The organism is Caballeronia arationis, assembly GCF_001544975.2.
Lineage (GTDB): Bacteria > Pseudomonadota > Gammaproteobacteria > Burkholderiales > Burkholderiaceae > Caballeronia > Caballeronia arationis.
Genome location: NZ_FCOG02000055.1, coordinates 1 through 42,028, shown reverse-complemented (window position 1 = coordinate 42,028; position 42,028 = coordinate 1). Strand labels below are relative to the sequence as shown.

The 42,028-nt window shown below is 62.7% G+C and carries 36 protein-coding genes and 3 pseudogenes; 20 read left to right on the top strand and 19 right to left on the bottom strand.

Features of this window, described 5'->3' with window-relative positions; all coding sequences use genetic code 11:
• Window positions 1–76 precede the first annotated feature (76 nt).
• Both AWB81_RS26145 and AWB81_RS26140 read right to left on the bottom strand, forming a co-directional pair.
• Complete coding sequence (locus AWB81_RS26145; RefSeq protein WP_235025920.1) at window positions 77–1,399, bottom strand: autotransporter-associated beta strand repeat-containing protein; 1,323 nt, start codon at window positions 1,397–1,399, stop codon at window positions 77–79.
• Between the two features lie 311 nt (window positions 1,400–1,710).
• Window positions 1,711–2,520, bottom strand: a complete 810-nt coding sequence (locus AWB81_RS26140; protein WP_062639437.1) for an IclR family transcriptional regulator — start codon at window positions 2,518–2,520, stop codon at window positions 1,711–1,713.
• Between the two features lie 153 nt (window positions 2,521–2,673).
• On the opposite strand from AWB81_RS26140, the gene AWB81_RS26135 reads away from it, so the two are divergent.
• The 4 genes from AWB81_RS26135 to AWB81_RS26120 are packed head-to-tail and all read left to right on the top strand — an operon-like array spanning window position 2,674 to window position 6,159.
• Window positions 2,674–3,438 carry an ABC transporter substrate-binding protein gene (locus tag AWB81_RS26135; RefSeq protein WP_062639436.1) on the top strand — a complete coding sequence of 255 codons (765 nt, stop codon included), beginning with the start codon at window positions 2,674–2,676 and terminating at the stop codon, window positions 3,436–3,438.
• A 29-nt stretch (window positions 3,439–3,467) separates the two neighbouring features.
• Complete coding sequence (gene ehuD / locus AWB81_RS26130) at window positions 3,468–4,124, top strand: ectoine/hydroxyectoine ABC transporter permease subunit EhuD (protein ID WP_062639435.1); 657 nt, start codon at window positions 3,468–3,470, stop codon at window positions 4,122–4,124.
• On the top strand, window positions 4,121–4,870 hold the full coding sequence (locus AWB81_RS26125) for an amino acid ABC transporter ATP-binding protein (RefSeq protein WP_062639434.1): 750 nt from the start codon (window positions 4,121–4,123) through the stop codon (window positions 4,868–4,870). Before ehuD ends, AWB81_RS26125 begins: the two co-directional genes overlap by 4 nt.
• Window positions 4,867–6,159 (top strand): NAD(P)/FAD-dependent oxidoreductase, encoded by a 1,293-nt coding sequence (locus AWB81_RS26120; RefSeq protein ID WP_062639433.1) that lies wholly within the window; start codon window positions 4,867–4,869, stop codon window positions 6,157–6,159. The genes AWB81_RS26125 and AWB81_RS26120 overlap by 4 nt, the downstream gene beginning before the upstream one ends.
• Before the next feature lie 54 nt (window positions 6,160–6,213).
• Here the strand turns inward: AWB81_RS26120 and katG are convergent, their stop codons facing one another.
• Window positions 6,214–8,469, bottom strand: a complete 2,256-nt coding sequence (katG, locus tag AWB81_RS26115; protein ID WP_062639432.1) for a catalase/peroxidase HPI — start codon at window positions 8,467–8,469, stop codon at window positions 6,214–6,216.
• 326 nt (window positions 8,470–8,795) lie between these two features.
• Window positions 8,796–9,218, bottom strand: coding sequence for a DUF1801 domain-containing protein (locus AWB81_RS26110; protein WP_062639431.1), 423 nt, complete (start codon window positions 9,216–9,218; stop codon window positions 8,796–8,798).
• 76 nt (window positions 9,219–9,294) lie between these two features.
• Between AWB81_RS26110 and AWB81_RS46980 the strand changes: the two are divergent.
• Window positions 9,295–9,625 (top strand): annotated as a pseudogene (locus AWB81_RS46980) (superoxide dismutase); the annotation flags it as partial.
• Between the two features lie 34 nt (window positions 9,626–9,659).
• Here the strand turns inward: AWB81_RS46980 and AWB81_RS26100 are convergent.
• The 3 genes from AWB81_RS26100 to AWB81_RS26090 all read right to left on the bottom strand — a co-directional run bounded on the left by AWB81_RS26100 (window position 9,660) and on the right by AWB81_RS26090 (window position 12,690).
• Window positions 9,660–11,159 (bottom strand): DUF2252 domain-containing protein, encoded by a 1,500-nt coding sequence (locus AWB81_RS26100; protein WP_200822549.1) that lies wholly within the window; start codon window positions 11,157–11,159, stop codon window positions 9,660–9,662.
• 201 nt (window positions 11,160–11,360) lie between these two features.
• A complete protein-coding gene (locus AWB81_RS26095) occupies window positions 11,361–12,260 on the bottom strand; it encodes a CBS domain-containing protein (RefSeq protein ID WP_062639430.1) in 900 nt (299 codons plus the stop codon).
• Window positions 12,261–12,408: 148 nt separating this feature from the next.
• On the bottom strand, window positions 12,409–12,690 hold the full coding sequence (locus AWB81_RS26090) for a hypothetical protein (RefSeq protein WP_062639429.1): 282 nt from the start codon (window positions 12,688–12,690) through the stop codon (window positions 12,409–12,411).
• A gap of 250 nt (window positions 12,691–12,940) precedes the next feature.
• On the opposite strand from AWB81_RS26090, the gene cynR reads away from it, so the two are divergent.
• The 3 genes from cynR to AWB81_RS26075 all read left to right on the top strand — a co-directional run bounded on the left by cynR (window position 12,941) and on the right by AWB81_RS26075 (window position 15,641).
• Complete coding sequence (cynR, locus tag AWB81_RS26085; RefSeq protein WP_062639428.1) at window positions 12,941–13,876, top strand: transcriptional regulator CynR; 936 nt, start codon at window positions 12,941–12,943, stop codon at window positions 13,874–13,876.
• Between the two features lie 334 nt (window positions 13,877–14,210).
• Window positions 14,211–14,489: a hypothetical protein gene (locus AWB81_RS26080; RefSeq protein WP_159938937.1), complete on the top strand. Its 279-nt coding sequence runs from the start codon at window positions 14,211–14,213 to the stop codon at window positions 14,487–14,489.
• Between the two features lie 171 nt (window positions 14,490–14,660).
• Window positions 14,661–15,641, top strand: coding sequence for a Dyp-type peroxidase (locus AWB81_RS26075; protein ID WP_062639440.1), 981 nt, complete (start codon window positions 14,661–14,663; stop codon window positions 15,639–15,641).
• A gap of 54 nt (window positions 15,642–15,695) precedes the next feature.
• Here AWB81_RS26075 and AWB81_RS26070 read toward each other — a convergent pair whose 3' ends face one another.
• Window positions 15,696–16,427, bottom strand: a complete 732-nt coding sequence (locus AWB81_RS26070) for a GntR family transcriptional regulator (RefSeq protein ID WP_062639426.1) — start codon at window positions 16,425–16,427, stop codon at window positions 15,696–15,698.
• 139 nt (window positions 16,428–16,566) lie between these two features.
• On the opposite strand from AWB81_RS26070, the gene AWB81_RS26065 reads away from it, so the two are divergent.
• From AWB81_RS26065 to AWB81_RS26055, 3 genes are all read left to right on the top strand, one after another.
• On the top strand, window positions 16,567–17,937 hold the full coding sequence (locus tag AWB81_RS26065) for a class-II fumarase/aspartase family protein (RefSeq protein WP_062639425.1): 1,371 nt from the start codon (window positions 16,567–16,569) through the stop codon (window positions 17,935–17,937).
• A 25-nt stretch (window positions 17,938–17,962) separates the two neighbouring features.
• On the top strand, window positions 17,963–19,378 hold the full coding sequence (locus AWB81_RS26060; RefSeq protein WP_062639424.1) for a cation:dicarboxylate symporter family transporter: 1,416 nt from the start codon (window positions 17,963–17,965) through the stop codon (window positions 19,376–19,378).
• 190 nt (window positions 19,379–19,568) lie between these two features.
• Window positions 19,569–20,792, top strand: coding sequence for a PepSY-associated TM helix domain-containing protein (locus AWB81_RS26055; protein WP_062639423.1), 1,224 nt, complete (start codon window positions 19,569–19,571; stop codon window positions 20,790–20,792).
• 34 nt (window positions 20,793–20,826) lie between these two features.
• Here the strand turns inward: AWB81_RS26055 and AWB81_RS26050 are convergent, their stop codons facing one another.
• Window positions 20,827–21,753 carry a LysR family transcriptional regulator gene (locus tag AWB81_RS26050; protein WP_062639422.1) on the bottom strand — a complete coding sequence of 309 codons (927 nt, stop codon included), beginning with the start codon at window positions 21,751–21,753 and terminating at the stop codon, window positions 20,827–20,829.
• A 110-nt stretch (window positions 21,754–21,863) separates the two neighbouring features.
• Between AWB81_RS26050 and AWB81_RS26045 the strand changes: the two genes are divergently transcribed.
• On the top strand, window positions 21,864–22,958 hold the full coding sequence (locus tag AWB81_RS26045) for a tartrate dehydrogenase (RefSeq protein WP_062639421.1): 1,095 nt from the start codon (window positions 21,864–21,866) through the stop codon (window positions 22,956–22,958).
• Window positions 22,959–23,188: 230 nt separating this feature from the next.
• Entirely contained in the window at window positions 23,189–24,499 is a 1,311-nt protein-coding gene (locus tag AWB81_RS26040) for an MFS transporter (protein ID WP_062639420.1), read from the top strand.
• 95 nt (window positions 24,500–24,594) lie between these two features.
• Here the strand turns inward: AWB81_RS26040 and AWB81_RS26035 are convergent, their stop codons facing one another.
• The 3 genes from AWB81_RS26035 to AWB81_RS26025 form a co-directional block, all read right to left on the bottom strand.
• Complete coding sequence (locus AWB81_RS26035) at window positions 24,595–25,056, bottom strand: cupin domain-containing protein (protein WP_062639419.1); 462 nt, start codon at window positions 25,054–25,056, stop codon at window positions 24,595–24,597.
• 38 nt (window positions 25,057–25,094) lie between these two features.
• Window positions 25,095–26,597, bottom strand: a complete 1,503-nt coding sequence (locus AWB81_RS26030) for an MmgE/PrpD family protein (RefSeq protein WP_062639418.1) — start codon at window positions 26,595–26,597, stop codon at window positions 25,095–25,097.
• Between the two features lie 93 nt (window positions 26,598–26,690).
• The gene (locus AWB81_RS26025) at window positions 26,691–27,596 is read right to left on the bottom strand and encodes a LysR family transcriptional regulator (RefSeq protein WP_062639417.1); all 906 of its coding nucleotides are present in this window, start codon (window positions 27,594–27,596) and stop codon (window positions 26,691–26,693) included.
• Between the two features lie 270 nt (window positions 27,597–27,866).
• On the opposite strand from AWB81_RS26025, the gene AWB81_RS26020 reads away from it, so the two are divergent.
• From AWB81_RS26020 to AWB81_RS25995, 6 genes are all read left to right on the top strand, one after another.
• Window positions 27,867–28,754 carry an NmrA family NAD(P)-binding protein gene (locus AWB81_RS26020; RefSeq protein WP_062639439.1) on the top strand — a complete coding sequence of 296 codons (888 nt, stop codon included), beginning with the start codon at window positions 27,867–27,869 and terminating at the stop codon, window positions 28,752–28,754.
• A gap of 53 nt (window positions 28,755–28,807) precedes the next feature.
• A complete protein-coding gene (locus AWB81_RS26015; protein WP_062639416.1) occupies window positions 28,808–29,095 on the top strand; it encodes a hypothetical protein in 288 nt (95 codons plus the stop codon).
• A 413-nt stretch (window positions 29,096–29,508) separates the two neighbouring features.
• Entirely contained in the window at window positions 29,509–30,165 is a 657-nt protein-coding gene (paoA, locus tag AWB81_RS26010; protein WP_062639415.1) for an aldehyde dehydrogenase iron-sulfur subunit PaoA, read from the top strand.
• Complete coding sequence (locus tag AWB81_RS26005; RefSeq protein WP_062639414.1) at window positions 30,162–31,112, top strand: FAD binding domain-containing protein; 951 nt, start codon at window positions 30,162–30,164, stop codon at window positions 31,110–31,112. The genes paoA and AWB81_RS26005 overlap by 4 nt, the downstream gene beginning before the upstream one ends.
• A 3-nt stretch (window positions 31,113–31,115) precedes the next feature.
• The gene (gene paoC, locus AWB81_RS26000; RefSeq protein ID WP_062639413.1) at window positions 31,116–33,314 is read left to right on the top strand and encodes an aldehyde oxidoreductase molybdenum-binding subunit PaoC; all 2,199 of its coding nucleotides are present in this window, start codon (window positions 31,116–31,118) and stop codon (window positions 33,312–33,314) included.
• A gap of 122 nt (window positions 33,315–33,436) precedes the next feature.
• Window positions 33,437–34,981 carry an alpha/beta fold hydrolase gene (locus AWB81_RS25995; protein WP_087135202.1) on the top strand — a complete coding sequence of 515 codons (1,545 nt, stop codon included), beginning with the start codon at window positions 33,437–33,439 and terminating at the stop codon, window positions 34,979–34,981.
• Window positions 34,982–35,097: 116 nt separating this feature from the next.
• Here the strand turns inward: AWB81_RS25995 and AWB81_RS25990 are convergent, their stop codons facing one another.
• Genes AWB81_RS25990 through AWB81_RS25975 form a run of 4 tightly spaced genes read right to left on the bottom strand, consistent with a single transcriptional unit; the run spans window position 35,098 to window position 38,551 of the window.
• The gene (locus AWB81_RS25990; protein WP_062639411.1) at window positions 35,098–35,322 is read right to left on the bottom strand and encodes a hypothetical protein; all 225 of its coding nucleotides are present in this window, start codon (window positions 35,320–35,322) and stop codon (window positions 35,098–35,100) included.
• Between the two features lie 18 nt (window positions 35,323–35,340).
• Complete coding sequence (locus AWB81_RS25985) at window positions 35,341–35,664, bottom strand: hypothetical protein (protein WP_062639410.1); 324 nt, start codon at window positions 35,662–35,664, stop codon at window positions 35,341–35,343.
• A 59-nt stretch (window positions 35,665–35,723) separates the two neighbouring features.
• Window positions 35,724–37,793, bottom strand: coding sequence for an MAC/perforin domain-containing protein (locus tag AWB81_RS25980; protein WP_062639409.1), 2,070 nt, complete (start codon window positions 37,791–37,793; stop codon window positions 35,724–35,726).
• Window positions 37,794–37,810: 17 nt separating this feature from the next.
• Window positions 37,811–38,551, bottom strand: a complete 741-nt coding sequence (locus AWB81_RS25975) for a hypothetical protein (protein ID WP_143753749.1) — start codon at window positions 38,549–38,551, stop codon at window positions 37,811–37,813.
• A gap of 802 nt (window positions 38,552–39,353) precedes the next feature.
• Here AWB81_RS25975 and AWB81_RS25970 point away from each other — a divergent pair.
• Window positions 39,354–39,989 carry a glycoside hydrolase family 19 protein gene (locus AWB81_RS25970; RefSeq protein WP_062639407.1) on the top strand — a complete coding sequence of 212 codons (636 nt, stop codon included), beginning with the start codon at window positions 39,354–39,356 and terminating at the stop codon, window positions 39,987–39,989.
• A gap of 281 nt (window positions 39,990–40,270) precedes the next feature.
• Here the strand turns inward: AWB81_RS25970 and AWB81_RS25965 are convergent, their stop codons facing one another.
• From AWB81_RS25965 to AWB81_RS25955, 3 genes and pseudogenes are all read right to left on the bottom strand, one after another.
• On the bottom strand, window positions 40,271–40,741 hold the full coding sequence (locus tag AWB81_RS25965) for a response regulator transcription factor (RefSeq protein WP_087135201.1): 471 nt from the start codon (window positions 40,739–40,741) through the stop codon (window positions 40,271–40,273).
• Window positions 40,742–40,891: 150 nt separating this feature from the next.
• A pseudogene (locus tag AWB81_RS48830) lies at window positions 40,892–41,223 on the bottom strand (ATP-binding protein); the annotation flags it as partial.
• Between the two features lie 481 nt (window positions 41,224–41,704).
• Window positions 41,705–41,935, bottom strand: a pseudogene (locus AWB81_RS25955) (CHAD domain-containing protein); the annotation flags it as partial.
• Between the last annotated feature and the right edge of the window lie 93 nt (window positions 41,936–42,028).

Below are 42,028 nucleotides of genomic sequence, written 5' to 3'. Positions count from 1 at the left end.
AACTGGGAGTTTCGCAACTGCTTATCTGCACCTATCCGCACGCTGCGCTTGGCTTCGCGCGATTCTGCAAGACCGACTAGGTATTGGCGCCGTTCAGCGTCAGCGTGCCGCTGCCGGCTTTCGTCAGCGTGCCCGTGCCGCCGACGCCCTGGCTCAACGTCGATGCGAAGCCTTGCGTGTCGATGATGCCGCCCGCAGACGTGATTGAAATGGAGCGGGTCGGGGCCAGGTCCAGGTTGTCGTTCAGTTGCAGCGTGCCGCCGTTGAATGTGAGGCCGCCCGTCGCGGCACCGATGGCGCTATCGGCGGCAATCGCGACCGTGCCTTGCGTAATCGTCGTGCCGCCCGAGTAGGTGTTCGCACCGGACGATGGCGCGAGCGTCAGTACCCCGTCACCCGTCTTCTCGATCGCGCCGGTGCCACTCAGCGAGCCCGCGTAGGTGCCTGCATCGGGCTGGGCGAACCGGACGAGGCCGTTGTCGGTGACGGTCGGCGGCAGGCTTTGCGCACGCGCTTCGAGCGTGCCGGACGGGTCCACCAGCATCGTGCCGCTGTAATTCGTATTCTCTCCGGTGAGTATCAGGGTTCCATCCACCACTTCGGAACGCACGACCCCGCTCAAGGTTCCAGATAATATCCACGTGCCGGAATCGGATTTATAAAGAGTTTCGAATCCGGAAAAGTTTCCAGGTAATGTCGACCCTCCTGTCCCATTTAGAAAGACAGTGTCATTTCCCGCGCCGCCGCTGAAATTCCCGGATATCGACGAGCCGGTATATAAGCGAAGCGTATCGTCGCCGCCCGCGAAGAACAAATTGCCGATTACTTTTCCGCGATTGATAAAATCGACGGCGCCATTTCCAGTTGCGCCAATCACATTACCGGGCGCTTGAATGACGCCCGTATCCGTATTGACGACCGTATTCAACCCGGCCAGATTCTGGAACCAGATTGCCGCAGCGTTCTTTCCGTAGATCAGCCCACTGTTGGTAATCACGTTTACCGCACCTTGCAGATTAACTGCTTCGGCGGGTATTTGCGTGCCATTGGACGAAACCTGGCCACCTTGTGCAACCGTCAGCCGACCAGCGTTTCTGAATTCGATGGTATTCCCGCCCGTCCTGTAAAGACCGCCAGTGTTGGTCGAGACGGCACTGACCGTGCCACCCTGGAGGACATTGACGTTTGCCCGGTCACGCAAACTAATCGCATTCGAATTACCAACGGCAATACTCGAACCATTTTCCACCGTCACCGTTCGACCATCTTCGGACGGCACATTGCCGGCGCCAATCAGGGTTGCTTGTGGATTGGTCGGGGAGGAATCGCAAATGGTCGATTTTACGCTGGTGTTACAGGCGGCATCGGCGCCGGCCGATATAAACACGAGCCACGGCAAGGTAAGAATGGTAAATTATGCCGGATTACGATTCTTGCGGACACTTCTCTCCATCGTTGCAAACCCCGAAACTTTGAGAAAAGTCGGAAGATGCAATAGATTTCCGATAATTACAAGGTCTTGAGCGGTCGTTACGAATTGATACGAATTGAGGTTTGCAACGAAAGAGAGTTTCAGGGTTGCAGAATCAAGTCAATTTCACGCTTGAAATTATACCCAAATATCTCAATAAGCATCAGGAATTTCCCGCTGATTCTTTGCAGAACTTTTGAACAAGCAGAAAGATAAATGTCTCTCGAAAGACTCAAGAGTCAGCCAAGCGTCCTGATGGAATTGCTGATACCGCGCGCGCAGTCGATCACCGCGGGCGCGAGACGCTGTTCCGCATCGGCGAGTGTCCAGCGGCTCGTCGGCGCGACCACGTGCACCGACGCCACCGGCCGCCTCTCGCCGTCCAGCACCGCCGCGGCAATTGTCATGTCGCCGATGAACAGTTCCTCGCGATTCGACGCATAGCCGTTGCGGCGCCCTTCTGCGAGCAGCGCCTCGATGTCGCCGATGTCCGTCACCGTGTACTGCGTATGCGCGACGCGTTCGCTCGCTTCGAGCACCGCGCGCGCCTCGCTGTCGGGCAGCGCAGCCAGATACGCGCGGCCCGAGGCGGTGCAGTACATCGGAATGCGGCTGCCGATCGGCATGTGGATCGGCACGAACTTCATGCAGACGAAGCGCGCGACGTAGAGCATCTGTGCGCCGTCAGGCTCGGTGAGGTTCGTGGTCTCGCCGGTCACGTTCGTGAGCTCGGACAGGAATGGATTCGCGACGTCGATCAGGGTATCCGCGGCAAGATAGTTGAAGCCGATCTGCATCACGCGGGGCGTTAGCTGATAGCGCTTCGTGCGCGGATGCTTGCGCACGTATCCCAGCTTTTCGAGCGTGTAGATCATGCGCTGCGCCGAGCTTTTCGTGATCGAGGTGGCCTCGGCCACTTCGGGCAGGCTCATCGTCCGGCGCAGCGCACTGAACGCGCGCAGCACGGCAATGCCCTTTTCCAGCGACTGGTTGAAAAGCGCGTCCGGTGCGTCGCCGCCGCTCGTGTCTTCTTCGCCCTTGCCGCTCATGGAAATACCCAATGGTGAATCGTGATACCTTGACGTTACCATATCGAATATCGATACGCAAATAATGTTATTCGATATTTTTGACTCGAATATGATGAAGTCGTGCCACTAATCGATACATCAACCGCAGTCGTCACTGTCATGGAGAACCTTATGATCCAGTTTGTGAAGCGCATTGCCGGCGCCGCCATCGCCGGGTTGGTCATCGCTGCAACGCCGGCGCTGTCGTTCGCCGCGCCCGAATACACCGTCGGCGCAACGGCGACCGGCGTGCCGTTCACGTTCCTCGACGTCAAGAGCAATTCGATCCAGGGCCTGCTCGTCGACGCGATCACCGCGACCGGCAAGGCCGGCGGCTTCGACGTCAAAGTGGAGCAGACCACGTTTTCCGCGCTGATCCCGTCGCTCACGACCAAAAAAATCGACGTGATTTCCGCCGCTATGCTGAAGACGCCCGCCCGCGAGCAGATCGTCGATTTCTCCGACACGGTCTATTCGTACGGCGAAGGCCTGATCGTGCGCGCGGACGACAAGACTCCCTACAAGTCGATGGACGATCTGAAGGGCGAGGTCGTCGGCGCGCAGGTCGGCACGGCGTTCGTCGACGCGCTGAACAAGAAGGGCATCTTCAAGGAAGTGCGCACCTACGATTCGGTCGCGGACATCATGCGCGACGTCGCGCTCGGCCGGATCAAGGCGGGTTTCGGCGACCATCCGATCATCGCGTACCAGTTGCAGAAGAATCCGAATCCGCAACTGCGCCTCGTCGACGGCTACCAGCCGGCGGTCAAGGGCCAGTTGTGCTTCGTGGTGAGAAAGGGCGACACCGAAACGCTCGAAAAGCTGAACGCCGGCATCAAGAAGATCAAGGCGGACGGCACGCTCACGCAGATCATCAAGAAATGGCAGGTCGAATGACGCGGCGCCCGGCTTGAGGAGGACACGCGATGTTCATCCAGAATGCGCTCGATTTCCTGCCGATCCTGCTGAAAGGCGCGGTCGTCACCATCGAGATCACCTTCTGCTCGTTCGTGCTGAGCACGATTCTCGGCCTCGCGCTCGCACTGATGCGGGTGTCGGCGAACAAGGTGCTCTCGAACACGGCGGCGACCGTCATCAACGTGATCCGCGGCCTGCCGATCATCGTGCAGCTCTTTTACATCTACTTCGTGCTGCCCGACCTCGGCATCCAGCTGAGCGCGTTCCAGGCGGGCTTCATCGGGCTCGGGATCGCGTACTCGGCGTACCAGGCCGAGAACTTTCGCGCGGGAATCGAGGCGGTCGATCACGGACAGATCGAGGCGGCGCAATCCATCGGCATGCGCGGCGCGATGATCATGCGCCGCGTGATCCTTCCCCAGGCGTTCCGGATCGCGCTGCCGCCCTACGGCAACACGCTCGTGATGATGCTGAAGGATTCGTCCCTCGCATCGACGATCACGGTCGCCGAGATGACGCGCGCCGGCCAGCTGATCGCCTCGTCGACGTTCCAGAACATGACCGTGTTCACGCTCGTCGCGTTGCTCTATCTCGCGCTCAGCCTGCCGCTCGTCTACGGCCTGCGGCGTCTGGAGCGCCGGCTCGGCCTGAAGGGGAAACGATGATCGAAGTCCAATCCATCCATAAGCGCTTTCACGATCAGGAAGTGCTCAAGGGCGTGAGCCTCAGTGTCGAAGCGGGACAGGTCGTGTGTCTGATCGGGCCGTCGGGCTCGGGCAAATCGACGCTCTTGCGCTGCATCAACGGCCTGGAAACCTACGACGCAGGCGCGATCACCGTCGAAGGCGAGCGCGTCGACGCGAAGTCGAAGCGCATTCACGAACTGCGCACGCATGTCGGCATGGTATTTCAGCGCTTCAACCTGTTTCCGCATCGCACGGCGCTGGAGAACGTCTGCGAAGGGCCGCTCTTTGTGAAGAAAGAGCCGCGCGACGCGGCGCGCGAGAAAGCGCGGCATCTGCTCGACAAGGTCGGCCTCGCGCACCGGATGAACGCGTATCCGGCGGAACTGTCGGGCGGCCAGCAGCAGCGCGTCGCGATTGCACGCGCGCTTGCGATGGAGCCGAAGGCGATCCTCTTCGACGAACCCACCTCTGCACTCGATCCGGAACTGGTCGGCGAAGTGCTCGGCGTGATGCGGCAACTCGCCAACGACGGCATGACGATGATCGTCGTCACCCACGAAATGGGATTCGCGCGCGAAGTGGCGGACCGCGTGTGCTTTCTCTACGACGGCACCATCTGCGAGGAAGGCGCCGCCGCCGATCTGCTCGAACGGCCGACGCACCCGCGCACGCGCGATTTCCTGCGCCGCATGCTCGCACCCGCTGCAAACGGAACCGCGCAATGAGGCGCGTCGACACTGGCAGTCCGCTGGCGCCCTCGCTCTGGGCCGCCACGGCGGAAGCCGCGGTGCACGCGCCGCCGCTCGATGCTTCGAAGCGCGTCGAGGTCGCGATCGTCGGCGCGGGCTATACGGGGCTGTCCACCGCGCTGCACCTGAGCGAACTCGGGATCGACGTCTGCGTGATCGATGCGAACGAGCCCGGCTGGGGCGCGTCGGGACGCAACGGCGGACAGGTGATACCGGGCCTGAAGTACGATCCCGACGAACTCGTGAGACGTTTCGGTCCGCGTGACGGCGAAACCATCGTCTCGATGGCAGGCGGCGCGGCCGACACCGTGTTCGACCTGATCCGGCGCCACCGCATTGCGTGCGATGCGACCCGCGCCGGCTGGATTCAGCCCACGCATTCGACCAGCTTGATCGGCACGCTGCATGCGCGGGCGCGTCAATGGGAAGCGCGCGGGGCGCATGTCGAACTGCTGGATCGCGCGCAGATCGGAGAGCGGCTCGGCACGGAGGCGTTCGTCGGCGGCTGGGTGGACCGGCGCGCGGGCAGCGTGCAACCGCTCAGCTACGCGCGCGGTCTGGCGCGCGCGGCGATCGCGAAAGGCGTCGCGATTCACGGCGCGACGCGCGCGCAAAAACTCGAACGCAGCGCCGATGGCTGGCGCATCAGCACGGCGCACGGGCCGGTCATCGACGCGCGTCAGGTTCTTATCGCGACCAACGGCTATAGCGACGGGCTCTGGCCCGGTCTCGCGCAATCGGTGATCGCGGCGAACAGCTTCATCGTGGCGACGCGGCCGCTGCCTGCCGACATCGGCGCCAGCATTCTGCCGGGACGCGAAGTGGCGTCCGATTCGAGACGGCTCTTGCTCTATTTCAGGCGCGATGCCGAGGGACGCCTGCTGATGGGCGGTCGCGGGCCGTTTCGCGAGCCGCGCGGAGCGTCGGACTGGGCGCATCTCGAACGGGCGGCGCGGTTGCTTTATCCGCAACTGAAGGAAGTGGAATACGAGTATCGCTGGGCGGGCCGTATCGCGATTACGCGCGACTTTCTGCCGCATCTGCATCTGCCGGCGCCGGGGCTGACGATCGCGCTCGGCTACAACGGGCGCGGCATCGCGATGGCAACAACGCTCGGCAAGCATCTCGCCGCGCATCTGGCCGGGCCCACGCACGGGCTGCCGCTGCCGCCGACCTCCATCCGCCGCATACCGCTTCACGCGCTGCAGCGCTTTTATATCAGCGCGGGAGTCGCGTGGTACGGCTTGCTCGATGCAATGAGCTGAAGAGATTCGCGTCGCCCCGTCAGGATGACAAACCTGACGGGGCGACGCGACGTTTCAGGCGAGATCGAAACGGTCGAGGTTCATCACCTTGACCCACGCAGCCGCGAAGTCGCGGACGAATTTTTCCTGCGCGTCCTCGCTCGCATAGACTTCGGCGCAAGCGCGAAGCTGGGCGTGCGAACCGAAGATCAGATCGACACGCGTGCCGGTCCACTTCACCTCGCCCGTCTTGCGATCACGCCCTTCGAACGCGTTCCGCGAGAGCGGCTTCCATTCCGTGCGCATGTCGAGCAGGTTGCGGAAGAAGTCGTTCGTGAGCGTTTCCGGCCGATCCGTAAAGACGCCATGCGAATCCTGCCCGGTGTGGACGTTCAGAACCCGCAATCCGCCGACGAGCGCCGTCATCTCGGGCGCGGTCAGGGTCAGCAACTGCGCCTTGTCGATCAGCATAGTCTCGGCCGGGACGCCAAGCCTGGGGTTCACGTAGTTCCGGAAGCCGTCGGCGGGCGGTTCGAGCGCTCCGACCGATTGCACGTCGGTCTGTTCCTGAGAGGCGTCCATGCGCCCCGGCGTGAACGGCACGGCCACCGGATGACCCGCTTTCTCGGCCGCCTGCTCTACTCCGGCGCTCCCGGCCAGCACGATCAGGTCGGCGAGCGAAATCTTCTTGCCGCCGGACTGCGCGCCGTTGAACTCACCCTGAATGCCTTCCAGGACCTTCAGCACGTTCGCCAGTTGCCCGGGCTGGTTGACCTCCCAATCCTTCTGCGGAGCGAGACGAATGCGCGCGCCGTTGGCGCCGCCGCGCTTGTCCGATCCGCGGAACGTGGACGCCGATGCCCAGGCCGTCGACACCAGTTGCGAAACGGACAGGCCCGACGACAGGATCTTCTGCTTGAGCGAGGCGATGTCCTTTGCATCGACGAGAGGATGGTCCACGGCCGGAATGGGGTCCTGCCACAGCAGTTCTTCAGCCGGCACTTCCGGGCCGAGATAGCGGACGCGCGGTCCCATGTCGCGGTGAGTCAGCTTGAACCACGCGCGGGCGAAGGCGTCGGCGAGTTCGTCGGGGTGCTCCCAGAAACGCCGCGAAATCTTTTCGTACTCGGGGTCGAATCGCAGCGACAGGTCGGTGGTGAGCATCGTCGGCCGGAGCTTTCTGGACGGATCGTGAGCGTGCGGGACGGTTTCGCCACCATCCTTGGCGACCCACTGGTTGGCACCAGCGGGACTCTTCGTCAGTTCCCATTCGTGGCCGAACAGGCTCTCGAAGAAACCGTTGCCCCACTTTGTCGGCGTCGTGGTCCAGGTGACTTCCAGGCCGCTCGTGATCGTATCGGCGCCCTTGCCGCTACCGAAACTGTTCTTCCAGCCCAGTCCCTGGTCCTCGAGACCGGCGGACGCGGGCTCGGTACCGACGTTGTCGGCAGGACCGGCGCCATGCGTTTTACCGAAAGTGTGCCCCCCGGCGATCAGCGCGACGGTTTCCTCGTCGTTCATCGCCATCCGCGCGAAGGTTTCGCGGATGTCGTGCGCGGCGGCGCCCGGGTCCGGATTGCCATCGGGGCCCTCCGGGTTGACATAGATCAGACCCATCTGCACGGCGCCCAGCGGATTCTCCAGATTGCGTCCGTTGTCGGTCCGGCTGGCCTCGGCGCCATGCAGTTCCTCGTCGGCGACGATCACGCCTTCGTCATCGTCGTCACCGGCGGCACCCTTGCCGTAGCGGACGTCGCCGCCGAGCCAGGTCTTCTCGTTGCCCCAGTAGACGTCTTGGTCCGGCTCCCAGGTGTCTTCGCGGCCGCCGCCGAAGCCGAACGTCTTGAAGCCCATCGTTTCGAGCGCAACATTGCCGCTCAGGATCAACAAATCCGCCCAGGATAGTTTCTGACCGTATTTCTGCTTGATCGGCCATAGCAGGCGGCGGGCTTTGTCGAGACTGACATTGTCCGGCCAACTGTTGAGCGGCGCGAAACGCTGCTGACCGCGACCAGCACCGCCTCGGCCATCGCCGATCCGGTACGTGCCGGCGCTGTGCCACGCCATGCGGATAAAGAGCGGACCATAGTGGCCGAAGTCTGCGGGCCACCAGTCCTGCGAATCGGTCATCAGCGCCGCGAGGTCCTTCTTCACTGCGGCGAGGTCGAGACTCTTGAAGGCTTCGGCGTAATTGAAGCTGTCGTCCATCGGGTTGGATTTACGGGAGTGCTGGCTGAGCAGATCCACCCGCAGGTCCTTCGGCCACCAGTCGCGGTTTGTGGTGCCGCCGCCAGCGGCATGGTTGAACGGGCACTTCGCTTCGTTTGACATGCGTAATCTCCTTGAGAGGACTTACCCACTATTGTTCTTTCAGGGCGCCACGCCTCACGGTGTATGGGCGATCGGGTGCCCGCGGGCATTTCGTTCGGGAGTCCCATGGCGGGCTCTTGCGGCTTTTGTCGGCGAGGGTACTCCATCTAAATATAAGCGCGTGTGACCGGCAACAGAAGTCGATTCCTGCAATGCCGGTGATAGGTCCGGTCTATAGCTTGGCAGGTGTTTTCTGTGGTCGCTGCGACGCGGTGCAGCAATCGTCTGCCGAGGGAGTGCGTCGCTCATTGAAAGCGGCCAATCTGCCGCATGAATTGATCGATGACTCAGACTTTGGTTTTATCTTTTTGGCCTTTCCCCCGGGTGCCCGAAGGCGCTTTTTTCTTCTGCTTGAGCTGATTGAACTCAATCGCTGCACGGACGAGACTCTTTAATGCGCGCTCATCGATCTCATCGCCTTCGAAAAAATCGATTGCCCGTCTAGCGTTGCCTTCCAGGCCCGCGTTGAAAAGCTTGTCAGGATCCGGAATGCTCGCGCCGTGCGCAAAGGTCAGCTTGACCTTTCCCTTGTGGGCGTTGGCGACCGCGATCATTCCATCGCGATACCACACCGGGCTGCCCATCCACTTCCAGTCCTCGACGATCTCCCGGTCTGCCTCAAGGATGCTCTTTCGAATGGCGGCGAACGTTTGGCCGCGCCAGTCGGTGAGTTTCGCGATCAGTTGGTCTATCTGTTCCGATGGATTCATTGGATGCGTATGCCTCGAATTCGGGTCCGGTCGCATGCGACCACCATGGTACTTAATGCAGGCGAACGAGTCGACCGAAGGCGCGCTGGCCCAGGCGATCGACAGCGAACTGGGCGGCTTCTATGCCTTCGAGGAAGCCTTCACGAAAGCGGCACTGACGCGCCTTCGTCAGCGGCTGGGCGTGGCTCTCCGTGGACGAGCAAAAGCACCTCGTGGCGGAAAGCACAGGTAATCAGGACAGTCCGCTGATGTCCGGGATCGCGTCGGGCAATACGCCGATTCTCGGACTCGACGTGTGGGAGCACGCGTATTACCTGAAATACGAGAATCGCCGGCCGGAGTACATTGCCGCGTTCTTCAACGTCATCGACTGGCCTGAAGTCGCCCGTCGATATAGGGAGGCCGTGCAGAACGGCCACCGCTTTCCATTCGACCGGACACCTACGGACGAAACGCAGTTTTCCCTCCCCCCTGCTCCGTGTATTCGACCGGCAGGAGACCACGAGCCACAGCCTTGACGAGTACCGCGTGGTCGGCCTCCGTCTGGTCCGCATAGGCGCGCGCGAATCGGCACAGCGCCTTGTCCAGCTTGTCGGACGAACCCGCATAGCCGGCGATCATCGAGGCGCCGCTAGTACGCGCGTGGCCCTTCGCCAGCAAATGGCCGACGATCCCGGCGTAATCGGTGAGCGCAGCCGCGTCGAGCGCATCGAGCGGAATCGTGCCCTTCATGTTGCGAAACTGGCGGACGTAGTATTGCAGGCCGTCGATGGACGTCCAGCCGAGCAGCGGATCGCTCACTGTCTGCAGAGCCTGCTGATACTCGACGACGCGCTGTCCCTGATGAGCGTGCCATGCCGAATCGCCGTGAACGAAGCGGGCAAGCACCGAACGGCGGGCCTGCTTGAGCTGGAGAAACACGACGTCGTCGGCGCTGCTGCCTTCGAGCAGTGCAACATAGGCGCGCAAGCCCACGCTGCCCACGCCGACCACCTTGTGCGCGATGTCGACCAGCGTGTAGCCGCCGAGCACGCGGCGCCAGTGCGGGGCCAGCGTGTCCAGGTATTCGTCCAGCGACGCGGCGATGCTTTCCGCCTCCGCGTCGGGAACCCGGGTGATCAGTGGCGGTTCGTCCACGATGCAGCGCCGGCCGTCGCGCTCGGTAGTAAAGCGCGGCAAGGCGCGGTCGCTCGTGCGGGACCGCGCGCGTTTGGCCGCGCGGGAAATCTCGCCGCGCAGCGCGGTATCGGTCGCCGTCTCGTGCAACCGGTCGACGTCGATGCGCTGATACGAGCGCGACAGCAACGGTTCGTTAGCAAGGAAACGCACTTCCTCGCGATAAGCGGCGACGCAGGACGCGACCGAATCATGGCACTGGGATTCGCTCGCGCCCGTGTGCCGGCCCGCCACCCAGATGCTCGCTACCAGCCGCCGCAGGTCCCACTCCCAGGCGCCGGGATGCGCTTCGTCGAAGTCGTTCAGATCGATAACCAGATCCCGTTCGGGTGAAGCGTAGAAACCGAAGTTGCCCAGGTGAGCATCGCCGCAAACTACCGGCGTGATGCCCGTCGCGGGAAGATGGGCCACATCCTCGGCCATCACGACGGCCGTCCCGCGCAGGAACCCATAGGGCGATGCCACCATGCGGCCGACGCGAACCGGAATCAGCCTGTCCAGCCGGCCCTCATGCGAACGCATGATCTGCTCGACGGGGTCCGGCCGCGTCGCAGGAGCCTTCCAGTCGCCCAGCGTGTTGCGGGGAACCCGGTCACGAAGGCTCCGGCCGAGTTCGAAGCGCTGTGCGCGCGACATGGGCCGACGCCGCAGCGAGCGGTAACTGTCGCTGTCAGCGTCGGCCAGAACCACGTGCCCGACCGGCGCCTGGTTGGGTGCCATGCCATTTTCTTCCCCGGACCAGCGCCCGGCTTGATCGGCAAGCATGCTTGTTCGCGCCTTGTTCATGTTCGATCGATTCATCTGTCGAAGAATGAACGGATCGTAACGCGTACGACGCGGCCGCGCGATGGCAATCTTCGCGGGTAGAGGGAACTGTTCGAGTTGTGTCGCAGGGCGAGACGGGAATCGGCGTGACGCCGCTTCAATTCCTTGTCAGGCGCGCGGATTGCTCACTGTCGCCGCTCGTCAGCCGCGCCGCGTTCCACCGGCCGCCGGTAGCCAGCCAAGGCGCTCGACGATATCCGAAGTGGTCACGATTCCGACGATCCTGCGTTGCGCATCGAGTACCGGGATGTGGTGATGGCCCTTGTTCACGTAGAGCCCGAGCAACGTTTCGAGCGACGATGTCGCATCGACCGCATCCACTTCGCACGTCATCAATCCACCAACCGTTTGCGATGCCGATGGCGGATGGGAAAGGCACACGCCATCTGACGCGATCAGCGACGGCCGCACGCGACGCCCGGACTTTTGCAGATCCTCGCGCGTCACGATTCCTGCCAGACGTCCGTCTGCATGGACCGCGGGCAACGCGCGAATCCTGTAGCGGTCCAGTATTTTCTCGACTACGCGTCGCCGGGTGTCGAGCGAAACGGTGACGACGTTGCGCGTCATGATCTGCTCACAGGTGCATTGACGCAGCATGCGCGCGCTCGCGACAGGACGCGTAGTCGCCATGATCGATTCCAGGTCTTTCGTCGTGCTTTCGGCGGATCGCGACTGGCTTCGATTCAGACTAGAGGCAGCCGTGTTCATCGATACGACATTGGACGGCATGCCATCGTTTCGATCGTTCATGCCAGTGCGTTCGTGTCTTCGCGCGTGGCGGTTCTTGCAAACCCGCGCAAGCATCCAGTAAACCGACGCGGCACCGAGCATCAGCTTCAGCCCGTTCTCGTCGTGCAACGTGAACGGATGCACTTCCCTTACTTCGATATGGAAAGCCGGGCTGATTGCATGAAGCAGGAGCAGCACCGCGATGCAGACGACCATTGAAACGGCGGCGCCCGCAATGCCCGCAAAGGTCAGACGGCCGACAAGTCGTCGGGCCGCGTGGTGCGGATTCGTGTTCAACAGTGTCGTCACGCAACACCTCGACTGGTCACGCGGTCCGATCCGGCTTGAGACAGCCATGTCACGCGTCCAGCGTCTGCCCGAAGCGTGCCCCGAACTCTGGCGAAGACACCGCAGTTGTCATCGCCTTCCCCGCCATGCATTTATCTGCGCGAGCCGATCATCTCGCAAGACGCCGCAGAACACGCCGGCCAGGGGCGTCGCTTCGCGACAGCGTACGAACCTGACGACGCTGTCGGGCCCTGTCGCGACGCGCCATCCCACCTGCGACGAGTGCGGCCGATGGCACCGTCTCCCGCGCGATCTCGTCTGCAAGTCCGGCGAAACGGCCGTGCTCTTCCGCTTTCGCCGCGACATCCGGGGGAAGCAGATCCGCCATCGTAAAGGTGGCGAACGCTCCGAGCGCCACGACGACGATTGCCGCCACGATCACGATTTCCATTCTTTATCTCCCGTCAGTTCGCACAAGCGTTCGATACGCATCGCCGGAGGGTGCAGAAAGCGCTCCTCAGGCACGGTCGCCCGCTCGTTGGAGCGTGCCGTTGGCATACAATCAGCGGCCGAATGAAGACGCCCGTTCGCTGAACCACGACCAACATCGGCAGCAGTCGTATCGATTGTGCCGAACGAGAATCACGCCGTCCAAGACTGGATTTGGATCAGGCCAATAACAACAGCTTATGGAGACCCAAGTGTTGCTTCGACACATCCGGTATCTCATCGCAGTGGCCGAACAAGGCAATTTCACCCGGGCAGCCGAGACCCTCCGTGTGTCGCAACCCGCGTTGTCGCAGCAGATCAGGCAACTCGAAAGCGAACTTGGCGGGCAACTGTTCGATCGCAGCGGCCGGGTCGTCCGGCTGACCGATTTCGGTCTCGCCTACATCGAGTTCGCCCGGCGCGCGGTGCTGGATCTCGAAGCCGGACGGCGGGCATTGCACGACGTGCGCGATCTGTCGCGCGGTCACGTGCGCGTCGCCGTTACGCCGACCTTCACCGAATATCTGGTGGGACCGCTGGTCGGGCAGTTCCACGCCATGCATCCCGCGATCACGATCGAGCTTTCGGAAATGTCGCTGGAAGCGATCGAAGCCGCCCTCGGCGACGATCAGGTTGACGTCGCAATCGGTTTTACGGACATCCGCTCCGACGACATCGAGATCGAGCCGCTATTCATCGAACGGCTGACGCTGGTGGCCGGAGGCGCGCATCCGCTCACGCGCGGCGCAGCCGCCGTGGCGCCGCCTCAGCTTGCGGGCGTGCCGCTTGCGCTCCTTACCGGCAACTTCGTGTCCCGTCGTTATATCGACGACTACTTTCACGCGCATGGCATCAAGCCGAACATCGCCCTGCAGGCCAATTCGATCAGCGCGGTGCTGAAGATCGTACGCCGCGGCGATGTCGCGGCGATCCTGCCGAGCGCCATGCAACGCGAACACGGCGATCTGTCGTATGTGCCGCTCGACCCGCCGTTTCCGACGCGCACGGTCGCACTTCTTAAGCGTCGGCGAGCGTATCGGACGGCGGCATCGGTCAGGTTCTGCGCGCTGCTGAAGGAGATGCTTCACGAGGGCGAACTGTCGGCGCTGCAGGATTTCGCCGAGCGCGGTCCGATCGATCCGGACTAACGATGACAGCGTGCCTTTGACAACGCGTCATGAAATCGCACGTGTCACCGAAAGTTCGAACGTTCGATTCTTTAGCGATGCGCTTTTCCAGTATCACCGTGAAATGGATTCAGGCCAAAGTCCCGCAAAAACATCTAATCAATTAAATATTCCGTAGCCCTATATCTTCTTCTTGTCACCGCTGTAGCGAGCGTTTAATATGCGCTACACGTAAACCCGTACCGAGTAGGTGACCATGCCTGTTGCAGCACTTACCTCTCAAAGGCAAGGAAGCGTCCGCGCATATGCTGGCGTCGTTGCAAAGCCGATAGTTGCAATCTCGGTCGCGTACTGCGTGCTGTCCAATATCAGCTTTCAGTCGTCGTCTGACGGGTCGCTGGCAATGCATCGCGCAGCACAGATGGGCCTGGTTTCCGAGGAGTATGCGGATCAACACGCGGCAGACCGCGTGCTCTTCAAGCATGTGGGTCCCGACCTTTTCGAGTACCGCGTTAAACGTCCGATCCTGAGTTACGCGGGTATCCCGTGGCTGGTCGCACGCCGCACGAATATCGACCTCGTGAGCCGATGCGAAGAACTCGGCCACGAAGCATGCAGTCTGAGAGCAGAATAGATCTCCTTCAAGTCCTCCAGCATGGCGCTCTTTCCAATTGCGAATCGGCTGGCGACCACCAAACGCTGCAATTGATTTAACCTTGTCGAGCATGCACCGGCGGGGTCGCTTCGTCGCAAAGATCCCATCCTCAATTGCAGTGGTTTTCAATGAGTGGAGCGAATGCGTCCGATGCCCGATGACATCCCAGAGCCGCAAGCCGTCTGCAATCCCGTCACCCGCAGTGCCATTTTCATTGTCGCCACGCTGAAGCCCGGCGTCGAAAGCGCGGACACCGTGCGCGCGTTGTGCGCTGACGTGGCCGCACTGGTTCGAGCAGTTGGCACGCGCGCTCCCACGGGCGAACTGTCGTGCGTGTGCGGCTTCGGCTCCGACGCCTGGAACACGCTTTTCGGCGCGCCCCGCCCCGCGAATCTGCACCCGTTCCGCGAATTTGGCGACCAAGCGCGCCGCGCTATCGGCACGCCGGGCGATATCCTGCTGCATATCCGCGCCGATCATATGGATCTGTGTTTCGAACTCGCAGCTCAATTGATGGCGCGGTTGGGCGATGCGGTGTCGGTGGTCGACGAGGTGCATGGCTTTCGCTACTTCGACCTGCGGGACATGGTGGGTTTCGTCGACGGCACGGAAAATCCGAGAGGCCGCGAGGCGTTCGATTTCGTCGTCATTGGCGATCAGGATCGCGAATTCGCGGGCGGCAGTTATGTGATCGTGCAGAAGTATCTGCACGACATGACCGCCTGGGAATCGCTCCCGGTCGAGGCGCAGGAGCGCATCATTGGCCGCCGGAAGCTGTCCGACGTCGAGCTTCCCGAAGGTATCAAGCCATCGTCGTCGCACAGTTCGCTGACGACCATCGAAAAAGAGGGTCAGGAAGTCAAGATCCTGCGCCACAACATGGCCTTCGGCAGGCCGGGCGCCGGCGAGTTCGGGACCTACTTTATCGGCTATGCCAGTTCGCCCGAACCGGTCGAACAGATGCTCGAGAACATGTTTGTCGGACGACCGCCCGGCAACTACGATCGGCTTCTCGATTACAGCCGCGCGGTTACCGGGGGCCTGTTCTTCGTCCCATCGGCCCCGCTCCTCGAAGCGCTCGCGGATCGCAGCCCGAAATCTCCGGACAGTACATCCTCCTCGCCTGGATGATTGACGAAGGCGCTCCGGTCCGGCATCGCCTCGTTACGCGAAAGGTCCCGCGCGTCAGGTCTGCGAACGCTTGAGGCGCATCGATACCGAGAACCGCTCCGCTGGATGGACGCTCACCGACACCTCGAAGGTGGCGCCCGATGCGTCCAGATACCGCCGCACGATTTCGAGCGCCGCCGTCCCGGCTTTCACGCTCAGCCGTTTCGCCATCTCGTCCGAAACGATGACCGCCTTTACGTCCTGCTGAATCTCCGCGATGCACCGTCCGTAACGCGCTTCGATCAGTGAACTGATCAGCGTGTCCGGATGCTGCTTCGCCGCCTCCGCCACTTCCGTGTACGCCGGATCGATATAGACGTCGGTCCAGCCGACCGGCGGACTTTCCTTGTCGCCGTCAATGCGCAGACTCGAAATGCGCAACCAGTGCGTCCCCTGCGCGCACCGCAGCGTCTTGGCGAGCCTGACCGAAGCGGCCACCTCCTCCGTCGACTGCACCAGCCGCAGGTGTTCCGAGCCGAACTGCACGAGATCGTCCACCGAAGCGAGCGACGGTCGGAAATCGTTTCTCGGCTGCACCGACTCCACGCGCGTTCCCGCGTTCTTGCGTCGCGAGACGAAGCCCAGTTGCTGCAGTTCGTGAAGCGCGGCACGAACCGTATGCCGGCTCGTTTGATAGAGGTCGCGAAGTTCGAGCTCGGTGGGCAGATAGGAGCCGACCGGAAAGCGGCCCGACGCGATGCCCTCGGTCAGGTCGCGGGCGATATCGGCGAAATGCGGTTTGTTCATTTTTCCTGGCGAAGCTGTCGATTTTGCGCGGCTAGGGTAAATCATAGCTTGATCGATATGTTCGAACATATTAATTTACATATGTCCGGACATATTGACGCGTCCGCTTCCCCTTCCAGGCACATCAAACGAGGTCGTCATGACGAGTCGCACTCTTCCCCAAGCCAGCACCGTGGTCGATTCCATCCTGTTTCGCGACGCTTTCGGCACCGCGAAAATGCGCGCGCTGTTCTCCGATCACGCACTGATTCAGCGTTACATCGACGTCGAAGTCGCACTGGCGAAGGCCGAAGCGCGCGTCGGCGTGATTCCGGCCGAGGCGGCCGAAGTGATCGCGCGCGAATCGACGATCGAGCGCATCGATTTCGACCACATGCGCGAGGAAACGGACATCGTCGGTTACCCGATCCTGCCGCTCGTGCACCAGCTCGTCGACATGTGCGGCGACGCGGGCCGCTACGTGCACTGGGGCGCGACCACGCAGGACATCATGGATACGGCGGTCGCGCTGCAGGTGCGCGACGCGCTCGACGTGATCGATGGCGACATCCGCGAACTGCGCGCGATTCTCACCCGTCTGGCGAAGAAGCACCGCGATACGCCGATGGCCGGCCGCACGCACTTGCAGCAGGCGCTGCCCGTCACGTTCGGCTACAAGGTCGCGATCTGGCTTGCGATGTTCGACCGCCATCAGGAGCGGCTCGCGCAGTTGCGTCCGCGCGTGGCGGTCGTCGAATTCGCTGGCGCGGCAGGTACGTTGGCGTCGCTTGGCGACAAGGGCTTCGAAGTGCAGAAGGCGCTCGCGGAAGAACTGAAGCTCGGCGTGCCCGCGACGACGTGGCACGTCGCACGCGACGGCTTCGCCGAGGCGGTCAACCTGCTCGCGCTCGTGACCGGCTCGCTCGGCAAGATCGCGCTCGACATCATGATCATGGCGTCGACGGAATTCGCCGAAGTCTACGAGCCCTTCGTCAAGGGACGCGGCGCGAGCAGCACGATGCCGCAGAAGCGCAATCCGATTTCGAGCGAACTGATGCTCGCGGCATCGAAAGCGGTGCGCCAGCATGCGGGCCTCATGGTCGACGCGATGGTCCAGGACTTCGAGCGCGCGACCGGTCCGTGGCATGCCGAGTGGATCGCGATTCCCGAGAGCTTCATCCTGTCGGCGGGCGCCTTGCATCAGGCCAAGTTCGCGCTCGGCGGGCTGATCGTCGACACGGACCGGATGAAGCACAACCTCGGCATCACCAAAGGGCTGATCGTGGCCGAGGCAGTGATGATGGGCATGGCACCGTTCACCGGCCGCCAGCAGGCCCACGACATCGTCTACGACGCGTGCCGCACCGTGAACGAACATGGCGGCACGCTTGCCGAAGCGCTCGCCGCATTGCCGGAAGTCACGAAGCATTTCGACCGCGCGGCGATTGATCGCATGACCGATCCCGCGAACTATCTCGGCCTCGCGCCGCTGATGGTGGACCGCGCAGTCGCATTGTCCAGCGACATCTGACCGAACACCCGTGGAGGAGCACACGATGAACAACCAAACCGCATCACACGACGAAGCGATCGTCGAGCCGCCCAAGAAGCTGCCGTGGTATCGCAAGCTCGGCATGCAGGTCCTGCTGGCACTCATGCTCGGCATCGCGATCGGCCTGATCTTTCCTAAGTTCGGCGCGCAACTCAAGGTCCTCGGCGACATCTTTCTCTCGCTCATCAAGGCGGGCGTCGCTCCGCTCGTGTTCCTCACGATCGTGCATGGCATCGCTTCGGCGGGCGACGTGAAGAGCGCGGGACGGGTCGGCTGGCGTTCGATCGTCTACTTCGAAGTGGTATCGACGATCGCGCTGATGTTCGGCCTGCTTGCGGGCAACCTGCTGCAAACGGGCAAAGGAATGACCCACGTGACCGTCGGCGCCGTGCCCGCGACCGCTGCACACGCCGCGCCCCAAGGCTTCACCGAGTTCGTCATGCACGTCGTGCCGGACAACTTCATCGGCGCGTTTGCGAGAGGCGAACTTCTGCAGGTGGTCGTGCTCGCCGTCATGGTCGGCATCGGCATACTTGCGATTCCCGAAAGTCGGCGCGTACGGATCAACGAAGGGCTCGACCTCGTTTCGGAAGTGCTGTTCTCGTTCATCAATCTCGTGATGAAACTCGCGCCGCTCGGCACGTTCGGTGCGGTCGCGTATTCGGTGGGCAGCAACGGCACGGCCGTGCTGATCGCGCTCGCGCAACTGGTGTTCAGCTTCTACGCGGTCGTGGTGCTGTTCATCGTCGTGGTGATGGGAATCATCGCGAAGCTCGCCGGCTTCAGCCTGTGGCGCTTCCTGCGCTACATCAAGGACGAGATCATGATCGTGCTCGGCACGGCTTCGTCGGAGAGCGCGCTGCCGCGTCTTCTGATCAAGCTCGAACGACTCGGCTGCGCGAAGCAGACCGTCGGCCTCGTGCTGCCGACAGGCTATGCGTTCAATCTCGACGGCACGTCGCTTTTCATGTCGATGGGCGTGATGTTCATCGCGCATGCGTATGGCGTGCCGATCACGCTGGATCATCAGATCGGCATCCTGTTGCTGATGCTGTTGACCTCCAAGGGCGCGGCCACGGTTTCGGGCGGCTCGTTCGTGGTATTTGCGGCAACCGTGACCTCGACCGGCATTCTTCCGGTCGAAGGACTGGCGCTGATCTTCGGCGTGTACCGGTTCATGTCGATGGCGATCGCCACCTGCAATACGATCGGCAACAGTCTCGCGACGGTGGTGATCGCCAAATGGTCGCGCACCTTCGATGCGACGATCGCCGAGCGTCACCTGTATCCGGAACGTTTCCCGGATACCGCACGGGCCGACGAGACCCTCGCCGACGGAAACCTGCTCCCCGAGGACATGAACGACGCGAATCCCCATCCCGCCGGCATTTCGATGACGAGCGCCGGCACGACGCGCTGACTGCTTCCGCGGCATGGAAAAGAACCGCAGGCGTCGTCAGGCAGACTCCGCCGGCGGTTTTCACAAACAACTACATCTGGCTTGCCCTCGCCGTGCGTCGCCGCTAAAATGCGAACAATTCCCATTTACTTTGCGGTGCAGTTATGTTTCTCGTGGTCGCGCAGCGATCCTTCGTCCGAGCGCGGCAACGATGAGGCCGTGGTTCGTTCGTTTACATCGATGGCTCGGCGTCGCGACGGCGCTGTTTCTTTTCGTATCGGGACTGACTGGCGCGATCATCGCGTGGGATCACGAACTCGACGCGGCGCTCAATCCCCCGTTCTTCTACGCGCGCACGGACGGTCCGGCGCTGTCCTCGCTCGAACTGGCACGACGCGTCGAAGCCGCCGATCCGCGGATCGAGGTGACATATCTGCCGCTCGGCGTCGAGCCGGGACACACGCAGCAGATGATGGTGTTGCCGCGCACCGATCCCGCAACCGGCCAGGCATTCAAGGTCGATTTCAACCAGATTGCTGTCGATCCCGCTACGGGCGAAGTGCAGGGCCGGCGCGAGTGGGGTGCGCTGTCGCTGGCGCGCATCGATCTGCTGCCGTTCATCTACAAGCTTCACTACACACTGCATCTGCCGTTCGTCGGCGGGCTGGACGTGGGAACGTGGCTGCTCGGCATCGTCGGCATTCTGTGGTTCTTCGACAGCGGTATCGCGCTGATCCTGTCGTTCCCGAGCGTGAAAGCGTGGCGCAAGTCCTTCGCGTTCCGTTTCAAGCGCGGCGGCTACGCGCTGACCTTCGACCTGCATCGCTCGGGCGGCGTCTGGATCTGGGGTCTGCTTGCCATGATGGCGCTCACTTCGGTGTCGATGAACCTCGCCGATCCGATCGTGCGGCCTATCGTCTCCGTTTTTTCGCCGCTCGCGCCGACGATCCTGAACAATCCCGAACTTGCCCGCCCGGCGAACGCCGGTGCGCCGCCGATCACCCGCGAGGCAGTGCTCGCCAGGGCGCTCGAGGACGGGCGCCAGCGAGGTCTCACGGAGCCTCCGGGCGCGCTCTACTACGCGTCCGCGCTGCATGCGTATGCTGTCGGCTTTTTCGCGCCGGGACACGACCACGGCGATGTCGGCCTCGGAAATCCCTGGCTGCATTACAACGCGACTACGGGCAAGCTCGTGGGAACGTCGATCCCGGGGAAGGGTTCGGCCGGCGACATCTTCATGCAAGCCCAGTTTCCGCTTCATTCCGGGCGCATTGCCGGCATCCCGGGACGTATTCTGGTCAGCGCGGTGGGCATCGCGGTCGCGATGCTGAGCGCGACCGGCCTCATGATCTGGATCAGAAAGCGCTCCGCTCGACGGCAATCGGCCGTGGTCAAGCAAGCTCGCTCCGTGCGCGGCAATTCCATCTCGTCCTGACCCGATCGGGCGATCGTCGGGGCAAGCCCGCGACCTACGTCTGATCGCCCGTCTCGCTTCTCAATTCGAGGGCGAGAAAATCGACGAATGCGCGAATACGATTCGACATCTGATGCCGCTGCGAATAGACGGCGAAGATGTCGGCGTTCGGTGTTTCGTGATCGGGAAGCACGAGCACAAGCGAACCGTCAGCCAGATACTGCTTGATGTCCCATTCGGCCCGCATCAGGATGCCGTGCCCATCCAGCGCCCACTTGACCGCGATTTCGCCGTCGTTGGTCGTCAGCGTGCCGTTGACCCGCACCGCCTCCGTCTTGCGCGATGCTCCCCTGCCCGACGTCAGGCGCCACACCCCGTAAGCTTCGTCGCCCTGGCGGATGCCGATGCAACTGTGCCGCGTCAGGTCATGCGCGGTCAATGGCATGCCGCGCGACGCAACATACGAGGGCGCCGCGCACAACAGACGCCGATTCGCCGCAAGACGCTTCGCGACCACCCGCGTATCGGGCGGCTCGCCAAAACGGATGCAGACGTCGTATGCATCGTCGGTGAGAGGTGGCGGCGTCACCGACAACTGAAGCTGCACGGCCACCTGAGGGTATTTGGCGACAAACCGGGAAATCGCCGGGGCAACGTGGCTTCGCCCGAAACCGAGCGTCGCGTTGACGCGCAGCAGGCCCTTCGGGCTCTTCTTCGCGGAGCCGAGCAGTTCCGACAGCTCGTCGATTTCGTCGAGAATTCGCCGCGCATGGCCGAGGTACAGCTCGCCCTCGGGTGTGAGCATCATCCTGCGCGTAGTCCGGTTGACGAGCGCGACGCCCGCGCGGCTTTCCATCTGCGTCAGGCGCTTGCTGACGGCCGCCGCCGTCAGCCCCAGTTCGCGGGCTGCCGCGCTCAGGCTGCCCGATGCGGCGAGCGTCGAAAAGAAGCTCAGATCGGCCGGCTGGACGGTATCGCGCATCGCTGTCACTTGTGAATCCAGGTTAAAGATGCTTTGAGTTTAGCACCGGTTTTCGAGTCCGGATGTGGGTAAAGTTCAGTCACACCCACAAACATTTGAAGGACGGAGACATGAAAACCTATCGCATCGCAACCATCCCCGGCGACGGCATCGGCAAGGAAGTCGTCCCCGCTGGCCAGCAAGTCCTGGAGGCTCTGGCACAGTCCAGCGATTCGTTCGCATTCGAGTTCGAGAACTTCGACTGGGGCGGCGACTATTACCGCAAGCACGGCGTGATGATGCCGGCGGACGGTCTCGATGCGATCCGCAACAAGGACGCGATCCTGTTTGGCTCGGCGGGCGACCCGGACATTCCCGACCACATCACGCTGTGGGGCCTGCGCCTGAAGATCTGCCAGGGTTTCGATCAATACGCCAACGTGCGGCCGACCCGCATCCTGCCGGGCATCGACGCACCGCTCAAACGCTGCAAGCCGGAAGACCTGAACTGGGTGATCGTGCGCGAGAACTCGGAAGGCGAATATTCAGGCGTGGGCGGCCGCGTGCATCAGGGACATCCGATCGAAGCGGCAACGGACGTATCGATCCTCACGCGTGCCGGTGTCGAGCGGATCATGCGCTTTGCGTTCAGGCTCGCGCAGTCCCGTCCGCGCAAGCTCCTGACGGTCATCACGAAGAGCAACGCGCAGCGTCACGCGATGGTGATGTGGGACGAGATCGCGCTGGAAATCTCGAAGGAATTTCCGGATGTGAAGTGGGACAAGGAGCTGGTCGACGCTTCGACGGCACGCATGGTGAATCGTCCGGAGACGCTCGACACGATTGTGGCGACCAACCTGCACGCCGACATTCTCAGCGATCTGGCGGCCGCGCTCGCCGGCAGCCTCGGCATCGCGCCGACCGGCAACATCGATCCGGAACGCCGCTACCCGTCGATGTTCGAGCCGATTCACGGCTCTGCGTTCGACATCATGGGCAAGGGCCTCGCCAATCCGGTCGGCACGTTCTGGTCGGTCGTCATGCTGCTCGAACATCTCGGCGAATTCGACGCGGCCAGGCGCGTGATGCAGGCAGTCGAAGCCGTGACGGCGAACAAATCCCTTCACACGCGCGACCTCGGCGGCACGGCAACGACGGCTCAGGTGACGGCTGCCGTCTGCGCGCTGCTCGACAAGGTCGCGGTTCCCGCAGCCAACGCGGCCTAAGCCAGGCTTAGCGACTCGTCGCGCTGCACGCCTGCTCACTGCGGGCGTGCACAGTCCCGATCTCGACACATGGCCGCAGCCCTTCGCGGCCGGGATCAACTCGTCCCGACGCTGTAGACACAAGCATCGACAGCCCAACAAGAAAAGCCGGCCGAACGGCAAGCGGACGACCTGCAGGTCATACAGCAATTCCATAGAGCACAGCTCAACACCTCCAAGGAGGAGACAAAATGATTTCCGAACTCGAAGCCCGGGTCTCCCGGAAGCTCATGCTGCGGATCATTCCGTTCGTGATGCTGCTTTACTTCATCAGCTTTCTCGACCGCGTCAACGTCGGATTCGCGGCGATGACGATGAACAAGGCCATCGGACTGTCTCCGGCCGCGTTCGGCCTCGGCGGCGGGCTGTTCTTCATAGGCTACTTTCTGTTCGAAGTGCCGTCGAACCTGATTCTCCACAAGGTCGGCGCGCGCAAGTGGATCGCTCGCGTGATGGTGTCGTGGGGCATCGTGTCGGCGGCGTCTGCGTTCGTCGTCGGGCCCAACAGCTTCTATGCGCTGCGCTTCATCCTCGGTGTCGCCGAGGCAGGCTTCTTCCCCGGCATCATTCTTTACCTCAGCCTGTGGTTCCCGAGCCGGCAACGCGCCGTAGCGGCAGCGTGGTTCATGGCGGCAGCACCGATCTCGACCGCCATCGGCTCGCCGCTTTCCGGCGCCATCATGAAACTCCCGCCGATCTGGGGTCTCGCCGACTGGCAGATGCTCTACATCATCGAAGCCGTGCCGGCGATCATCCTCGGCTTCGTCGTGCTGAAGTACATGACCGACACGCCCTCGAAGGCGCACTGGCTCCAGCCGGAAGAGCGGGACTGGCTGATCGCGAAGCTGAAGATGGAAGCGGACGCCAAGCAGTCGCATGCCGGGCATACGGCCGGCGCGCTCAGCGCCTTGCGGGATCCGCGCGTGCTCACGCTGGCGCTGATCTACTTCGGCACGTCGGCGGGCCTCTATACCCTTGGTCTGTGGGCGCCGCTGATCATTCGACAATACGGATTCGGCTCGTTCGAGACCGGTCTGCTTGCGGGTGTGCCGAGCATTCTTGCCGTCATCGCGATGATCGTCTGGGCGAAGCATTCGGACCGCACTGAAGAACGCACGTGGCACGTGGTGATTCCGTGTGTCATCGCCTGCCTTGGCTTCGTCTTTGCCGGGGGAGCCACAAGCGCGCTGATGATCATCCTGGCGCTCGTGGTCGTGAACATCGGGATCAGCGCCGCTAAAGCGCCCCTGTGGGCCATGCCGAGCATGTTCCTGTCGGGCTCCGGCGCGGCGGCCGGCATTGCGATGATCAATTCCGTCGGCAATCTCGGCGGCTTTGTCGGCCCGTTCGCGATCGGCTGGCTGAAGGACGTGACGGGCGGCTACTCGGCCGGCTTGTACGTGGTCGGTGCGACCCTGGCCGTCTCGGCAGTGGTGACGTTGCTGCTGAGCCGGCAATCGAAGCAGACGCCAGTCCCGGCCGCTGAACGGCACGGGCACTGAGAACAAGGGCCCACACGCCAGCGGGGCCACGCTCGTCCGGTCGGTGCGTTCACCGCCCGGACGATTTTTTTGAAGACGCGAGAACTCTGCCGGGCCTACGACCGCGCAAACGGCGTGCCGTCCTTTCGCACGAAACGACCATCGGCGTTGGCGCTCATCATGTCGACATCGGAACATGTGGTGATGTCGTCGATTACCCGTGACCCGACTTCGAGATACACCGCCATCGCTTCAGACCTGTTGATCATGTGATGGCCGTTGCCCGTGCTTTTTGGAAACGCGGCACAATCGCCCGCGCGCAACACGGTTTCGCCCTCATCCTCGACAAGCACCACTTCCCCTTCCAGGACATACACGAACTCGTCCTCATGCGAGTGCCAGTGACGCTGGCTCGACCAGTTGCCCGGCGGCAAGTGCATGAGATTCACGCCGAAGTCGCCGAGGCTGCCCGCCTCGCCGAGCCGCTGCCGAACGCGGTCGGCGCATGGCGTATCGAAAGGCGCCGGATAGCCCGAGCCTTTCAGCTTCTGCACAGCGGCAACGTTGATCCTGGGCATGGCTCGCCTCCCGTCGATGAAGTCGCAAAACGCACGAGTCAGTTCCCGCGCGGCGGTACGGCCGCCTTCGCAATCGCGGCGGCACTCGGCAGGCTCTCGACCTGCCAGCAGGTCTGCATCAGCGCCTGTATCTGCTCGCGGGGAAGAATGCCAGCAGCGAGATCGGCGAACTTGATCTCCAGTTGCTGATCGCTCATCGGGACCTCCAGACTGCCGATTGCATGCTCGATGAACTTGTGGAGCTTTCGCCCATCCTTCAGCGTGATGGTCATGTCGACCTGCTCCGGCCGGATCGACGGCACGACGGTTGCGGTCACCTTGTCGCGCAACGCGATGGTCTGCGGGTCACGTACTACGCTGTCGCTGTATTGCTTCTCGCCAGCGGCGCCGTCGATGATCGCCACCGCCACGGAGTGATAGATGCTGAACTTCCCTTCGAGACCGATCTGCGGAGTCTTCTTGCCGGTCAGTTCCAGCACCAGCGGGTGCACCTTCAGGTCGACACTCTCGATCATGTCCGGCGTGAGATGGTTTTCGTTGCGAAGCTGGATGGCGGCGTCGATTGCCGGGTGAATCACGATACCGCACGCAAACGGCTTGTAAGTGTTGAGGGTGGACTCATAGTGCTGCCCGAGACCTTCCGTGATCTCCCTATAGTCCTGCTTGGTGCTGATGGTGTTGGCCCATCCGCGCTTCGCTTCGATCATGCCGTCCGAACTCGTGTAGTCCCTGGCCGCGAGTAACGCGGCAAAAAGGCCGTTGGCCGCCGCACGGCCGGGGTTGAAGCTCTTGTTCATCGACCCGAACGACTCCCGCAGGCCGACCGGCTGCGACGCCGCGAGGCCAAGCGCCCACACCATCTGCTGCTCGGTGAGCCCCATCAGCTTGCCCGCCGCCGCGGCCGTGCCGAACACGCCGCAGGTCCCGGTGATGTGCCAGCCCACGTCGTAATGATTCGGATAGACGGCATTGCCGATCCGGCATTCCGTCTCGACGCCCAGCACCAGCGCATTGAGAAAGTCCTTTCCCGACACCGGCTGATATTCGGAGAAAGCGAGGATCGCCGACACGACCGGTCCCGCCGGATGAATAATCGTCTTCAGGTGCGTGTCGTCGTAGTCGAAGATATGGCTGCTCACGCCGTTGATGAATGCCGCATTCATGATGTCGAAGCGGTCGGTGCGTCCGAGGAGGCTCGCCTGCGGCGGCCCGGAGAAAGGCCCGAGCGCGGCCACTGACCGCTTGACGGGGTCCTCGCGCGAGCCACCGACCGCCACGCCAACCCAGTTGAGCAACGTCCTTACACCTTCCCTGCGGACATTGGCGGGCAAGTCTTCATAGCGCGCATTGACGAGATAGCGGGCCAGAATCTGCGTGACTTTCGGCGGCTTTTCGGACGTGGGTTGCGCGGGCGGTGTCGAGGCGGGACTGGCTGCCTGTGCGGTGGCGGGCGCGAGTGCGGCGGTGAGGACCGGTGCGGCCGAAGCAACCGAGGCCGCCACGCCTGTCTTCAGAAAATGGCGTCGATGCAAAGGATTCATGTACGTGTCTCTCTTGTTATCGTTGGACCGTGATGTCCTGATTTTGGGCGGCTTCAGGATACAGGCATCGCAATCGTCATGCTGCTGGCGGGCTCATCCTGGCGTCGCGCCCCGAGCGTCCGTCCCGAGTTCCGCGACGATGAAGTCGACAAACGCCCGTGCCACTTTTCGCGTCGAGCGCCCGAGCGGGAAGTACGCATTCACCGGAAGATCGGCGGTCTTCCACTCGGGGAGAAGCCGCACCAGCGACCCGTTGTCCAGTTCCTGCTGGCACGCCCAGATGGTGGTCGAAGTGATCCCGAGTCCTCCGGCCGCGCACGCAACGGCGCCCGCGATTGTGTTGGTCGAGACGTTCGGCTGAAGATCGACGGTGACTTTCTCGCCGTCGCGTTCGAATCGCCAGGAGGCGGCCAGCGTCGCAGCCGGGCCGCCGACAATCCGATGGTGCGACAAATCCGCAGGCGCGAGCGGCGTCCCTGCACGGTCGAGATAGGAAGGCGCTGCGACGATGACCCGCTGAATCGTGGTGATCAGCTTCGACGTGCCCGACGAGTCCGGAAGCGCGCCGACGCGAAATCCGACATCCACCGCCTCGCGCACCATGTCCTGCCACCTGTCGTCGAGCACCAGTTCGACGTGGAGTCTGGGGTGACGCTCGGTAAAAGGCGCAAGACGCGGCATCACCACGCGAAGTCCCATCGTGGTCGTCATGCCCACGCGCAGGAGTCCGCGTAGTTCCCCGCTTTCGCGGACACTGTTTTCGGCGTCTTCCAGCGCGGCCAGGATCGGCTCCATGCGCGCGAGGAATTCCGCTCCCGCCTCGGTCATTACCACCGCGCGCGTTGTGCGGGACAGCAGCCTGGCACCAAGCCCCGCCTCGAGATCAGCAACCATCCGCGACACCTGCGACTGAGCCAGTCCGAACTCCCGCGCCGCCGCCGAAAAGCTGCCGAGATGGGCAACGCGCGAGTAAAGCCTCAGCGTCAGGATGTCTTTCACCGGTTTTCCCCTCGCGCGGCGATGACGGGCGCCTGCCCGTGGCGGTCCGAAGCGGCCGCCGGCCTTCATTGATGTCAGGCCAGCATAAATATTAGCCAATTCCGACAGCTACCGCGCCGCCGCGATCAGCCTCATTCTTCAGTCACCGGAAGCGAAGTGCTCGACCAGAAACAGGCACCTCACGGTTCGCTCTCATTGTTCGAACGACACAGTGAAGCGAAGCAGGTGATTCGACATGCAAGCAACCCTCTCATTTCAAGGATGATCATCATGAACCGCAAAGTACTGATTACCGGCGCAACAGGCGACACGGGCCGCGCCGCCGTCAAGGAATCGATCGAAGCCGGACTGGATGTACGCGCCCTCGTGCGCCGCATCGACGACCGGTCGGCTGCACTCGAAAAGCTCGGCGCCGAAGTCGTGGTGGGCGATCTGCAGAACCTCGACGAGATCCGCTCGGCCATGGAAGGCGTCGATGCGGCCTATCTCGTCTACCCGGTCGCGCCCGGCCTGATCACGGCCACCGCCTACTTCGCACAGGCCGCAAGGGAAGCGGGTGTCTCCAGCATCATCAACCTCTCGCAACGCTCGGCGAGCCGCACGTCGAACAGCCCCTCTTCCAAGGACCACTACGTCGCCGAGCAACTGCTCAGTGCGTCCGGTCTGAACGTCATTCATCTGCGCCCGACGTACTTTCTCGAGTGGCTCTTCTATCCGTGGCAACTGCCGCTCTTTCTCGAAAAGGGAATCCTGCGCCTGCCGGTCGGCCGCGGCCGCCATGCCGCGATCGGCGCGGAAGATCAGGGTCGTGTCATCGCCGCCTTGCTGAAGGATCCGAGCGGACACATCGGACAAACCTATCCGCTCTTCGGACCGGTCGAAATGGATCACGAGCAGATGGCGGCGGAACTTGGCGAGGCGCTCGGCCGCAAGATCGTCTTCGAAGACATCTCGATCGACGAATACCGCCGTTCGATGGAATCGGTCGGTGTGCCCGCCTATATCGTCGAACACCTCGTCGCGGCGATGGACGACTACCAGCGCGGCGTGATGTCAGGCATGAACGACAACGTCGAAAAGCTCACGGGAAAGAAGCCGATGAGCGTGAAGGAGTTCGCCCGCGCTCATGCCGACCGTCTGAACCCGCAGGCCGCCTGAACGTTGAAGCATCGCTGATCAAACCCTCGCATCACTCTTCTACTGGAAAAATCATGAAAGTCATGGCCGTTGGATCGCTGGTTCCGCTCACTCCGGAACAGCTCAATCACTACATGCCCACCGAAGTCCCCGCCACGTTGCAGTTGTATCTCGACGGCAAGATGGAGCAGTTCTGGATGCGGGAAAACGGTGTCGGCGTGATCTTCCTGATGAGCGTCGATTCCGTCGACGAAGCCGATCGCCTGCTCAAGGCGCTGCCGCTCGGCGTCGACAATCTGCTGACCTTCGACCTCTATCCGATCGTTCCGCTCGCGCCGCTTGGCACGTTGATCGTGCACTGAGAAGACTTGTCGTTGGCTTGGATCGATGATCCGCGATTGCGTGAACGAGGGGTCGTCGATGGCCGTGGGAGCCGGTCGGGATCGCAATCGATCGCGACTGGCTTCACGGGGTACGCCTTCTCGTGCTATCGGCAGTCGGTGTCGTCAACTTGAACAGACACCGGCGTCCGCATGTCAAACGGTGATCTCCGCCCGATTGCTGAATTTCCCTCACATGCTCTTGAACCGTGACGGACCTAGTCAGACCGACGCTTACGAGTTACTTTCTATCGCTGGCACGTGCATCGATGCGAGCGTTATACGGCAAGATCGGCCCACTGAGATAGCACCAGCGCGATTTCCGGCCATCGCACCATCGACCGGTTTAGCATATTTCGCGACATCGGCGCATCACTCGAAAAGGACTCGATTCAATGGATGAACCAGGCGAGATCATGATCACCCGGCGCAACCTTCTGAAGATGGGCGCTGCGTCCGCAACCGCAATCGCTGCCCCACCGTTCGCATCTGCGCAGGAGGCCAAATCCGACGCGTCAAGCGCTGCCTCGCGTCCCCCTGTCACGATTCCGCTGTCGATCGAAGTCAACGGCGAGGTCGAACACCTTGAAGTCGACACACGCACCACACTCCTGGATGCGCTTCGCGAGCACCTTCATTTGACGGGCACGAAGAAAGGCTGCGACCACGGCCAATGCGGTGCATGCACAGTGCATGTCAACGGTCGGCGGACCAATTCCTGCCTGACACTCGCGGTCATGCAACAAGGCGCGAGCGTGACCACGATCGAAGGTCTGGGCACGCGCGCAAGCCTTCACCCGATGCAGGCCGCGTTCGTGAAGCACGACGGCTACCAATGCGGCTACTGCACGCCGGGACAGATCTGCTCGGCCGTCGCGGTGCTGGACGAAATCCGCCAGGGCATCCCGAGCCATGTGAGCGCCGACCTGACCGCGCGCCCGCAAGCGACGGCCGCAGAGGTCCGCGAGCGCATGAGCGGCAACATCTGCCGCTGCGGGGCGTATTCGAACATTGCCGTCGCCATCGCCGAAGTGGCCGGGAGCAAGGCATGAACGCCTTTTCCTACGATCGCGCACGGTCCCCCGCCGAAGCCGCCGCGGCCGCGTTGAATACGCCCGGCGCCAAGTTCATCGCGGGCGGCACGAACCTGCTCGACCTGATGAAGCTCGGCATCGAAACGCCCATGCATCTGATCGACGTGAATGGCCTCGGTCTCGACAAAATCGAAGCGACGTCCGAAGGCGGATTGCGGATCGGCGCGCTCGTGCGCAATACCGATCTCGCCGCCGATCCGCGCGTGCGGCGCGACTACAGCGTTTTGTCGCGTGCGCTGCTCGCCGGCGCGTCGGGCCAGTTGCGCAACATGGCGACTACCGGCGGCAACCTGCTCCACCGCACGCGCTGCCCCTACTTCTACGATACGAACCAGCCGTGCAACAAGCGCTCGCCCGGAAGCGGCTGCTCGGCCATCGGCGGATTCAGCCGCCAGCACGCGGTGATCGGCGTGAGCACCGCCTGCATCGCGACCCATCCGAGCGACATGGCCGTCGCGATGCGCGTGCTCGACGCAACCGTATCGACCGTGCGGCCGGACGGCTCCGCGCGCACGATTCCGATCGCGAACTTCCACCGCCTGCCCGGCGACACGCCGCATATCGAAACGACGCTCGAACGCGGCGAACTGATCACCTCGGTCACGCTGCCGAAGCCGGTCGGCGGCGTGCAGCTCTACCGCAAGGTGCGCGACCGGGCGTCGTACGCATTCGCGCTGGTGTCGGTTGCCGCCGTCGTGCAACCGGACGGAACGGGGCGCGTGGCACTCGGTGGCGTGGCTCACAAGCCGTGGCGCGTCGAGGCCGCCGAAACCGAGATGTCGCGTGGCGCAAAAGCCGTCACCGATCGCCTGCTCGCCGGCGCGTCGCCGACTCACGAGAACGAATTCAAGCTGACGCTGGCCGAACGCACGCTCGGCGCGGTGCTCGCACAGGCAAAGGGATAATCCATGAAATTCGATACCCCCGCCGCTACCAATCCAATCGACCAGCTGAAGGTGGTGGGCCAGCCGCTCGATCGCGTCGAAGGTCCGCGCAAGACGACCGGCACCGCGCCCTATGCTTACGAATGGCACAACGCCGTGCCGAATCAGGCGTATGGGTACGTTGTCGGCTCGTCCATCGCCAAGGGCCGCATCTTCTCGATTGGCGTCGCCGAGGCGAAACGCGCGCCCGGCGTGATCGCCATCGTCACGGCCGACACCGTCGGCAAGCTCGGCAAGGGCAAGTGGAACAACGCGCGCCTGCTCGGCGGCCCGGAGATCCAGCACTATCACCAGGCGGTCGCGCTCGTCGTGGCGGAGACTTTCGAGCAGGCACGCGCCGCCGCGCAACTCGTGCGCGTGCGCTACGTCCGCGAACAAGGTGCGTTCGATCTCGCGGATGCGCGCGACTCCGCGACCAAGCCGAAGACGGGCACCCCCGAATCGGCGGTCGGCGATTTCGCGGGCGCGTTCGCGGCGGCGCCCGTGCAGCTCGACGCGATGTACACCACGCCCGATCAGGCGCACGCGATGATGGAGCCGCATGCATCGATGGCGGTCTGGAACGGCGACCAGCTCACGCTCTGGACGTCGAACCAGATGATCGACTGGAGTCGCGCCGACATCGCGACGACGCTCGGCATTCCCAAGGAGAACGTGCGGCTGATCTCGCCGTATATCGGAGGCGGCTTCGGCGGGAAGCTGTTCATCCGCGCCGACGCGCTGCTCGCCGCGCTCGGCGCGCGCGCGGCGCGCCGTCCGGTCAAAGTGGCGCTGACGCGCCCGATGATGTTCAACAACACGCCGCACCGGCCCGCGACGATCCAGCGCATCCGCATCGGCGCGACGCGTGACGGCAAGATCACCGCGATCGGCCATGAAAGCTGGTCGGGCGACATCGAGGGCGGCAAACCGGAGAACGCCGTCCAGCCGACGCGCTATCTCTATGCGGGCGCCAACCGCATGACAGCGTTGCGGCTCGCCGTGCTCGACCTGCCCGAAGGCAATGCGATGCGCGCGCCCGGCGAAGCGCCGGGACTGATGGCGCTCGAGATCGCGATGGACGAGATGGCGGAGAAGCTCGGCCTCGATCCGGTCGCGTTTCGCATCATCAACGACACGCAGGTCGATCCCGAGAAGCCGCAGCGGCCGTTCTCCGAGCGGCGTCTCGTCGAGTGCCTGCGCACGGGCGCCGAGCGCTTCGGGTGGAAATCGCGCGGTGCGCGGCCGGGTGCGGTGCGCGACGGTCAGTGGCTCGTCGGCATGGGCGTCGCGGCGGCGTTCCGGAACAATCAGGTGACGAAGTCCGGCGCGCGCGTGCGGGTCGACTCCGCGGGCATCGTCACGGTCGAAACCGACATGACCGATATCGGCACGGGCAGCTACACGATCATCGCGCAGACGGCTGCGGAGATGATGGGCGTGCCGATCGAACGCGTGGTCGTGCGGCTGGGCGATTCGAATTTTCCGGTGTCATCGGGATCGGGCGGCCAATGGGGCGCCAACAGTTCGACCGCTGGCGTGTACGCCGCATGCGTCAAGTTGCGCGAGGCCATCGCGCTGAAAGCGGGCTTCGATCCTGCCGCCGCGCGATTCGAGGACGGGCAGATCCGCGTCGGCGAGAGCGGCATGCCGATTGGCGCGGTGGCGGGCGCGAACGGCATCGTCGAGGAAGACTTCATCGAGTTCGGCGATCTCAACAAGAAGTTTCAGCAATCGACGTTCGGTGCGCATTTCGTCGAAGTCGGCGTCGATGCCGCGACCTGCGAGATCCGCGTGCGTCGCATGCTCGCGGTTTGTGCCGCTGGCCGCATCCTCAATCCGAAATCGGCACGCAGCCAGGTGATCGGCGCGATGACGATGGGCGTCGGCGCGGCGTTGATGGAAGAACTCGCGGTCGACCGACGCGCGGGTTACTTCGTCAACCACGATCTGGCGGGTTATGAGGTGCCGGTTCACGCCGATATCGCCAGTCAGGAAGTCATCTTCCTCGACGAAACCGATCCGGTTTCGTCGCCGATGAAGGCTAAGGGTGTCGGCGAACTCGGGCTTTGCGGCGTAGGCGCGGCGATCGCCAATGCCGTCTACAACGCAACGGGCGTGCGGGTGCGCGATTATCCAGTCACGCTCGACAAGCTCATAGCGAAGATGCCACTGTCGGTCTGATTGCAGCGCCGCCCGCGCGGGACGATCGCGCCAAAGGTCGTGTAAAGCGCGACGCGAGATCAAGTCGCGTTGCTACCCGAGTGTCTCACAACAGAAAGATCTGCATATGGGAGCCGAGCGTGATGAGACCTGTGAAGCATTTAATGGTTGTCGCGGCGGTGTGCCTGATGGTGGCATGCCTGGTGTCCGCCTGTTCGGGAACCGGTGCGAACAGAGAGCCCGCTCGTGCGGCGTCCTTCCAGACCATAACGTGCCCCCAACCGAACATCGTCGGCTTTCCCGAACTCGACTTCCCGTCAGGCGTTCAGTGTGGCTACCTCACCGTGCCCGAGAATCGGGCCAAGCCCGACGGCCGCCGGATCCGAATCTTCGTGATGCGCGCACCCGCCGTCTCGGCGACGCCCAAGCATGACCCAATCGTCTACCTCTCTGGCGGCCCCGGCGGGGCGGGCTCGTTCGAGGTGGCGTCCATGGTCCGACATGGACTCAATGCCGAGCGCGACGTCATCTTCGTTGACCAGCGCGGCACGCACCGCGCAGCCCCCCTCTTACGATGTCCCGGCTGGGAGCAGTTTTTGTTCGACGGGGTGGGCCTTCCCTTCGCGGCGGAATCCAGTACCGCCGCAGACGCCGCGGCGGTCAAGGAGTGCCGCGACCAGTTGGCCGCCGCCGGCGTCGACCTTACTGCCTACAACAGCACGGAGAATGCCGCCGACATCGCCGACCTCCGGGTGGCACTTGGCATCGACAGCTGGAACGTCTACGGGGTCTCCTACGGATCGAGGCTGGCGTTGATCCTGCTGCGAGATCACCCACAGGGCATCCGAAGCGTGGTCCTTGATTCGGTGTCGCCTCCTACGGTCAACATCGTCGAGACGTGGTGGTCGGCTCCGGCGAGCTCGTTCAAGGCAATCTTCGCCGCCTGTGCGGCCCAGGCCTCCTGCGCCAAGGCATACCCGAACCTGGAAGCGGACTTCACGGCCACGGTGAACCGCCTCGACAAGACGCCGGTGGTCACTCACGTGAAGGACAAGTCCGGCGCATTGGTGACAGTCAACATCGACGGGTTCTCCTTCGTCTATACGATCATCATGGCGAGCGAACGCGGCAATGCATCCGGCGTCCCCAAGATGATGGCCGAGATGGCGCGAGGCGACGCCCGCGCGGTCGCGGCCACATATCTCGCCTTACGAGGCCCGCATGAATTCGTAGGACTGGGCGGCGTCGGTCTGGCCCTCGACGTGTTCTGCGCGGAGAGCGCCAATCTCACCACCGAGGCGGCCACGTTGGCGAAGGCAAAGGCAGCGCTCCCCGGGTTCCCGGACCGGGTGCTGAAGGTGCAGCCCAAACAGGGGCGCCTCTTCACCGAGTGCCCGGTCTGGAACGACGGCAAGGCGGACCCGGCGGTGAGCAGCCGAATCGTGAGCGACGTGCCGGTGCTGATCCTCGAAGGGACTTTCGATGCCGCGACGGCGCCTGAGTGGGTGGACGTCATTACCCCCAACCTCAGGAACGCCCAACTCGTGCCGTTCCCCTTCACGGGCCACGCGGTCCTCGGTAAGTCCACGTGCGCGCCCTCGATCATGGCCGCCTTCCTCGACAACCCGACGAAGCCGGTCGACCCGACCTGCGCCAAACAAATCAGGCTGACCTTCACGACCAGTTGATGCGCTGCATCTCCACACTCGAATACGCCTTCCGCGCGAGTCGCGCAGAAATCCGGATGCAGCAAGCGAATTGCGTTTGCCCTGCATCCGGCGATAGCAGGCAAGCTACGGCCCGTTCAACCGCCGTAGAGCGCGAAGTTCACGATCTGGCCGTCGACGCCCATGAACATCCAGGCGGTCTCGTTCTGGCCCGGGAGGGTGATCTGATAAGTCCCGTGCTGCACGAACTGCGGCGGGTTTTGTCCTGAGAGCGAGAGCGACTTTGTCTCCCAGTCGCCGGACTGCGCGGTCCAGTCGATGTCCTGGCCGCGCACGCGGACCTGCGTAACGAATTGTCCCATGATGTTGCCCCTGAAAATTCAATTGACGTTGACGAGTCCGAGGTCGTTGCTCAGAGTCGTGCCGGAGATGCTGTAGTGCGCAGTCTTGCCGCAACCCTTCTGGTAAGTGAAAGCCTGCTGCGCCTCGTGGTCATTGCCCCAGACCACGATGGCCTTGAGCTTGACCTTCGAGCCATCCGGCACGTTGAGCGCGCCGAGATCGACCGTGCGCTCCTGACCGAGCGGGATGTCGTTGTTGTCGGGGTAGGTCTTGCCCTCGCCGCCGGTGGCCGGCGCGGCAATTACATGTAACTTGGCGACGAACCCCCCGCCGTTCTTCAGACTGATCTTCTCGATGTTCATGGTCGTGTCCTCTGCTGTCTCGCCGCACACCGACGATCGGGAGCGGCCTGAAATTCGTTTCAGATGTCCACCTCCTCGCCTCCTGGCTTGACCGATTGGGGTTGGGATTGCGACTCGCCTGGTTGCACTGGGGCCGGCTGTGGCGCGACCACCGGCGGCACGACTGGCTGGACGGGCTGGACCGATGGCGGCGTCCCGGGCTGTACCTCGCGTGGCGCGGGGCTGGCATCGAAGCTGATCTCTTCGCCACCCCGCTGGGTGCGAACGAACTCCTTCAGCATCTGGGCGCGATACGTCGCCCAATCTATCGGCGTGGATAGCGCGGCAGCGAGCTCGTTCGACTTGAGCAGGACGGGGATGATGGTTTCCTTGAGGTCCGAGGGCAGGAGCGACAGGAGCGGCACGACGTCCGCGAAGGCGATCACGTTCCACCAACCGGCGTGGCTCAACGTCGCGGCCCAGCCATAAGGATCGAGCGCGAGCGCGGGGTTGCCGCCCGCCGCGGTCACCTCGATCGCTTGATTGGCGGATTCGTAGATCTTGGTCGCGGACTCTTCTGTCTTGAATCCGCCGCGCGCGCTCACCGTCACCGCCTTGTAGCTGCCCTGCACGTCGGTGGTGAATTCGCGCACGTGCCGGTTCTTGTCGGTACTGGCTTCGACGTCGCGGTCCTGTCGATAGATCAGCTTGCCGCCGAAGATCGTCCGAAGGGGCACGTGGGTGCCGTAGCTGTCGAGGATGCGCGCAAGTCCGCTGACAGCATCCGCGCTCGCCGCCTTGTTCCTGATCAGTGCGGCGAGAGCGCTGGCATCGTCGAAAAACGCCTTGGAAAGGACGATGCTGCGCGGATCGACGACCACCTCCCCGCGCGCGACGAGGTATTCGACCCGCAAGTGCAATTCGCTGCGCGTCGTTTCCTTCGACTGGGTCACTTCATCCTTGTAATCCGACTTGACGGAAAGGCTCGCCACCTTGCCCTCCACCCCGACGCCTCCACCGACATTCCACGAGAGCGAAGACGCGATGGCGTCGAGTGTGCGCACCTGGGTGGCCGAGGCCGAAAACCGCGTCGAGGTGATCGGGCGGACCACTGCGACGAAGTCTTCCACCCAGTCGGAGTCGAACGCCGGGCGCAGCGCACGCTCGAGCTCATAGCTGCCGTCGGGCGCGAGTACGAAACGCAGCCCGTGCAGGTGACGCATGGCGGCAAGCAACGACGCCTGCTCGGCGACGTCCATGCGATCGAACACGTCCTGTGGCGCGCCGGGCGGGATATTCGGGCGCCCGAGAAAAGGTGCGAGCAGGTCCTGGGTATCGCGCAGACTCGGCGTGGTGCCGGACGCGGCGGCTGCCGCGGAGGCGGCGGTGCTCGACCCACCTGAGGACGACGCGGCCGGGGTCGTCGTGGCGTTGCGCTTGCGCGGGCTCTCGAAGCGAAAGCGCAGGAAACCGAGCTTGTCGTCGGCCTTGCCGAGCTTGACGCCCACGGTTTCGAAAGGCTCCATGTCGAGCGGCACGGCCTTCTGGGCGCTATCGAGGAAAGGCAGATCGGCGGGCGCGTCTTCCTTCAGAAAGGCGCGCAGATCCTTGAGGGTCTTGTCCTCGCCGCCGCCTGACCAGTCGATCGCCTTCGGCTTGCCGCCGTCCTTGAGCAGAAGGAGCTTGTAGACCTTCGGCGTGGCCGCGGGCACGGATTCGCGTTTGACTGCGAGTTCCTCGAAGCGGCGCAGATAGACGCTGTCCTCGTCGGCGGTAGCGACCGGCTTGCTTTCAACGACGAAGACGTCGGTGTCCGCGATCAGCTTCGCGTTGTTCTTGCGAAATTGGCCGAGCGTCTCGTCGGGCCGCACGAAGACCTGATGCTTGGTGCCGGCCTTGTCGGTGAAGGCGATGGTGCGCCGGATCGGCACGATCGCCACGACCATGCTGTCGGCGATCACCGTCTTGCCTTCCTCCGTAGCAGCGACCACCTTGAGGGTGACCGCGTTGGCGCCGCTGCGGAACTGGTCCTCGGCGTCCATCTCACCCGTGTTGACGAAGACCTTCCGCAGTTCGGCAAGCGTCGCGCCGTCGGGCGCGGCGTCGGCGCGCGACTTGCCGTCGCGCGCCTGGAGCGTATAGCTGATCATTTTGAGCGCCTCCTCCGCTATGCGGGCTTGATCTTGCTGCGCGCGAGTTCGAGCGCTTCCGGCGAGTCCACGACGATCACCGAGATATCGACCGTCACCTCACCGCCGGTTTCGGCAGCCACGATCGGCACCGCCGGTCGTGCGGCAATCGGGGCGCCGTGGGCGAGATAACCCTTGCGCGCGGCCGTCTCGGCCAGCACCGCTTGCAACACGGCAGGCTGCACGGGCGTTGGAGCCGGTGCGGGCGCCGGCGCGGCGGTGGGCTTGGACACAAGCGGTTTCGAGAAATCGGTCGGCACATCGAAGAGCGCGTCGGTGTCGACGAGCTCACGTTCCGACACGCGTCCGGCAATGCCTTCCGAAACGAACTGGATATTGACGTCGAAGATGCCTTCCGTGCTCTTCAATTCACGCAGATGCCTGATCAACTTTTCGATGCCATCCTGCCGGACGTTATCGATGCGCTTGCCAGGCGCATAGGCAGCCATCAGCGCCGCGAGCTCCTCATAGTCCTGGCGCGAACAGAAGGGACCGAGATCGGTCCAGCGCAAGCCGGCCGCATCGACTTTGATGAGCGGGACGACCCTGAGCGTGATGACATGGCGGTCGTCGGGGTCGATGTCGGGGCCGTCGAGATTGACCATGTCCCGTGCCACTGCACACAGCGCGCGGTTGCTGTCGCGCCAGTGGTCGAGGAGCACCGAGCCTTGACTATCGAGTGCGTTCGGGTCGAAGTTGTCCGCGCTCTGCACGATCATGGCCTGCGTGGGCGCTCCGGGCCGTTCGCGACCACGAACCTCGAGCCGTGCCTGAAAGCCTCGTCGGCCTGAGCCGGAGACTGAAAAAGCCAAAGGCTGATCGCGCACGACGAAGAGCATCGCTCCCGCACCGGTGGAATTCTCGACAAAGAATCCACCGGCCCCACCCGCTGCGTTCCGAACGTTGATGACGGTACGACTGCGAGTAATGTTTCCAGAGACGCTTCCGGTGATTGGCATGATGCATCCCTCCGAGCGCCGTCATTTCTCGACGCAGATTATCGTAAGCAATCCATATCATAGAATCAGAAAACCAAGCAATCCGACATCATCTTGAAAACGAACGCGATCTTGTCCTGCGGCGTCATACGTGATTCCAGGCGCCTGAGCACGATCCAATAGCCGCCACTGCGAAAAGAGAGTGGGTAATTGAAAGTCCATCCGGGTTCTCGTGCAATCGGTTTCGATTGCTTAAACCCGGTTCGTCCAGCCGGTCCAGATCTTTCTATGAATATGCAGACGCAGGCTCGTTATCGAGGTTCTTGAGTACCGCCGCTCGGTGGACGAAGCGCGAGGTGGCGTATTTAAATTAGGATTTTTCAGACGTTATAGGTATGCCACTCTTCGCGTATTGACTAGCGCGCGAAGACGTGAGTCGGCGGGGTCGACTGCATGCCGAGCCTGCGCAAAACGTGCTCAGGATGTTCATCGTGCGCAATCCGGCGGTTAAGGGAAAAAAGAGGCGATCGATCAAAGCAAGACGCCCTATCATGTTTGAGAGGGGCGTTCCTTCGGAGGTCGTATGGACACGGAGACATTCCAGCGCGCTGCGAACCTCGCACCGGCGCTTGCCGAGCGCTGGATCTTGCCGATCACAGAGGCCGCCCATGAATTCGACATCAACACGCCTGCGCGCCTTGCCGCGTGGATCGCGCAGATGGGACATGAGAGCGGGGGATTCAGGCTGCTGAGCGAGAGCTTCAACTATGCGCCAGATGCACTGAAAATCTTCTCGCGCATCCCTGCAAGCGCGCGTGCGCAACTCGGACGACAGCCGGGCGAGAAGGCGGTCTCCATCGCAAGGCAACAGCAGATTGCGAATCTGGCTTACGGCGGGCGGTTCGGCAACGGCGACGCCGCGAGCGGAGACGGCTGGCGCTATCGGGGGCGTGGGCTGAAGCAGGTTACGTTCAAAGACAACTACCGGGACGCCGGCCGCGCACTCAGCGTTGACCTTTTGAACCATCCAGATCAGCTCGCGACGGACGATCGACTCGCAGCGCGCAGCGCCGGTTGGTTCTGGAAGTCACGCGGCTGCAATGAGGCCGCTGACCGACGCGACTTTGACGCCTGCACACGGGCGATCAATCCTGCCATGGACGGTAAGTCGGGACGCGACTCGCGCTACAGGGTATGCTGCGACGTCCTGCTTGTTTAGACAGGAAGCTCGATGGCAGGTACTTGCTATAGGACTTGTGTAAAAGGCAAGAGCATGACCTCTGCGCCTGTTGCGCGCGAACGGGTGACACGGCTCGATGCGGGGCATATTGCCGTTGCCGTTCCGATCGCTCGGACCGCGAATCTCGCAACGACAAAGCCATCACTGGCCTAAACCGACCCGCCGACTCCTTCATTAGCCACCCGGCGAACAACTGTTCCTCTTCGACTTCATTTCGAGGCGGCAGGATATACACACCTGGGAAGCTGGAGGGTGGCGCATTAAACTCCGGACTTTTCAGACGCGTCGGGTATGCCGCTCTTCGCGCATTGACCGGCGATCCACGATGTGAGTTGACGGGTCGAGTGCATGCCGAGTTTGTGCAGAACGTGCTCGCGATGTTTATCGACGGTACGTGAACTGATCTCCAAAGCACGCGCGATCTCTTTGCTGGATAGTCCACGGCAAAGGCAAGCCACCACGCGAGTTTCGGCAGGCGTCAAAAGGTCATCTGGCAGAGACACCGCGAGCGCGTTATCAAGAGTAGCCCAAAGATGCTGACAAGCGATTGAAGATGTTGCTGACGCCGACTTCTTTTGTTTTATTCGAGCGCCATGGCGACGCACGGTGTCGACGCTGATTCCGAGTTGAGCGGCGATGGCCTTATTGCTAATGCCCCGGGTGACCAGTTCAAGTATCTCCCTTTGTCGCGGCGTCAGAGCGCTGCTCGACCCGGTGCGTTTGGCCTTCAACGAGTTCGTTGCCGCTGGTTTGGTCGAATGCGTTCAAAACATGAATGAACTGCCTCGATGCTTAGGCACTAGGGATACTTCGCCCCCCCGAGTATATGTCAACGCCGATTTAAATCGGAGCGTCTGGTCGCCGGCAAACGCGGTGGCTCACTGTGTGAACGGAAGGTTCCTCGTCAACACGATGGAACCGCGTTCATTACGATTGGCAACGACATTGAAGAACAGGTTTGCCTCCTCGGGTCCGAAGGGCAAATAGCGAATTTCGTCGATGATGAGCAGCCTCGATCCCATGACCGCGCGATTGAAGAACCACGCAGACGGTTCTGTTGGCGTGCCGTCGCTCGACTGCCGAGGAGATTTCCTTCACGCTCGGCCTTGCCGATCGAAGCGAAGATTTCGGCGAGAGTGCCGAAAAGGAGCTTATTGCCAGCGCGCAGGGCCTCAACGCGCAGAGCGACGCATAGATGTGGTTTTCCTGTTCCCAGCGAAAACGGATCCTAACGTCCAACGCCTCGTGGCATTTGGCGAGGGCAATGTTGAGGTGGCCGCGAGTGTCTTGGCAGCAATCGGAAACCTCAGGCGCTTTTCCCGTTCCGAGAGAAACTGGTCAGCTATCTCTGACCCAACTCCTCAATCCACCGGTCCGATGGATTGCGTTGACGAACGCCATTTCGCTTTCGCCGGAACAATTGCGAGCTTGATAACGAGCGGGTTGGACCGGCGAAGGTTGCGTCTCTGGCACGGAATGAAGCCGATGCCAGGCGTGTATGGCAGGTCTGTGAAGTGTTGACTGGAGCGGCATGCCGATAGCACTCTCGACGACGAACGGTCATGCCGGTCTTGCGACCTTTAATCGAGAAGAAAGCACTATCGACGTGACTAGTCTGTGACGACAAAATCGAGCGGCTCGCTTTTGTCGGGGCAGCTGATCTGCCTGAGCCGGACAGGCCTTGGAGAAAATCGTCAGAGCAACTTTGAGGCCGCCTTAGCCCGTCGCTCCTCTTCCTCTTTGAGCGAGTGCATTGCGCTTATAGCCATGGTTTGATTCGGTAGCGAGCCAAGATTGCTATCCAATAGCTCGCGACTTGCTACAGCGTTGTTCAGAGCGCCAAATCGCTTCTGGAGTCGCTTTAACTTCTTTACGCCTTTTCGTTGCTTCTTGTCGAGCAAGGGCTCAAAAAACTCAAGCAGATAACGAACTTTCTTTCCAGGGCGGTTTCAAACTGAAGTGCAACAGAGGTTTTAGTGTTTAGCGTCTGGAGGTTGGCTCGCTGAGGCAAGTGTTGC

Excerpts from the sequence above, each read along its gene's own strand:
- AWB81_RS26090 (WP_062639429.1), bottom strand. The coding sequence starts at position 12,690 with ATGGAAATCGTGATCGTGGCGGCAATCGTCGTCGTGGCGCTCGGAGCG.
- AWB81_RS26055 (WP_062639423.1), top strand. The coding sequence starts at position 19,569 with ATGAGGCCGTGGTTCGTTCGTTTACATCGATGGCTCGGCGTCGCGACG.
- AWB81_RS26075 (WP_062639440.1), top strand. The coding sequence starts at position 14,661 with ATGCCCGATGACATCCCAGAGCCGCAAGCCGTCTGCAATCCCGTCACC.
- AWB81_RS25970 (WP_062639407.1), top strand. The coding sequence starts at position 39,354 with ATGGACACGGAGACATTCCAGCGCGCTGCGAACCTCGCACCGGCGCTT.
- AWB81_RS26100 (WP_200822549.1), bottom strand. The coding sequence starts at position 11,159 with ATGCTTGCCGATCAAGCCGGGCGCTGGTCCGGGGAAGAAAATGGCATG.
- AWB81_RS26060 (WP_062639424.1), top strand. The coding sequence starts at position 17,963 with ATGAACAACCAAACCGCATCACACGACGAAGCGATCGTCGAGCCGCCC.
- AWB81_RS26040 (WP_062639420.1), top strand. The coding sequence starts at position 23,189 with ATGATTTCCGAACTCGAAGCCCGGGTCTCCCGGAAGCTCATGCTGCGG.
- AWB81_RS26065 (WP_062639425.1), top strand. The coding sequence starts at position 16,567 with ATGACGAGTCGCACTCTTCCCCAAGCCAGCACCGTGGTCGATTCCATC.
- AWB81_RS26020 (WP_062639439.1), top strand. The coding sequence starts at position 27,867 with ATGAACCGCAAAGTACTGATTACCGGCGCAACAGGCGACACGGGCCGC.
- katG (WP_062639432.1), bottom strand. The coding sequence starts at position 8,469 with ATGTCAAACGAAGCGAAGTGCCCGTTCAACCATGCCGCTGGCGGCGGC.
- AWB81_RS26035 (WP_062639419.1), bottom strand. The coding sequence starts at position 25,056 with ATGCCCAGGATCAACGTTGCCGCTGTGCAGAAGCTGAAAGGCTCGGGC.
- AWB81_RS26030 (WP_062639418.1), bottom strand. The coding sequence starts at position 26,597 with ATGAATCCTTTGCATCGACGCCATTTTCTGAAGACAGGCGTGGCGGCC.
- AWB81_RS26015 (WP_062639416.1), top strand. The coding sequence starts at position 28,808 with ATGAAAGTCATGGCCGTTGGATCGCTGGTTCCGCTCACTCCGGAACAG.
- paoA (WP_062639415.1), top strand. The coding sequence starts at position 29,509 with ATGGATGAACCAGGCGAGATCATGATCACCCGGCGCAACCTTCTGAAG.
- AWB81_RS26135 (WP_062639436.1), top strand. The coding sequence starts at position 2,674 with ATGATCCAGTTTGTGAAGCGCATTGCCGGCGCCGCCATCGCCGGGTTG.
- AWB81_RS26005 (WP_062639414.1), top strand. The coding sequence starts at position 30,162 with ATGAACGCCTTTTCCTACGATCGCGCACGGTCCCCCGCCGAAGCCGCC.
- AWB81_RS25990 (WP_062639411.1), bottom strand. The coding sequence starts at position 35,322 with ATGGGACAATTCGTTACGCAGGTCCGCGTGCGCGGCCAGGACATCGAC.
- AWB81_RS26125 (WP_062639434.1), top strand. The coding sequence starts at position 4,121 with ATGATCGAAGTCCAATCCATCCATAAGCGCTTTCACGATCAGGAAGTG.
- AWB81_RS26140 (WP_062639437.1), bottom strand. The coding sequence starts at position 2,520 with ATGAGCGGCAAGGGCGAAGAAGACACGAGCGGCGGCGACGCACCGGAC.
- AWB81_RS25975 (WP_143753749.1), bottom strand. The coding sequence starts at position 38,551 with ATGATCGTGCAGAGCGCGGACAACTTCGACCCGAACGCACTCGATAGT.
- AWB81_RS26120 (WP_062639433.1), top strand. The coding sequence starts at position 4,867 with ATGAGGCGCGTCGACACTGGCAGTCCGCTGGCGCCCTCGCTCTGGGCC.
- paoC (WP_062639413.1), top strand. The coding sequence starts at position 31,116 with ATGAAATTCGATACCCCCGCCGCTACCAATCCAATCGACCAGCTGAAG.
- AWB81_RS25995 (WP_087135202.1), top strand. The coding sequence starts at position 33,437 with ATGAGACCTGTGAAGCATTTAATGGTTGTCGCGGCGGTGTGCCTGATG.
- AWB81_RS26110 (WP_062639431.1), bottom strand. The coding sequence starts at position 9,218 with ATGAATCCATCGGAACAGATAGACCAACTGATCGCGAAACTCACCGAC.
- AWB81_RS25980 (WP_062639409.1), bottom strand. The coding sequence starts at position 37,793 with ATGATCAGCTATACGCTCCAGGCGCGCGACGGCAAGTCGCGCGCCGAC.
- AWB81_RS25985 (WP_062639410.1), bottom strand. The coding sequence starts at position 35,664 with ATGAACATCGAGAAGATCAGTCTGAAGAACGGCGGGGGGTTCGTCGCC.
- AWB81_RS26045 (WP_062639421.1), top strand. The coding sequence starts at position 21,864 with ATGAAAACCTATCGCATCGCAACCATCCCCGGCGACGGCATCGGCAAG.
- ehuD (WP_062639435.1), top strand. The coding sequence starts at position 3,468 with ATGTTCATCCAGAATGCGCTCGATTTCCTGCCGATCCTGCTGAAAGGC.
- AWB81_RS26050 (WP_062639422.1), bottom strand. The coding sequence starts at position 21,753 with ATGCGCGATACCGTCCAGCCGGCCGATCTGAGCTTCTTTTCGACGCTC.
- AWB81_RS26070 (WP_062639426.1), bottom strand. The coding sequence starts at position 16,427 with ATGAACAAACCGCATTTCGCCGATATCGCCCGCGACCTGACCGAGGGC.